The organism is Bifidobacterium sp. H6bp9, assembly GCF_032193695.1.
Taxonomy (GTDB): Bacteria; Actinomycetota; Actinomycetes; order Actinomycetales; family Bifidobacteriaceae; genus Bombiscardovia; species Bombiscardovia kimbladii.
Genome location: NZ_JASTZY010000001.1, coordinates 57,672 through 115,342, shown reverse-complemented (window position 1 = coordinate 115,342; position 57,671 = coordinate 57,672). Strand labels below are relative to the sequence as shown.

Below are 57,671 nucleotides of genomic sequence, written 5' to 3'. Positions count from 1 at the left end.
CATTGCACGATAAGAATTCTCGTAATTCCAATAAGCATTGGAATGTAACTCAGATAAATACAAAGGAGTAATAATGAAACAGATTTCAGTTGATGCCGTAGTGAAAAGGTATAACGAGTACAAGGCAATATTCGATGCCAACGAGGGCAAGCTTGCCGAGCGTAAACAGTTTATCGAGTCTCAGGAGAAGGAACTGCGATTCAGCGACTTTAGCGTGGATGATGCCTGGGAGGTAGGCAGCGCCATCTACGCTGCAGCCCACCGCCTGCAGTTGCCGGTCGCCATCGATATACGCCTGGGCAGGCAACGGGCTTTTCACGCGGCCATTCCAGGGGCTGCAGAAGACAACGATGCCTGGGCTGAGCGCAAGGGCAATGTGGTGCTTGCTTACGGCCATGCCTCACTCTATGTGGGCACTGACTTCCAGCAGAAGGAGGAGGACTTCGACCTGACCTCCCGGAGGAATACTCACGACTTTGCGGCTCATGGCGGAGCCTTCCCGTTGCTTCTGCCTAGTGGTCTGGTGTTTGGGGTTACAGCCGTCTCCGGGTTGCCCTCGATCTATGACCACTCCCTGGTCACGGCTACCTTGAAGGAGTTCGTCTCAGCCCAATAGAACCAAGCAGGCCGGGCACGAGCCAAGCACACAGCCGATATAGTCGAAAAGACAATGGAGGGATGAATATGACACGATGGGTATACCCCAAGGGAAGTGCATCACAGGGAGACTGGGAAGTTTCTCTGGGTGTGCAGGACAGCCAGGCGGTACCGGGCTGGCAATATGCGGGTCTGCAGGTTGCTAGGCTGAACCAGGGGGAGCAGGTGAGTCTGCCTGCCGGAGCCTGGGAACGTATGGTGGTGCCCTTGAGCGGTTCCTATGATGTGACCTCTCCCAGGGGTACCTATCACCTTCGTGGTCGTCATGACGTGTTTAGCACCCCCACAGATACGGTCTATATCGGCTGTGACAGCCCCTTGGCCATTCGAGCAGTCCAGGCTGGCCGGGTGGCGGTTGCCACGGCGCCTGCCACAACCCATTTCCCGGACCAGCTTGTTCCAGCGCAGGATGTCGACGTCGCCCTGCGCGGCAATGGGCCTATCTCCCGCGAGGCCAGGAACTTTGGAATGATGGATAATATCCAGGCCGAACGCCTTCTGGTCTGTGAAGTCATCACCCCGAGCGGGTCCTGGTCCTCCTACCCGGTGCATAAGCATGATCAGGCCGGTCCGGATGAGACTGCTTTGGAGGAAATATACTACTTCGACATGCAGCCCCTGCCGGGGGCTCCAGAGGGGGTGAGGCCCTTTGGCTATCAGGGTGCGTCTGCCTCGGACGAGAGGCCGCTTGATATTCTCACTCAGATACAGCCGGGTGACACGGTCTTGATACCGTACGGCTGGCACGGCCCCTCCATTGCAGCCCCTGGCTTCGACCTCTACTATCTCAATGTCATGGCGGGAGGTGGAGAGCGTGACTGGAAGGTCACCATTGACCCCGGGCAGAACTGGATCTACCAAGCCGTAGAATCAGTCCCTCTTGACCCTCGTCTCCCAATGGAGGGACAAAAGTAAATTCTGAGAATATAAATCTGATATTCGGAATACTATCGTAGAATTATTAGGAATTCTCACAATTTACTCATAAATATTGATTACGTACATTAGAAAATGATAATGGTAGGTTAAGCATATGGCAGACAGTGACGTAGGGAAGATAATCAATATAGCGGTTATCCCGGGAGATGGCATCGGCAGGGAGGTTACTCCGCAGACCCAGGCGGTCATGGGCAAAGCCGTCGGCGACCAGGTAAGGCTGAACTACGTGGACTATGACCTGGGGGCTGAGCGATATCTGCGTGACGGCACCCTGCTCAATGATGAGGATCTGGAATCCATCGGGCAGCAGGATGCCATCCTCCTAGGGGCTGTGGGCGACCCTCGAGTCCGTTCGGGGATTCTGGAGCGAGGTCTCTTGCTCAAACTCAGGTTCAGCTTTGACCAGGCTGTCAATCTAAGACCGACCAAACTTTATCCAGGTGTAAGCTCGCCGCTGAAGAATCCAGGACAGATCGACTTCGCCGTGGTCAGGGAAGGGACTGAAGGCCTTTACTCGGGAATGGGAGGGTACGTTCGTCGGGGCACTGACCAGGCCATTGCTACCGAGACCTCCCTCAACACGGCTTTCGGCGTCGAGCGGGCGGTACGTTATGCCTTTGATTTAGCGCGTAAGCGTGGGGGCAAGCGCAATGTGACCATGGTCAACAAGACCAATGTCCTGCCCCATGCCGGTGCCCTCTGGCTCGACATCATGGATAAGGTGGCGCAGGATTACCCCGATGTGACCTGGGACTATCTGCATGCGGACGCCTGCACAATCTTTCTGGTGACGGATCCTTCGCGATTCGACGTCATCGTCACCGACAACCTCTTTGGCGACGTGCTCACCGATGAGGCGGGGGCCGTGGTTGGCGGCATTGGATACTCGGCCTCAGCCAATATCAACGTCACTGACGAACACCCCTCGATGTTCGAGCCCATTCACGGTTCGGCGCCTGACATCGCTGGCAAGGGGATCGCCAATCCGACGGCCTCGATCCTGTCTGGAGCCATGCTGCTGGAGCACTTCGGGTATGACCAGGCTGCTGAACGCATCCAGCGGGCCGTAGAAGAAGACGTTGCTGCCAATGCAAGCAGGTCAAGGTCCACGCAAGAAGTTGCTCAGGATATTATCGCCCGCCTGTAAGCGGGCAAAAGGAAGAAGCTGATACTTATGAAGATTGCACTTGACCCCACCCCCTTCTATTACGACTGCAAACTGCTGGAACTGCCGCAGGCTGTGGCTGATGCAGGCTACCGGTACATGCAGTTGGCCCCGCATGATGACTTCCTGCCCTTCTACACCCACCCTAAGGCTGATGACGAACTGGTCCACGATCTGGCCAAGGCCTGCAAGAACGCCGGCGTCGAACTGGTCTCCCTGCTGCCCGTCTACCGGACCTCATGGCCGGACGAGCGGGAACGTCAGTGGGCTGTGCGGAATTGGAAGCGGGCAATCGAGATTGCGGCCATCTTGGGCATTCATACCATCAACAGCGAGTTCAGCGGCATCCCCGAGCGCTATGAGGAGTCGGAGGCCGGCTTCTACTCGACCATGGAGGAGATCCTACCCTTGCTTGAGCGGGAGGGGATTGTGATAAACTTTGACCCCCATCCGTATGATTTTGTGGAAAATGGCATGGATGCGCATCGCGTACTGCGCGGCCTCAACTCAGACCTGGTCGGTTCCGTCTACGTGTCCTCGCACACCTTCCACTACGGGAATGCAGTGCACGAGATCACCCAGGCGGAATCTACCAAGCTGCGTTCGGTCTACATTTCCGATGCTTATGACCATAACCGTTCACACGGCTTGCGCTATATCTCCAATCCTCCAGGGACCAACGCACGGGTCCACCAGCATCTGAAGGTGGGCGACGGGGATGTGGATTTCAAGGATCTCTTCCAAGCGCTCAAGACCAACGGCTTCCTGGACAGGGAGGATTCCCTGATCGTCTCCAACGTCTTCGCCGAGGACGAGACCGCCCATGATACTTCTGTGTATCAACGTCAGACCATCGAACAATTAATCAAGGAAGCGTAGGTTTCCAGAATTTCAATGGAAGCCTCACGGTTGCAGGAAAAGCCTGCGCCGAGCCACCACAACAAAGGAGTCAATGATGGCACGATTATCAATGAACGTAACTACCACCTTCTACGGCAATGTCTATGATGACATACGCTTTGCCAAGGAGGCCGGCTTCGACGGCATAGAGATGCAGAGCCCAAAGCTCTACCGTTTTCTTGATCAGGGCTATACCGCCAAGGATGCAGCTGAAATCCTGGATGGTTTTCCGGTCAGCGGACTGGGGGCTATTCAGGCAATCACCAGGAGGACTGAAGAAGACCGGGCAGAGTACCTTAAAGAGGTTGAAAGGATGTGCCAGATAGCCCAGGTCATCGGTGCTCCAGCCGTTCAAATGTGCACGGATCCAGTGGATTGGAAAGTGGTCATGGATTACAATGCCGGCAAGCTGGCTGCAGACGATCCGCGTTGGCGTGGCCCCCTAGGTCTAAGCGAGCAGGAGGCCATTGATGTAACAGCGCACAATGTTCAGCTGGCCTGTGACATCGCCAAGCAGTACGGGCTGGGCATCTACCTGGAGCCTCTCTGCTGGGCTCCAATCAGCCGATGCTCCCAGTTGCTGCAAATTGTTGATAAGGTCAACCGGGACAACTTCGGCATCACCGTGGATACCTGGCACTTCTGGACTGCCGGTGACACGCTGGAGGACGTAGCCAGGATACCGCCGGAGATCATCACCGCTGTCCATGTCTCTGACGGGTTGGAAATCGACAGGGGCCGGGAGGTCCCCAACCAGGATGTGCACCGCAATGTGGTCAATGGTGGCGGGTGCATCCCCCTGCAGGAGTGGATTGATGCAATCAAGGCCACAGGCTATGACGGCTGGTATTGCTCCGAGATGTTTTCCGACAGGGCCAACGAGCATGAAATGGGCATGGTGGCCCAGACCATGAAAAACCTGCTGACCATCATGATCAAGTAGCTTCAGGCAGACGAATGATTGGGTGAAATGATGACAAACAAGAATACGGCAATTCGCGTGGGCATGGCTCCGATCAGTTGGACCAATGACGACATGCCCGAGCTGGGTGGCGAAACTCCCTATCAGCAGATTTTGAGCGAAGTCGCTCTGGCCGGGTTTGAAGGCACTGAAATTGGCAACAAGTACCCCAAGGATCCCAATGTTTTGAAGGAGCAGCTTCAGATGCGGGGGATCAGCATTGCCAGTGCCTGGTTCAGCGCCTATCTGACTACGCAAACCTGGGAGGAGAACGAGCGGAGTTTCATCGCCTTCCGCGACTATCTCCACGCCTTGGGTGCCAAGATGATCAATGTAGCTGAACAGGGCAATACCATTCAGGGCCAAATGCATACACCGATCTTCGAAGGCAAGCCTGAATATACCAGCCAGCAATGGGATCAACTGACCCGTGGCCTTGACCGATTCGGAGATCTGGCCCATGACGTGGGTATGGAGATTTCCTACCATCACCATATGGGCACGGGTGTGCAGACCACCAGCGAGATTGACCGCCTGATGGAAGGGACTGACCCTGACAAGGTAAAGCTCTTGGTCGATGTGGGCCATTTGCTCTTTTCGGGGGAGGATCCGGTTGACATCGTGAGGCGCTACGCTTCGAGGGTCGGACACGTCCACCTGAAGGATATTCGGCCTGATGTCCTTCAGCGCGTCAAGGACGAGAAGCTGAGCTTCCTCCAGGCCATCTTGGAGGGTGTGTTCACCGTGCCAGGGGATGGGGTCACCGACTTTAAGAAGGTTCTCCAGCCCCTGCTTGATGGGGGTTACCACGGTTGGTTCATGGTAGAGGCCGAGCAGGACCCAGCCAAGGCTGACCCGCTGAAGAGCGCTCTTACTGCACGTCGGTACTTGAGAGAGCATCTCGGTGTATAAGTCCCCTCTGCCGTCTGACAACCGTGGAAGGGTGCGGAAGGAATAAATCATGGTGCAAGAGCAAAATCACAATCTCAAGATTGCCCTTATAGGCTTTGGCTTTGTGGGGCGGGTCTTTCACGCCAACATGATTGATCAGACCGAGGGGCTGGAACTGTCGGCTGTAGTAACACATAACGAGCGAGCTACAGCCCAGGTTCACCAGCTCTACCCGCGGGCTCGGGTCTATGACAGTAACGAGAATTTTTTCAAGGATATTGATCGTTACGATGCAGTCAGCATAGGCACCCCTGATGATACTCATCTGGAGTTTGCCGCCCGGGTCATGCAGGCCGGCAAGCCTGTAGTCATTGACAAGCCGGTGGCCGGTTCCAGCCAGGAGGCGAACAAGATCCTTGAGGTGGCTCAGGTTACCGGTACACCTGCGGCGGCCTTTCAGAATCGACGCTATGATGCAGAAATTCTGACAGCCAGCAAGTACCTGAAGGAATTGGACCTGGGCCGTATCATACGTGTCGAATCCAGGTACGGATCTTTCCGCCCCAGTGTGGAAACGGGCTGGCGCGAGCAGAAGACGCATGACCAGCCCAGGGGAGCGCTCTTTGACCTTGGCGCTCACATTCTGGATCAGGTTGTGCAGCTCTTTGGCCCGGTCACCTCGATTTATGGTGAAGTGTCCACCCAAAGAGAAAATGCAGTCGTGCCTGATGATTTCTTCATTGCTGCTACCCATCAGCAGGGCATTATCTCGCATATTGTCGGTGGTCTTGTACAATCCACACGGCAACCCCGACTGACTGTTCAGGGAACACTGGGGTCCTTGCAGATCAACGATCAGGACCCTGAGGAAGACCAGCTCAAGGCAGGCATGCGGATTGATGATCCGCACTTCGGTGTCATGTCTGACCCCACTGCCTGCTATATCGACAGGGAGGGTGAGGAGCATATACTCCCGGCCGTTCGGGGCTGGCAGCCGGCATTCTATGAGGGCTGGCGTGACTTCCTCCAGGGCAAGGCCGACAATCCGGTTCCCCTGGCTGACAGCGTTCATGTTCTGGAACTCTTAGACCAGGCCATGCTCTCCAGCCAGGAGAGGAGGATCATCCAGGATTGAGGTAGATGCATTCAACACTTGCCCTTGGGCTTACTGATAACAGGTTAGGTCCCCGCTGATCGCATAGATGGCAGATCAGCGGGGACCCAATCTGGTCGGTAGCAAAATTGTCTGCTTGGCAGAGTCAGGAACAACGGCATGTGCTTCTGCTCGCGAGTACGAACTGCTCAGAACAAAGGATGCAGCAGCAGGGCCAGCAGATAGAGAGCCATGAAAGCGATGAACAGACTGTCCATCCTGCCTAGTCGCAGCAGGCGGTAGTGGGTGCGCTCTTGACGGCTGCCCTCATAGCACCGGGCATCCAGGGCCCGGCTCAGGTTGTCAGCGTGGCGCAGGGCTCCGGCGAAGACGGGAACCGTGATAGCCATGGCCGCATGCAGGCGTTGCGAGAGCGAGCCGGACTCGATGGATCCGCCACGGGCTGCCTGGGCTTCCACGATGGCCTGAACCTCACGTCCTAGGGTAGGGATGAAGCGCAGAGCCAGTGAAAGGACCAGGGCGATTTCATTGGTGTGGATGCCCAGCCTGGACAGTGGGCTCAGCAGGGATTCACAAGCATCGGTCATCTGTGTCGGGGTGGTGGTCTCCACCAGGAGTGCCCCCAGAAAGATGATCAGCATGAAGCGGCAGGCATAGAGTACAGCCACCCAAATGCCGCCGGTGGTCAGCACGAATGGACCCCAGGCAGCCAGTCTGCGGCCGGTCTGAGTGACCAAGAGATTGAACAGGGCCAGCAGAAGCATGAGGGCCAGAAAGCCCTTGACTGATTTCATAATGGAATGCAGTGGTGCCCGGGCGGCGGCAAAGAGGCCTACAGTGACCACCAGCGCCAGAACGAGCTGCGCAGGCGTGGAAATGGCGAAAGCGGTGAACATGGCTAGGAGGAAGGTCACCAGCTTGGCTCGCGGGTCCAGCCTCGCCAGCAAGGATAAGGGTTTCTGGTCGGCTTGGGTGCGATCCGCTTTTCTGCCTGAAGTTGCTTTGCCAGCAGCCTCCTTCTCTGCTGCATCTGTGGCGAGCAGCTGATGGTAGCGCTCCACGACTTCGGCAGTAGGCCCATAGGCTAGCGTTTCTCCATGCTCCAGGAGCAGGGTCTGGTCGGCCAGATCCAGGGCCTCGCGATCGGCGTGGGTGCTCATGACGATGGTGACGCCGCGCTGATGGAGCACTCGAAGCAATGCCATAATTCGTGCGCAGGCCTGGGGGTCGAGACTGGCGGTGACCTCGTCCAAAACCAGCAGTTGCGGGCTGCAGGCTACGACGCCGGCGATGGCCACCAGGCGCCGCTGACCCCCCGAGAGGTCGAAGGGGGAGCGGTCGGCCAGATCACCGATGCCCAGAAGCTTCATGGCATCATCCACCCGCTGCTGCACCTGTTCGGGCCCATAGCCCAGGTTGTGTGGACCATAGGCGATGTCCTGACTAACAGTATCCGCAAAAAGCTGATGTTCGGGGTATTGCATGACATAGCCGACCCTTTGGCGCAGAAGCTTCAGATTCTGGCGTCGCAGATGCTTGGCCTTGGGCCGGTCGGGTCCGGCCAGGGGCAGGCCGGCCACCTGGATGGATCCGCTGTCGGGATCTGCCAGGGCACAGATGAGCCTGGCCAGAGTTGACTTGCCGGATCCGTTGCGCCCAATAATGGCTAGGGTCTGTCCTCCAGCGAGCTCCAGATTCACCTGGCTGAGGGCTTTGCTGCCTGCGTCAGGAAAGCTGTAAGAGACATCCGAGAACTTGACCATGGGGATAGCGTGGTCATCGACTGCGGTCTTTGCGCCCGTATCCGATGCCCTGCTTTGGGTCAGCGAATTCTGGTCAGCTTCGCCAACAAGGGCAGGCAGATCCTGCCTGGTCAGAATCTGATCAGGTCTTCCGGAGGCCACGATGCGCCCATGGTCAAGTACCAGGACCCGATCAGCCTGTCCGGCTTGCTCGAGCAGGTGGGTGATGTGGACGACAGCTGTGCCCTGGGCTGTCAGCCGGCAGAGGATTGATTGAATCTCCTGTCGGCCGCCCGCATCGAGCATGGCACCTGGCTCGTCCAGCACCATCATGCCTGGATTCATGGCCAGGCTGCCGGCCAGGGCCAGTCGTTGCTGCTGTCCGCCCGACATGCGGGTGGGATCATCATTCATCCGCGTCTGCAAGTCGACCTGTTCCAGGGCCGCTGGAACGCAGGAGAGCATCTTCTGGCGGGGCAGGCCCAGATTCTCGGGTCCGAAAGCCACATCGTCCTGGACGACGGTGGTCACGATCTGGTCCTCAGGGTTCTGAAAGACCATACCGATGCTCCGCCGTGCCTGCCGGTAAGCCTCAGCGTCGATCTGGCGGCCCTGATCCTGGGTGTCGGAGCAGACCGCTCGGCCCATAAGCTCGACCTGGCCGTGGTCAGGTGCCGTCGCGCCCGAGAGAATGCTTCCCAGCGTGGATTTGCCGGAGCCATTCGCTCCCAGGATGCACAGATGTTCGCCTGCATGCACTTCCATGCACAGGTGGTCCAAGGCCCAGGTCTCGCCTCCGTCATAGGAGAAGGAGACCTGGTCCAGGCGGGCGACCGTTGTCTTCGAATCCGCTGAATCCAAGACGGCGGATTGGGTCATGGGTGCTGCCATGACGTTCCGAACCGCCGGGGCCTACTTGTTGATCAGTGTGGAGATGGGCTTGTAGATCAGGAAGGTGACCACGCCGTGGATGGCGAACTTCATCAGGTTGAAGGGCAGGAGGATCGGCACGATCATGGCGACCACCTTGGCCATGGACATGTGCGCGTAGAAGGGGGTGATCACCACGTTGCACAGGATGGCTGCAATCACACCCAGAATGGCGCCGGAGACGATCCCGATGACCGCTCCCTTACGGCTGTGCATCCTGCGGTAGACCAAGGCTGCCGGCACGCTCAGGGCCAGGGCCACGATCATCGAGATCAGAGCGCCGAAGGGGTTGGTGAACAGGTGCGGGACGAATCCCAGTATGGAGATAATGGCGGCAGCCGCCGGGCCGAAGGCGAAGCCGCATACCAGGACGACGATGCCAGAGGGGTCGTATTTGAGCCAGGGAGCGGCTGGAAAGATCGGGAAGGAGAAGAAGCTCAGAACCATGGCCAAGGCTACGAAGAGCGCGTAGACCGCGATCCGCTTGGTCGACCAGCGTCCTGAACCGCCTGCACCTGTGGAGTGGACATCGTTGAAGCGCGTGTCCTTGTTTGCAGTGGTGTGTGAATGAGAATTGGGCATGCTCATAGAGGGCCTCGTTTCTTCCATCCGGACTGTAACCGTTGGCTTCGGACTTCGACCGATATCCACCGCTTGCGCGGGTCGCGGGCTCCCGGCCTTCAGCCGGATACCGCCAGTAAGGACTTTCACCTTCCCTGAAACTGACGATTTCAATATAGCTGTGGTCCTGGGAATGGTCAATTCTTTCTCACTGCTAGTGCATTTCCAGACACGCCAGGAAGGAAATAAAACCGCCTTCCATGCAACTATTGCAGCCTGCACAACGAATATGAGGTTGTCGAAAGTTCACAATGTTGCAAGGAGGCTGGAGCATGGCGAGGATGGGTGACCATCTGCTGCCTGCGGATGAAGCTATACATCCGGCCTTGGTCAGACAAACCAGTGACGGAGACGCTGATGGTGGCCAATCCCAGGCAGAGGACCTGGAATGGATCAGAAACATACTGTCAACTAGGTCCTTTCGCGCAGCCGATGACCTAGTTCGCAAGTACTACGACGACATCCTGGCCTACATCCGAGCTCAGGTAGGCGATAAGGAGGAGTCGCTGAACCTTGCCCAGGATGCCTTTGTTGCCATTCTGCGGTCTTTGGGCAGCTACGATCCGCACAAGTCCAGCTTCCGTACCTGGATCCACCGCATCGCAACCTACAAGGTCATTGATTACTGGCGGATCCGCCGCAGGCGGCAGCGGCAGGAGGCGCAAGTATTTGTGGCATCCGGCCACGATCAACATGACGACCCTGCCGACCAGACCTTCAAGGACGACCTAGTTGGTCGGATTGAAGACAAGATCTCACAGGCTCCGGTCCCGGCGCAGGAAGTTTTGCGTCTCCATCTGTATGCCGGCTATGGGTTCGCGCAGATTGCCGAGGCCTGCGGAGAGCCTGAAAACACGGTCAAGGCTCGGTATTACCGACTTTTGGACAATTTGAGGAAGGAGTTTGGTCATGAATCGGTCTGAACCTGATATCCGTCCCATTCTGGCGGCTCTTCAGGGTAGCGACCTTGAGCGCGATGATTTTGCTGAATCACAGATCGGCAGTTCCAGGATGCGCGAGCGATCCATAAAAACAATTGTACGCAAAGGGATGGGAAGACGTCCTGGGCTGATCTGGACCCTTGTAGCCATGGTCCGTTCCCTAGGCCTGAGAAACCTGCTCTTTGGCCTCTGGGACTGCGTCTTTATCGGCCTGATTCTGACGGCGGCGGTTTGGGCGACCGTCTTTGGCTCCTTCATGAAGACTGCTTGGCCCAGCAGAGTCGATAGAACCTTCGGTCTGGTTGTCCCCATATTCGTCTGCTCGCCTGCTCTTTTCCTGGTGGTGCACCTTTTGGTCGTGCTCAAGGAACGGAACCTGAATACCCTGAATCTGATCAGAACTTGCAGGTGGTCATTCCGTCAGATAGCCGCAGTCAGGATGCTTCTGTTCGGCATGGTCAGCATGATGATTTCATCCTTGGCCACGGTCTTGCTGGCGTGGACGACCAATCCGGGGCTGTCCACCATGACCCTTCTGGGGATCAGCTTCTCCTCCCTCTTTCTCTTTTCCCTGGCACAGATCTGGGTAGAGGAGCATATGCATGGAGAACTGTCCATCTGTCTGGTTCTGGGACTCTGGATCGTGCTCGGTATGATTCTTTATCTGACTCGATTCGCCACCGCCCCCATCCTTGTCTCTATTCCGCCGGCGCTGAGCCTAGCGACGGGCCTTGTTCTTCTGACGATCTTCCTGCTTGTTCTGCATGGACGCTGCGTAGGGTCACCTCTGTCAAAGCGAGCATGGCATATGAAAAGACTGGCGACGGCATGAGGGCGGAATCTTACATGTTTAGTGTGAAAGGACGGTGAGTTTCGTGCTGCACTTGGACCATGTGTCAAAGAGCTTCAGGAACAAGCGGGTTATCAACGATCTGAGCCTCTCCATTGGAACCGGCGTCCATGGGCTTCTCGCGCCTAACGGAGCAGGCAAGACCACGCTGATCCAAATGATCGCCACCCTGATCCGCCCGGATTCGGGAAACATCACTTGGAACGGGCAGGACATCATGGTTATGGACGAGGACTATCGCGGCCTCTTGGGGTATCTGCCCCAAAAATTCGGCTATTACCCAGACTACAGCGCTGAAGATTTTTTGATGTACATAGCAGCCCTTCAGGGGATCGGCCGGAAACGGGCCAAGTCCCTGGCGAAAGATCTCCTGAAGACCGTGGGGCTTAAAGACCAGGGTAAGCAGAAGATGAAGACGCTCTCTGGGGGCATGATTCAGCGCGTGGGGCTGGCACAGGCCATGATCAACGACCCGGAACTGATGATTTTGGACGAGCCGACCGCTGGTTTGGATCCACGGGAACGTGTCCGCTTCCGCAACCTGGTCCATGCTCTTTCGCGCGACCGGATCGTTATCCTGTCCACTCATATCGTCTCTGACCTGGAGACCATCGCCGACCGGGTCATCATGCTCAAGGATGGGCAGATCTGCTGCAACCAGTCCCCAAGGCAGATAAGCCGCTGGCTGGAAGGCAAAATATTCCTGGTTCCTGCGGATTATCGCTTAGGGCAGGGGCAGCTGCTCCTTGAGGACGAGCTGGATGGGGATGCGACCCGGCTCAGAATTTACTCACCTGAGCCGCCGTCCCAGGGCCAGGCTGTTCCTGCCAACTTGGAGGATGCCTTCCTGGTGATCTATGGGGACGAGGAGTAGCGATGCAGCATACCCCGCCGAATCGGGCTCGCAATCTTATTTCTTGCCAGGGATGTCTTCAATGAGATGGATGGTGATCAGGAACGAGATGCGGCATCTTCTGGGTACCTCTTTTTGGGTGGTGCTCAGTCTGTCTCTTGGATTCGTTTTCTGTATGAATCTAGCTATGTATGACCAAATTCCCACTGACGAAGCCCATCATGACCTAGCTAGCTACGGACCGTATGTCAGTCAGTCCACCATTACTGGATTCAAGCGTGAGGCTGACAGACTTGAACCGGTGGTATCCAAAGATCTGATGGCACTTGGTCCTCAGGCTGTTCAACTGGGCGTCAAGAATTATCAGTCGGCCAGGGACCTGGTCGATTCGGTCGAGAGCTCGCGCTGGACAAATCCTTCAGTACTGAATACAGACCGGGGCAAACTGACCGGCCGCATCAATGCCTTGCCTAGCTATCGTCGGCTTGTTCATTGCCATGATGTCATGGATGCCTATCGTGGATGCAACCGGGAAGCCCTGACCGCAAGAGCTGAGAAACAGTTGCGTAAGGGCGGTAGTAATGGCATCGAACTGCCCGAATCGGTGACGAAGCGGCTTGACATCTTAAGTGGACAGTGCAGGGCGGGTATGGGCCTGGCCGCTCCTGAATTACTGGACTACACTCAGAGCAACTTCAGACTTTCAGTTTATCTGGTCCCGCTTCTGGCAGCCTTGGTTGTCGTGGCCCCACGCCTTGTTAAAGACCAGGTCCATGGGGTCCGGCAGACGCAGTTGACGACACGGACCGGACGCATCTTGCCTGGGCTGCAGGTGTTCGCCATGGTCTGTGCGGGCCTGCTGATGATGCTCATGGTGGCAGCGGGATCATTCCTGATGTGGGTGCCCAAGATCGCGGGTTTGCAGGATCTTTCGGTTTTTGATGGACATGCATTGCCTTGGTTCACCTGGTCCTTGGGGGAGTATCTGGCTGTGTTCGTATTGCTCTGCCTGGGGTCCGCCTTTCTTGTTTTTCTCTTGGTTCTCTGGATTTCCATGCACTGCAGGACCTACACACGCTTGGTCTTGCTTGCAGTCCCGGTGGTGTTGCTGGCCGTTCATGTCTTTGTCGCCTGGCTTCTCGTGGATCCATGCTGTATTGGCAGTGTGGTGACTCGGATTGTGCCATTGCCCGGCATTGAGCTCTACCTGATCCTGGGACTGCTGGTTTTGACCCTTTGTCTTTGCTGGTGGTCGGCCAGAAAGCTTTGTTGCCTAGGCGATCTGAATGAAAGGAAGATCAATGAATGAACTGCCACTGAAAATGGAGGGGGTATCCTTCCATTACAAGGCTGGTGAAGCTGGAATAGACCAAGTCGGCCTGGAATGCTCGACAGGATCTTGGACCGCAGTTATGGGTCCTTCCGGAGCGGGGAAAACCACCTTGCTTTATTGCGCCTCAGGGCTCTTGCCAGTACAGCAGGGATCGGTCGAGATAGCCGGCCAGAACATAGCCAGGATGAAGGAGTCCGCCCTAACCAGGATGCGCCGCGACCATATCGGTTTCGTTTTTCAGGATTACAACCTGGTCGAGGCCTTCACCTGCTTGCAGAACGTCATGCTGCCCCAGCTCTTCGGCGGTCCCAAAGTTGGTGTCGCCCAATCGCTGCAGGCCTTGAAGATTTTGGGTCTAGATGGGTATGCACAGCAATATCCGTCTGACATATCTGGCGGTCAAAGGCAACGCGTGGCCATTGCCAGAGCGCTGGTCGCCCAGCCAGATATGATTTTCGCGGACGAGCCCACCGGGGCACTGGATACGCGCAGCTCGGAAATGGTTCTGGATGCCCTTTCGACCTTGGTGGAGAGCGGACGGACCGTGCTCATGGTGACCCATGACCCCAATGTGGCGGCCTGGGCGCAGCGCACGGTCTTCTTGGTGGACGGCACAGTGCATTCGATATGCCAAGGATATACGGCCGAGCAGCTGTCCACTCACCTGACCAGCATGACTCAGGTCGGCCAGGGGGTAGGACGATGATGCATGCGGGTAAAGGCCAAGCAGGAAGAGGAGAAGTTCCCGGACGGGATTCCCTGCATGCATTCTCCTCGATCAGTCGACCGACCCTGTTCTCCTTGGTCTTGTCCCTGATCAGGAAGCATCGAGCATCGTACGCGGTCATGGGTCTATCCACCTTCCTGGCATCCCTGCTGACCTCTTCGACCATGCAGGTCTACCAAGCGGGAAAGTCCTTTGACAATATCGGCGATCTGAATAGGTTGAACACCTACCAGCGTCTCCAAGCCAAGGTACCTTATTCAAATCTCTCCATGGTCACTATTCCGGCGCTGGCTTGCTGCCTGCTGGTGTCGGTCTTTTTGGTCCTCTCGTCGGTCACTTTTCTGATTCATGAACGCCGACGCGAGTATGCAATGATGCGGTTGAACGGAGCCTCGCGCAGGAGGATCCTGATCATAGGTATCTTGGAATTCTCGATCCCCCTGGCCCTCTCGAATCTCATTGGCTGCCTGGTCGGATCTCTCCTGACCATACCAGTTGGACGGTTTTACGCGCGCTCTGCCGAGTTCAGCGACAGTGGCATGGTTTTCACACCGCGGATTCGACCTTCCATTGCAGTTGTCACCTTCATCATGATGATGGTCGCCTGCCTGTTGGGAGTATGGATGGCTATGCGCAAGGTGGGCGGGGCAGCTCCGCTCCAGCTCATGACGGAGACCAGTGACAAAACCAAGCGGATCGGATGGATTCGTTCTTCGGCAGCCCTGGTCTTCCTGATCCTGACCTTGGTGGTCGGGTTCGCCCCATTGCCTTCTATGACCCTGGACCTGCGTATTATGCTCGAGGTCATTCTTGTCATCACTACGGTCTACTTGGCGGCTCCGATCCTGGTTGTCCTGACTGTGTCGGTCATTGGTCTGATCCCGGCGAAGGTGGCCGGGGGGCCAGGTCTTCTGGCCCTGCAGCGTGCTCGAAAAGAGAGCGCAGGCTCAACCGCTATAGCCCTCCCCGCCATGATGATCCTGACCATCGTCATTTCCCTTGTGGTAGCCATGCAGGCTGGCTCCATCGGAGGGGCGGTTCTGAGCCTATATCCGCTGAAGGCCGATGTTATGGCTACTTCCCTTGATTCGGATGCCCAAAGCCGCAACCCATCCGATCTGATCGGTGGGATGCCTGAGGTTCGAGACTTTGTTACCTACCAGACTCAGCAATGGGCTATGGAAGGATCAGCGGGCCAGACGGCAACGGTGGTATGGGAACCTGCCGAGCAACTGCAGGGTCAGAAAGTTCAGAGTTCGCCGAGCATTCATTTCTCCTTTGTCCAAGGGAATTCGTCTGATCTCGGTTCAGACCGCGTCGCTGTGAATCAGGATTCCTCCTATTCCATAGGCGACACCGTTCGTCTTCTTGATCGCCATGATCAACCGCATGAGGTGCGGGTCGTTGCCCTTGTTCAGTCGCCTGAGGGCATTCCAGAACTATCTGCAGGCAATAACTATCCTCTGCTTCTGACGGCGGAGGGTGACCTGCCTCAATTGGGTGAAGACGCACATACGATCATTCCCATATCGGCTGTCAATCCGACTGATGCGCACGGGATTACCTCCCGTCTGAAGAGTGGCCTCCAGGGCGATTTCGCGGTGCAGACCAGGCAAGAGTATATAGATGACTTCATTCAACGAGGCTTGTCCGGGCAGACGGCCATGACGGTCATGATCGTCGGCGGGACCATTCTTGCCCTAATTTTCATGATGCAGTCCATCGCCATTTCGGCTTGGGAGCGCAAGCGGCAGAACCAGCGGCTCAATCAGATCGGGGTGGCCTGGAGGTCAATAGCCTGGTCGGGAATGATAGAGACACTGACCGATGTGGCGGGCGGTGCAGTGATGGCGCTGCTGGGGATCGCCATTGTCGAGGGCTGTATTGCCTTGAGTTTTGTCCAGGCTGGCATGTCTATGGCTCTGACCCCTGTGCTCGTCGGCCGGTTCCTTCTGGTGACTGTGGTTCTGCTGCTGGTGGCGGTGTTCACATCCTGGGTGTGTAGCCTGCGATCCAGGAAGGTGGAAGAAGGCTGAACTTACTAGGAGGATTTTGCTTCAGTAAGCAAAGTTGCGGGGCGGTGTCACAATGGAGAGCATGGGAAAGACCTTGAATAAGGCGGCTATGGTCGTCGTAACCTATAAGCGTCAGGAATTGCTGACAGGCCTGTTCGACTCCATCCTCCGGCTCACCCAGGCCCCCTGGCGGATCGTGGTGGTGGATAACGAGAATTCGGCAGACACGCGAACCATGGTCGAGCAGTTCTCAGAACGTGTGACAGGACGTTGGGGCAGGACCATCATCGACGGCTCCGGCAATCAGGATCGTGTCGTTTATCTGCCACAGGACCACAATGGCGGCGGCGCGGGAGGCTTCTCCGCTGGGGTGCGCAAGGCATACGAGCTGGGGGCCAAGTGGTTCTGGGTCATGGATGATGACGTTGCAGTGGAGCCCGAAGGACTTGACCTGCTGGCTAAGTGGAGTGAACGCTATCAGGTGGTGCAGGGTTCCCGGCTGGATTATGATGGCGGCCCCTTCTATTGGCAGTATCATTTTCTTACCGCCTTGGGCATTCCAGACCCGATAGCACCAGGGGAGTTCGGCCCATCGGGCTGTCGTCCCATGAACACCATGTGCTTTGAAGGAGGGTTCTTCTCCCGGCAGGTTGTGGAGCAAATCGGTCTGCCTGACCCGCGCTTCTTCATCTATTGGGATGACACCATCTATGGATATCTGGCATCCAAGGTCACACAGCCTGTGGTCGTGTCCGATGTAGTCATGCGTCGGACTCGCAACATCGCCAACTGGAACATCGCCGGGGTGCGCCAGCTCAATTCCACCTCGGATATGAATCGCTACCACATCATGCGCAACCGAGGTTTTATGGCCAGGTATTTCATGGTCCATGGGGACTATCGGCCTCTGGCTTTCGCCCTGGGGACCCTGGCAACAGCTCTCAAGGAAATCATCCGCCTTCTGGCTGTTGATCGCAGTCACATCATGACTGGTATCCCTGCCATCCTGAAGGGATGGGTGGATTCGCGCCAGATATTGCACGATCCCGACTGGAGGCCCATGGAGCCCCTCAAGGGCCAACCAGCCAGGGAAATACATGGCGCCTGAAAGTTTTGCCTGCTACTTTTCCTGACTTCCTGCCTGGAAGTACTCCATGGAACCGATAGGCCCTGCCAGATGGAAACCGCCATCCTCGTAGACGACCTTGGTGACTGCGGTGTTGTCCATGTCAGGGATGGGGCAGCGGTCATCGATGGCCACTAGGAACTGTTGCAGGCACATGCCCGAGGAGACCACCAGGACCGGTCCGCCGCCCTCTTCGATGGCGGACTGGGCGATGCGCGTCAGCACCGCGATCATCCTGCTGCGGACCTGGGCGGTGGTCTCAGCCCGATCCTGTTCCTCAAGTCCGGCGGAAAGGACGTCCTGGGCATCCAGCCGATGGAAGGTGTCCTGCATATGGACGGAGATGTTCCTGCCGTAGGTTGCCTTGGCCGTAACGAAGTCCTTAAAACCCATGGCGGCGCAGACCTGGTCCAGGGTGGTGCGCTCGTCCCGGCCCTCGAAACTGCCGAAATTGTCCTCACGCAGGTCGGGATCCACGCCCACACGCAGGTCTCCATTGCCGGACATGTCGAGGGCCAGGCGGGCCGTTTCATACTGGCGGCTCAGATTGCCGCTCCATGCCGCCCGGAAACGAATGGGCCGCAGACCCCGGCCGAACTGGCGCACGTCCTCGCGGCCTTGCCGGGTGAGAGGGAAATCGGACCAGCCCTGCATCAGATGCATGACATTGGCCGTCGTTCTGCCGTGACGGGTCAGGTAAAGGGTTGCCGAACCTGCTTCAGTGCTCGGTTCAGCGGCGGATTGTGATGATGATGCTCCATTGTTCATAGTTCATCACCCTACACGGCCCCCTTGCCGGGGCACTAGGGCACATCCATGGTCAGGACCTGATGAAACGGCCTCCCTCGCCCCAGGTCCAAGTGCCGCCGCCGGCGCCAATCTGGAAGTTCATTTTGGCTATGCCCAGATCGACCGCGGATCCGTAAGCGACCGAGGGATCCAAAGTGGTGATCGCATCGCCTGAGTCCTTGTCCCATGCGAAAACCACGGGCTGTCCGTTCATAGCCGAAGGTGCCTTGGCGGCGGCTGCAACGCCGGCCTTGAACCATTCCGGCGCATCCTGGCGGTCCTGCACGCTCATGGCTGAGGTCAATTCCTCATAGCTCTTGGATGTTCGATGTTCGGCTTGACGTTGGCAAAGCATGGCAAAGTCCTGGTTGCCGTAGCCGATCTGGTCGGCCGGATAGCCGATGGTTACTACCAGATAGAGCGACTGACTGGGGGTGATCCGGCAGTGGCGCTCGGCTGCCTGACGGTCCCAGCTGCCCGACACCCATCCTGTCCCCAGTCCGTACAGGGTGGCGGCAAGGACCATGCGCTCGCCATAAAAGCCGGCTTTCTCCAGGCTCTCCTGATCGTCCTTGGGTCCGACCAGGGCCAGGTAGTTGGCCGCATTGGCCAGATGGCCGGAGGCGTTGTCGGCCGCGAAGGCGTCGGGCTTGCCCAGGACCAGCTGCATGTCCAGACCGCTCAACGTGTTCAGAGCGTTCAGGGTGCTGCCCAGCTGCCTGGCTAGGTCGGGATCGATGGGCTTGGCGTCATATTCTCTAGTGGTGATGCGCACGTTGACTGCGTCGATGAGCTGTGTATGTTCGGTCATAACTTCAATTATCCCACCCAATCCTTCTTCCCGCAGTCTGCAGCACACGGCCAGCGAGACTGCCCTGGGTTGGCTTATGCCGCTCCCAGGGCTTGCAGAGGCATGCCTTGGGGTACAATCGCTACCGTGCCGGTTCGGACCCTCATCTTTGATCAGCTAAGGAGCAGCAATGATTGAAACAGCGCAGGCTTTCGGAGTGGATATTGGTGGATCCGGCATCAAGGCTGCCCCTGTCGACCTGACGATCGGGGATTTTGCAGAGCCTCGCAAGAAAATTCTCACTCCCGAGCACTCCACGCCGGAGGCTGTGGGGGTTGTCGTCAAGGAGCTTTTGGACCGCTTCGAAGTTTCCTCGGACGTGCCTGTGGGCATCGCCTTCCCGGCCCCTGTCAAGCCTGACAAGCCGCTGGATTTCATGGCCAACTTGGACCAGGCCTGGGTAGGTACCAATGTCCAAGAGGTTCTTTCCAAGGCCTGCGGCAGGCCTGTCAGCGTTGTCAACGACGCGGATGCGGCCGGTCTCGCCGAGGTGCAGTACGGGGCTGCCAAGGGCCAGAAGGGTCTGGTCATCGCCACCACACTGGGCACCGGAATCGGCACGGCGCTGATTTATAACGGCGTGCTGATTCCCAACAGCGAGCTGGGCCACCTGACGCTGGACGGCAAGGACGCAGAGAAGTACGCAGCCTCGTCGGTGCGTGACCGCAAGAAGCTGAGCTACAAGAAGTGGGCCAATCGTCTGACCAAGTACTACCGCCTGCTTGAGCACTATTTCAACCCTGACTTCTTCGTCGTCGGCGGCGGTGTCAGCCGGATGAGCGAGAAGTTCCTGCCCCACATCGACATCAAGACCCCCATCGTAGCTGCCAAGCTGCGCAACCAGGCCGGCATCGTAGGCGCCGCCTATCTGGCTGACCTTCGGCAAAAGCACCTGGGGTGAAGCAGGGCTTTCCCTGCGGCCATCCTGCATGGAGCGTTCATGCGGGTGTTGGATCGGATGAGGGGCTGAAGAATCGTGCATTTTTCCCGCCGAACAGGGTCTGACCGCCCCAATCGCATTGCTCTGGCCGAGTCGGAAGCCCGAGCTCATGGTCTCAAGCTGGGCAGGCTGAACGACTCCAATCCCACCCGCTTCGGGCTGGCCCCGGCATTCCTGCCGCAAGTCTATGAGGCGGAACCGAGGGGGCCTGGTAAGGCCCGCCAGGCCCTGGCTGAGTTTCTGACCGCGCGCCAGGGATTGGGCCAGAGCGAGGGCGGTAGAGTGGTCAGTCCTGATGACCTCTACCTGCTCTCATCGACATCCGAGGCTTATTCCTGGCTGATGAAGCTCCTCTGCGACCCGGGTGATGCCATTCTGGAGCCCAGGCCCGGATATCCCCTGATCGAATCCATTGCCGGTCTGGAGTGCATTCGAACAATCCCATACCGCCTGTCCTATGACGGGTCCTGGGTCCTTGACTTGGCGACGGTCAGGCAGGCCCTGGAGGGACCGGATGGCGACCATATCCGTGCCCTGGTCCTTATCAACCCCAACAACCCCACCGGTTCCTACATTCATCCGGAAGAACGCCAGTCGCTGCTGGAACTCTGTCAGCGGCATGGGGTGGCCGTCATTGCGGACGAGGTCTTCTTCGACTACCCGCTGGATCCCCTGCCGGGTCGTGCCCGGTTGGCCGGTGAGAAGCAGGTGCTGACCTTCGCCCTGGACGGGTTCTCGAAGAGCCTGGCAGCTCCCCATGCCAAGGTGGGCTGGATCCAGGTTTCCGGGCCAGCGGACCAGGTTGCCCAGGCCAAGCGCCAGCTCGACCTGATAGCCGATGATTACCTGCCCATGAGTCTTCTGATCACCAGGGATATGGAAGCCATGCTGGCAAATATTCCCAGTCAGACCAGCCGAGTGGGGGAGCGCGTCAGGGGCAATCTTGAAAGCCTTAGACGGATATTGGGCCAAAAACAGTCCAGCGTCTCCCTGCTCAGGCCCGAGGGAGGCTGGAACGTTCTGCTGCGCTTTCCCCAGGTCATCGACGAGGAGGAATTGATTCTCCGCCTGATTGGGTCCTACGGGTTGACTGGCCAGCCCGGATACTTTTTCGACATGCCAGGCAACGGATACCTGGCCCTGTCGCTCCTTCCGGAAACCTTGGAATTCCGCCGAAATGTAGGTTCAGTCGTCTCAGCTATCGAAAAAATGCTGTGATGAAAACCCTCCTCTTGCCTGGTTTGCTCCGATAATGAATTCGGAATGATCACCCGTCATGGAAGGGGGAGATTGGTGGGGCTCAATGATGAGCCACTGATTGCAAGGTTGCACACGAAGGAGCATTGATGATGGGGAACGGAAATAATGATCGAAGGGGAGACCTGGCTGAGGGGGTCGGTAATCGAGTAGGGGAGGGCATCAAAGCCATGGCCTCTGCGGATGAGGCCGGAGGCGCTGTCGCAGGCCAGGGCATGGATGCGAGCCTGGCTCCTGATACCGGCAGAAGGCTCAACAGCAAGGAGAAGGTCCGTTTCGCCATCGGGTTCGCCATGGTATCCCTGCTCTGGGCAGCGCCCTTTTCCATGGGGTCAGGGGTTCTTCTGCCTCAGATCTTCAATACCCTGCACGGGGTCAGCGCCGAAGCGGCTCTGGGGACGATGAATTCGATCGGCTGCGTATTCGCCCTGGTGGCCAATATTGTTTTCGGCGCTCTCTCGGATATGTCCAGGTTCCGAGTCGGCAAGCGCACCCCTTGGATCGTGCTGGGCGGCATTATCGGCGCCCTGGGATTCCTGATGGTCATCCAGTCCCACACGCTGGTCATGATCATCTTTGGCTGGTGCATTGTCCAGGTGGGCATCAACTGTCTGATAGCCCCGGCGGTGGCGGTCCTCTCCGACAGGATCCCTGAGTCAACCAGGGGAACCTATTCGGCACTGTATGGAGCCAGCCAGGTAGTCGGTCAGCAGCTGGGGACAGTTATTGGAAGCTCGTTTCTGACCAACATTCGCACCGGCCTGGTAGTCGGCATGATCATCTTCCTCTTCTCCGGGATCCTCACCGTGCTGATCTGGCCCCGGGAGAAGTCGGCAGCCAACACAGTCGTGGAGCGCACCTGGGCTGATGTCGGCCGGTCCTTCATACCGCCCACCAAGAACAGCCGGGACTTCTACATGGCGCTTCTGGGCAGGTTCACTTTCATCGTCGGCTGTTACATGATCCAGGGCTACCAACTCTACATTCTGCAGAAGTACTGCCGCTTGAGTGATGACCAGGCTGCATCCACACTCAAGGTCATGGCTCTGCTCTCGGTAATCACCACCATCCTGGCCGCTGTGGTCTCAGGCCCTCTCTCGGACTTCCTGCAGAAGCGGAAAGTGATCGTGGCCATCAGCTGTCTGATCATTGCTCTCGGGATGGTTTTCCCCTTCCTGATGCCGACCGCAACGGGCATGTACATTTATGCCGCCCTGGCTGGAATCGGCAACGGCTGCTACATGTCAGTGGATCAGGCGTTGAATGTCGATGTGCTGCCGAATGCCAAGGAGGCCGGCAAGGACCTGGGCATCCTCAACCTGGCCAATACCATAGGCCAGGTGATCGCCCCCGGGTGCACCACTCTGGTTATCGGCATCTTTGGCGGCTATAGGATGATCTTCCCCGTCGCCATCGTCTGCCTGCTGGCGGGGACCTTCTTTATCATGATGATCCGTAAGGTCAAGTGAGTCTGAAAACCTGTAATCCGGACCTGTGATGAGCAGCGGCCCGGGCAATCGAATCCGAAAGGACACAGACATGACGGAAAAATCGCATACCAAAGCCGAGGATCTGGATCTGCAAGAGGAGGCCTCGCTGACCTCGGGATCCGACTCCTGGCACCTGCAGGGACTTCCCGACAAGGGCTATGAAGGCTATATGATCACCGACGGCCCTTATGGCCTGCGCAAGGCCACAGGCTCCGACGTCTACGGCTCGGTCCCGGCCACCTGCTTCCCTCCGACCGCCGGACTGGCCTCCTCCTGGGATCCTGACCTGACCTACCAGGTGGGCCAGGCCATGGGCGAAGAGTGCATCCAGGAGAAGGTGGCCGTGATTCTGGGCCCCGGCGTCAATATCAAGCGCAGCCCGCTGGGCGGCCGCAACTTCGAGTTTTACTCGGAGGACCCGGTCCTGGCAGGCCACCAGGCCGCAGGCATGGTCGAAGGGGTCCAGTCCAAGGGAGTCGGAACCTCTCTGAAGCATTTTGCAGCCAACAACCAGGAGACCGACCGGCTCAGGGTCAGCTCTGACGTGGACGCGCGCACCCTGCGCGAGATCTACCTGCCGGCCTTCGAATACGTGGTCAGGAAGGCCAAGCCCTGGACCATCATGTGCGCCTACAACAAGATCAACGGGGTCTTCAGCTCGGAGAACCGTTGGCTGCTGACGGACGTGCTGCGCGGCGAGTGGGGCTACCAGGGCATGGTCATGTCGGACTGGGGCGCTGTCCACAACAGGGTCAATGCCCTGCAGGCCGGGCTCAACCTGGAGATGCCGCCCTCCCGCACCGACGACCAGGTGGTCCAGGCCGTGCAGGCTGGCAATTTGGACAAGGAACAGCTGGACCGGATGGCCCAGGGGATCCTGGACCTGATCGACAAGGCCCGTCCGGCCATGTCCCAGCAGGGGTATCGCTACGACGTCCAGGAGCACAACAACGTGGCCCGTCGCGCGGCCCAGGAGTCCATCGTGCTGCTGCGCAACGAGGATCGGATCCTGCCGCTTGATCCGAAGAAGAAGGTTGCTGTCATCGGCGAATTCGCCCGGACTCCGCGCTACCAGGGCGGTGGTTCCTCGCACATCACACCCACCGAGGTCTCTTCGGCGCTGGATGGCTTCAAAGAGGCAGGCATGAATGTGGACTTTGCTCCCGGGTTCACGTTGGATGAGAAGGAGCAGGATCCCGCCCTGACCCAGCAGGCGCTTGAGGTTGCGCGCGGAGCCGATGCCGTGGTGCTCTTCCTGGGATTGCCTGAATACGCTGAGTCCGAGGGCTTCGACCGCACCAGCATGGATCTTCCTGACAAGCAGGTGGCTCTGCTCAAGGCTGTCTCCGAGGTCAACGACCGGGTGGTCGTCGTCCTCTCCAATGGAGCCGTGGTGACAGTTGCCGACTGGATGGACAAGACCAAGGGTCTGCTGGAGACCTGGCTGCTGGGCCAGGAGGGAGGACGCGCCGTGGTGGATGTGCTGACCGGCTCCGCCAATCCCTCGGGACATCTGCCTGAAACCATTCCGGTCCGGTTGGAGGACAACCCCACCATCACCTCCTTCCCCGGCGAGGAGGGTCACTCCCGCTATGGCGAGGGCGTCTACGTGGGCTACCGCTACTACGACACCTTCCAGCGTCCGGTGGCCTTCCCCTTCGGGTTCGGGCTGTCCTATGCAGACTTTGACCTGGATCAGGTTGCGGTGACCAAGACCGGAGCCAACTCGGCTCGGGTGGAGGTGACGGTGACCAACACCTCGCAGGTGGACGGCGCTCAGACCGTGCAGGTCTATGTGGCCCCCTGCGCCAGCCGGGTGAACCGGCCCAGCCATGAGCTCAAGGCCTTCGCCAAGGTCTTTCTGAAGGCCGGGCAGTCCCGCCGAGTGAGCATGGACCTGACTGAACGCGACTTCGCCTACTGGTCCACAGCCATGGATACCTGGCATGTGGAGGCGGGCACCTACCGTATCCAGGTGGGTACCTCCAGCCGCGATCTGGTTGCGGAGCAGGACCTGCAGGTGGACGGCGACGGCAGGTTCATTCCGTTGAATGCCGAATCGACCATGGCCGAGTGGCGTGAGAATTCGATCGGCGGGCCCATCCTGCGTGACCGTGTCGAGCAGGACGGCATACCGCTGCCCGACGATCCCAATACGGCCCAGCTTTTCGACACCATGCCTCTGGCCTCGGTCATCACCCTGTCGGGCGGCGATGGCAATGGCATCGTGGCTGACATGGTCGACCGGTATAACCAGGCCCTCAAGCAACAGGGTCTGGACTTCTGACACCGAGGTCTGCTGGGCTCAGGGTCCTAGGAACCAGACGGCTACGTTCATGGCCTGGCTGGAGTCGAAGTGTTCCAGCAGGACCATGGCGTTGACAAATGTCAGGATCAGACCAGCCAGGCAGGCCAGTGTCAGCAGGCTCATGACGGCCGCTCCCGCAGTGGAGCGGCCTTCTTCGTATATTGAGGATGCAGCGGCCATGACCACCACGGCGGCCAGGCAGATCAGCCAAGCGAAATCGATGGTATAGCGCACTGAGAATCCGCCAATATAGGAGTCCGCGGCCATGACCAGGACCGCCAGGGCCAGGGCCAGGATCAAGGCGGGCATCCATCCCCGGCGCTGCAGATAGTTTCGCACTCGGGGCAGGGCGACAAGGGCCATGGCCAGCAATAGTACCGGGGAGGTGACTAGGAGCCCGCCCAGGCCAGGTTCGGTGAAGTGCCAGATCCGCATGGGAGCCGGGGAGAATTGCAGGTAGGGGAAGACGGGCAGACTGGTCAACGGCTGCAGCAAATAGTAGCCGAAGATCTGAAGCAGGCCCTGGGTGCCGGGATGATAGTTGGTCAGGTCCAGGACGGTCATTTGATACCGGTTGCCGAAGTCCAGCAGGGATCCGAATCGCCAACGGTTGTACCAGAGCAGGGGGGCGGCCACCAGGAGGACCGGCAAGAGGCCGCAGGTCAGCAGGGACAGCGCCCGCCTCCGGGACAGGCCGTCAGGATGGCTGCCACGCGTGAACAGGGTACTGAATACTGTCTTTATTTCCCGGGCAAACAGGGGTAGCGCCAACAGACCGGCGGCCAGGAAGGTGGGTCGGCAACCCAGGGTGGCAGCCACTGACAGCGATCCCAAAAAAAGCCGCGTTGGGGACAGATGCCAGGGGTGATCCCCGTCTTCTATGGTCCACATACGTGTTGACCGATGACACGGATGTTCACCAGCGTCCGCAGTCTGTTGCCTGACCCGTCTGGCCCCCATCCAGAGCCAAAGTCCGGTCATGACCGCCAGCAAGGAGGCATCGAAGGGAATCGTGTAGAAGTTTCGGCGGCACCAGAGGTAGACCATGCCGGACCCTCCCAGCATGGTTGTAAGGGCCATGCCGACCACGGCCAAGTTGACCCGGGGGAACCAGCGGGCCAGCAGGCGGATGGTGGCCAGAGCCGTCATGATGGTGGCCGCCGCAACCAACAGGGCTGCAGCCGAACTGGTGGGCAGGGCATAGCCGCCTGGATGCACCAGGCCGGTAATCGCTCGGTAGGGCAGGAAGAGCAGCAGCACCGGCAGGACACCGAAGTAGGAGTACCAGTGGCCGCCCCGGTAGACGTAGTCCCAATATATGGGTTGCTGGTCCTGGGCCAGCAGTGCGTTGCGGGTGGCTATGTCAAAGGGGTTGGCTGCCTTGGCCAGACCTGGCGCCTGGCCCAGATCCAGCCAGGGGCGTCCATGAAGAAGGGCCTGGGCTACGTGATCGTACTGGTTGAAGTCGTAGACGTAGGCATGCGGTTGGTGGTAGGCCATGGGGGTGAAGGTGGACAGATCATGCTGGATGTTCCAGCAGGACCAGGCTGCCAGCGGGGCCAGGATCAGGGCCAGGACTAGGCGCTGGCTCGCTGAGCCCGTATCCAGCCGGGTCCGCCAGAGGATCGAGCCGGGCAGGTAGCCCAGGATCAGCGCCGCCAGACAGGCCAGCATCAGTATCCGCGCCAGGCTGAGGTCCAGGGGGACCACCTTGGCCGGGGTCATCCCGGTCAGTGCCAGCCGGGATCCGGCGGGTTCCTGTATCCACAGGCGCATGGACTGGATCCGGGCGCCGCTGGGTTTTCCGCGGATGCGCAGGTAGTGGCTGCGGGCCTGACCGGGGCAGACCAGTCCTCGGGTGCCCTGGGTCCAGCCCCCATCGCCGGCCAGGCGCAGGTCCAGACGCACATGGATCTGCGACAGGAATGAACCCTCGACGTCCTCTGCAAAGTGAGCCTGGGCGAAGGATGCCTGTCCATCGGCGACAGGGACATCCATCCAGGCGCCAGCCGGATCGTTGATTTTCAGGCCCCCGCCTGGCAGAGGGGACAGCCCTGGTCCGAGCCGGCCTGGTGGGGAGTGGGCATCGCCCGCAGTCTGTGCCGGAGAGTTTGACCTGGAGCCTATCAGGGACTGCCAATGGGCCAGATTGAACACTCCCAGTTCGAGGATGAGCACAACAACAAGCGCTGCCAGCAGCCGAATGGTCGTGCCCCTGGCCGGGGTGGGTCGTCGCAGGGCTGGCAGAGTCATCACGGTTTTATTCTAACGGCGACATGTCGCGCTGGATTGGGACAATCGAAGGTATGTCCAAGAACGCGAAGAAGTCCCGGGGGTTCGGGGATCTGTCCGGCCTGGGCCGTTCCATTCTTTCCGCACTGGAGAGATTGGTGGGCTCCTCTCGGCCGACCACAGGGGGTCGTGGGGATCGTCCCCTGGATTCTTCGGTGGCCGACATGGTCGATCTGATCAACCGGACGGGAGGCCATCCGGATGATCGGCAGATGCACGAATTCCTGGCCTCTCACAGCCGTATTTTAGGTATTGCTGTCAAGCGCCGGCTTTTTCCCCGCCTGCAGGGCGTGCCCGAGGGGCTGACGCTGGGCTGGGTCCAGTGGCCCGATGCCCCAGGCCGGGGCTTCGCATTGGGGATCTTCACCGATCGCCGTCACTTTGCCCAGATCGCTCTGGCCGACGACCATGGCCGGGTTTTCATCGGCGAGCAGAGCCGGATGGATCTGCAGAACATGGAGCCTGCCTTCCTGCTGGGCCGGGAGGAGGAGGTGACCTTGGCCGACGGTCGTCGGCTGGGCCTTGATCCAGAACAGGGTTCGGGGCCGGTCCGCGCCCTGCAAGGTGCTGTAGTAGGTCGTGACGATGCCGGCCACCTGCGCTGGTTGGCCTCCTGGCTGCGGTCCAATGGCCGCTATTGCCTGGAGCAGCTGCGTCCCCTGCTGCCTCCGGAGATGCGTCTGGACCTGGAGTATCGGGATGCTGTGGCCATCGCCTTCTTCGCCGCCTACCTGCTGCCGCGCATCCAGGGGACCTTCACCGGGTTCGGCTCGGGCAACATCTTCCACCGGCTCAACCGGGAGGCACCGATGGGAGCCATCCGACGCAGCGTGGGCGACATGATCCAGGCACGCTCCCATGGGCAGCGGGTCTCCGGGCTGGAGGATCTGTTCGCCGACCTGATGCGTGAGGCCGGGGCCCTGTCGCCCGTCTCGGGTTTGGAGGCCGTTCACGGGGCGGAGCCCCTGCATCTGTATGCTTCCTCCTACTCCGGCGCCTACTTCCTGAGCTGGGATAACGGACTGGAGTTCACTGCCGCCTTGGCGGCCCTGCGTATCGAAGGCAATCTGAACAGGTTTGCCGCTGTCAGCGCCTGGCTGGAGCGCAATGCTCGCCTGGGGACGCTGCCCACCGAGGACTCGATCAACCGCGTCCAGGCTACCCGGCTGGATCAGGCCCTCTTGGACGATCCTGCCATTGTCGCCCTGCTGCGCCCGGGTGACTATCCGATTCGCTTTGACCCGCTGGAGGACGACGGGCGGACCGCCATCAACGCTATGGTCGACAAGGCCGCAGCCACCGCTGTCATGGTGCGTCAGCAGGCTCCCCAGGCGCTGCCGGTGCGGGCGGACGGCCAGGGTCAGGAGCCCGTGCAATCCGAGTGGGTCTACCGGCAGACGCTGGCCATGCTCATGCGATCCCTGCGGCTGCCCTTCCGTTTTGATGTGGAGTTCAGGTCCAATCTGGCCCAGGGGCAGGTGGCTCTGGCCTTCACTGCGGCAGGGCGCACCATGATGCCCTCCAGCCGCTACGAGGACAAGTCACGGGCCTGGCGGGACCTGGACGAGGGCGAACGTTCCGCCATGAGCGCTGATTACAATTTGCGCGTCGGGCTGATGATGGCCGCCCTGGCCTTCGGAGCGGATCCAGCTGTGCGCGAGGTCAGCCTGCAGATCGACTCCATCGGTCTGGAAGAGGCTGTCGACCAGCAGAACTCGGCCATCAGGACCATGATGGGACAGGCTTTGGAGGCCTTTGAACGCATGCGTTCGGGTGAGGTGGCCCCCACTGGGTCCAAGGCTGATCCCAAGGATGGCGACGTACACGGCGATCCCACCAAGCCCATCGCCTCCCGGATGGCTCCTGAGCAACAACAGGACGAAGAGGAAGACAAGGCCGAGGATCAGGGGGAAAAGGAATCGGTAGATCGTGAGTTCAAGGATCTCATGCAGGGCGTGGACCTTGACTCTGCAGCCTTTGCAGCGCCGTCGTCAGCCAATGGGTCCGACAAGGACGAGTCTGCCGCGGATGGAGCCTCGGACGAGGATGTCTCCAATGATGATGCCTCCGCAGATCAGAGCGACGACGACGCATCGCAGAACCCGCTCAGCGCTCTGCAGAGCAATCCGACCATACGCACCTTGGTTTCGGTGGTCTTCAGCAGGGAACTCTTCCTCTCCCGCATCTGTTCACAGGGTCTGAAGGATCCACGTGCCGTCTACCGCTTCTTCGACGCGGCCATGCAGCTGGATTCCCAGGGCGGGCTCAAGCCCACTGAGGCTGTCTTCGACATGCGCGATGATCGCTTCAGCCCCCATGGCAGCCAGGAGGAGCCCGAGTTCTCCGAGGTGGCCTTTGCCGACAAGTCTGCCAAGGCACTGGGCGCGCATCAGGCTGTGGATCTGTCCATCCAGCGGGCCGACCTGCTGCAGAGGGCTGTGGGCGGCTTCCATCAGCTGGCTTCTGACCGGGCCATGACTTCGGCAGCCAAGGCCCAGGCGGCCACGGGCATCATCGAAAGCATTGGCGACCCGGAGCTGGAGCAGCTGGCCCCTCAGGTTGCCAGCGCCATGATCGACGGCACCCCTGTTCCCGACTTCGACTTCTCACTGTCCTCCCAGCTGGACAAGGAGCGCGTCAAAGCCCGCGATCTGCTCTTCTCAGGCGGCGCAGCCCAGGGCATACAGGTTGAGCAGGATGCCATCGCCCATATGGATGCCGTCTTTGCGGCCGAGGGCCAGGTGCCCCGCTACTTCAACTCCTACGCCGAGCGGGTGGTCTACAACCGTCTCTTCGCCACACCGGGGGAGCGGACCCTGCTCATTCCTGACAACCTCTTCTATGCCCACCTGGAGATAGCCGACCTGCTGGCCCAGCTCAAGGAGGACCAGGCGGCCCTCAAGCATCTGAACGCCATGGTGGCCTATGCGCCCGCCTACCCGCTCTCCCACCTGAAGCTGGCAGTCATGCTGGCCAACCGGGAGGACTGGGATTCGGCCCGGGCTGCCACACTCAACGCTCTGAGGGTGGCTCTGGACCGGGACGATGCCTCCTTCGCCTACTACCGTCTGGCCTATGCCTCATGGATGCGCGACGAGTTCGACGTGGCTGCAGCGGCCTATCTGATGAGCGAGCACATCAGTCCCGACCGGATACCAGCTCTCAAGAGCGAGCTGGCCGAGCTGCAGGCCAGGGCCCGCTCCCAGTGCGTGGTCCTGCCCGAAAACCACAGACAGGCCCGCCAGGTGCTGGCTGAACATGGCCTGCCGGTCTGGCCTCACACCGAGGTGGCTTCGATAGTGCGCCAGGCCGCGCGCATCTGTGTGGACGGCGGGCTCTTCGTCCCGGCCCGAACCCTGTCAATGGCGGCCGCCAGGATGAACGACGACGATAATGAAGGTGTTGATGTGGTACAGGCACAGTTCATGAGGTCGCTCAATGCATGACAAAACAGCTCAGGAAGATATTCAGCAAACCAGTGATGAGGATGGCAATGCCCAGTCCAGGCCCAGGCCGGGCACTGACCGATGGATAGCCTCCCTTCAGCCCGACGATGCCGATGCCATGCGGCTGGGGGAGCTGGATCTTGACTCCCTGGGAGCCCAACAGGCCCAGCGTCTCTGGTCCAGGCTGGCCGCCTGGGTGGAGTCCGACCAGGTCGCCTACTACATAGACGATGCTCCGGTCTCCTCCGACGCGGCCTACGATGCCAGGATGCGTTGCCTGCAGGAGCTGGAGTCCCGCTTTCCCAGCCTGGATACCCCCCAGTCGCCGACGCACCGGGTCGGAGGGACCTTCTCCAACGACTTCGCCTCGGTCCGCCACCCCTCCCAGATGCTCAGCCTGGATGATGTCTTCAGCGTCGCCGAGCTGCGCCAGTGGTATGAGGGGCTTCGCAGCGAGCTTGACTGGCCAGAGGACAAGGCCCTGCCCATGACCAGCGAGGTCAAGATCGACGGCCTGGCCCTCAACCTTCTCTACCGCAACGGGGTGCTGGAGCAGGGCCTGACCAGGGGGGACGGGGTGACCGGGGAGGACATCACCCTGAACGTCCGAACCATCCCAAGCATTCCGCAGAACCTGTCCGGCCCGGCCCGCGACATCCCTGAGTTCGTGGAGGTCCGCGGCGAGGTCTTCATGCGGTTCGACGACTTCAACGCTCTCAATGAGCAGCAGGAGAAGGAGGGCAAGGCGCCCTTTGCCAACCCTCGCAACGCCGCCGCCGGGTCTCTTCGGCAGAAGGACCCGCGCATTACAGCCAGCCGTCGTCTGAGCTTCTACGCCCATGGCCTGGGCTCCCTGAGGTGGGGCCCGGCCCATCCCAAGGGGACCCACGACGAGGTCATCGACCAGTCCCAGGCCTACGACCTCTACAAGCAGTGGGGGATTCCGGTCTCTCCCCACAACCGGGTCGTCACCTCCTTCGACCAGATCCTGGACATGATCGACTATTATGGCCAGCACCGCAATGACATCGAGCATGCCCTGGACGGCATCGTCGTCAAGCTTCAGGACCGGGATCTTCAACGCAGGCTGGGTGCCACCTCACGTGCCCCCCGCTGGGCCGTGGCATACAAGTATCCGCCGGAGGAGGTCAATACCCGGCTTCTGGACATCACTGTCCAGGTGGGCCGGACCGGGCGAATCACCCCAGTGGCTGTGCTCACCCCGGTCACCGTGGCCGGATCCACGGTCTCCAGGACTACCCTCCACAACGCCTCTGAGGTCAAGCGCAAGGGCATTCTGATCGGGGACACGGTCGTGGTCCGCAAGGCGGGCGATGTGATCCCCGAGCTGGTCGGACCGGTCGTCGAGGCCAGGAAGGGGCGCGAGAAGGACCTGAGGCCCTTCGTCATGCCCGAGACCTGCCCCAGCTGTGGCGCCCGTCTGGCTCCGGCCAAGGAGGGCGACGTGGACATCCGCTGCCCCAACGTGGAGTCCTGCCCGGCCCAGCTGACCGAGCGGATCATCCATATGGCCTCGCGAAAGGCCCTGGACATCGAGCATCTGGGGGAGCAGAGCGCCATAGCCCTGACCAACCCCGATGAGAACCGGCCCGATTCTGTTGAGGTCTATGCTCCCGGCCTGCGTGAGGTCCTGGTCGACCAGGGCGGCCAGGCAGCCCCCTACCAGCCGGACCCGGACCTGAAGCTTCCGCCACGTCAGGATCCGGTCCTGACCAGCGAGGCAGGCCTCTTCGACCTGAAGGTGGAGGATCTGCGTCAGGTCTATGTCTGGCGTGAGGTTCCTCTGATGGAGCAGGTGGAGGTCGAAGGCCGGCAGGGTCGTACCGCGACCAAGCGCAGGACTGGCGGCAGCGGCCTCTGGTACCGCGTGCCGGCCTTCTATAATCTGCCCAAGGGCGCCCAGGCTGGACAAGGCGAGCGGGCCATGAACAGTCATGAGACCCAGGTCCAGGAGGCCGCACTGGACAGTGCCGACGCCCAACCCTCCAGGAACACCCTGCAGATGCTTGAAGAGATCGACAAGGCCAAGCATGCCGACCTGTGGAGGGTCCTGGTGGCCCTGTCCATCCGGCACCTGGGACCGACCTCGGCCCGGGCCATCGCCACCCGATTCCCCTCGCTCAAGGCCGTGGAGGAGGCCAGCGTAGAGGATCTGTCCGAGCTGGACGGGGTGGGCCCCGAGATTGCGCACTCCATCCACGACTGGTTCCAGGGCGCCCGACAGCCCGGCGACTGGCGCGGTCGCATCCTGGATGCCTGGCAGGCCGCAGGGGTGGGCGCTCACGTCGAACGCAGCACCAAGCCGCAGACCCTGAAAGGCATGACCGTGGTGGTCACCGGCAGTCTGGAGGACTTCTCCAGGGACTCTGCCAAGGAGGCCATCGTGGAGCGCGGCGGCAAGGCTTCTGGGTCCGTCAGCAAGAAGACCACCTATGTGGTGGTCGGTGCCAACCCGGGCTCCAAGGCCGACAAGGCTGAGAGTCTGGGCCTGCCCATCCTGGACGAGGCGGCTTTCCACCGTCTGCTTGACACCGGCGACCCAAGCCCGGCCCAAGGCTGATTGTGACATTCGCAATATCCGACCAGCCGCGCCCTAGCAGCCGATGGCTGGGCGCGATATGGTGACGGCATGGAACAAGTAGAGCATCGCAAGGAAGGGACCCGGAATCTGGAGGAGCTGCCTCGAAGAATCAAGGGGGAGGTCTATGAGCGGCTCAGCCGGGTCATCGATCCAGAACTGGGTCGATCCATCACCGATCTGGGCATGATCACTGACATCATTGTCGAGCCGGCCAGGGATGCCCAGGCCGACTATGAGGTGACCGTGCGGGTGGAGCTGACCATCAAAGGATGCCCGCTGTCGACCACCATCACCAACCAGATCAACGGGACCGTGACCTCCTACCCGCGAGCCCGGCTGCGTCCGCATATCGATGTCTCCTCCATGAGCCGGGAGAAGCTGGACAACCTGGTGGCCGACCTCAAGGCCGCCCGGCGCAGCAATCCCTTCTCCAAACCGGGCGTCGGCACCCGCATCTTCGCCATCGCCTCGGGCAAGGGGGGCGTGGGCAAATCCTCGGTGACCGTCAACCTGGCGGCCACGCTGGCTGCCCTGGGCTATGACACGGCCGCCATTGACGCGGACATCTACGGATTCTCCCTGCCTGGGCTCTTCGGCGTGCACAGTCGGCCCACCAATCTGCACGGCATGCTGATGCCGGTGACCGCCTGGGGGGTCAAGCTGATCTCCATCGGCATGTTCGCCGGGTCGGACCGGGCCATCCTCTGGAGGGGTCCCCGTCTGCAGCGCTCGCTGGAGCAGTTCCTCTCTGATGTCTGGTGGGGCGATCCCGATGTGCTGCTGCTGGATCTGGCTCCTGGCACCGGGGACATGGCCCTGTCAGTGGCCCAGGCCCTGCCCAACAGCCGGCTGATTGTGGTCACCACCCCGCAGCCCTCGGCCTCGCAGGTGGCCGTGCGTTCAGGGCTGGTGGCCCTCCAACTGCCCACCAAGGTCCAGGGTGTGATCGAAAACATGTCCTGGTACGAACACGATGGGGAACGGTTGCGCATCTTCGGTCAGGGAGGCGGCCAGCGTGTAGCCGACCAGCTGACCCGTGACCTGGGGTATCAGGTGCCCCTGCTGGAGCAGCTGCCCCTGCAGACCGACCTGCGCGAGTCGGGGGAGTCCGGCCGTCCGGCAGTGCTCAGGCCTGATGGCTCCCTGGATGATTCGCCGTTGACCAAACGGTTTGTGGACCTGGCCAAGACCCTGATGGCGGGTTCGGAGCCTGGCGATGCCCATCGGGCAGCCGACGAAGGCTGACTCTAAGACAAAGTTGTCAGTCAGGAGCCATGCCTTGGCCGGGATTAGACGGCGGCCGGGCTCTTCCGGCTGGTGATCTGCCGCGAGGGGATGGCCAGGAACCAGGGGACAGCCAGCACGACCAGGCCGATGGCGCACATGGCCAGGAAGGGAATGACCTCATGTCCGGCCAGGATGTAGGAGGCGAACATGGGTCCCACGATGTAGCCCAGGGAGGCGGCCGTATTGAGCAGGCCGAACATACGTCCGCTGAAGGATGGCCCGGCCAGTTCGGCGGCCACAACCGGCTGGGAGATGCCCATCATGACCTCGCCCAGCCCGAAGATGGTGATGCCCAGGGAGGCCACGCTCAGGGCGCCGGGGGTGGAATCCAGGCGCAGGCCCAGGACGATGATCACCCAGGCCGCAGCCCAGAAGACCGGCACGGTGCGCAGCAGGCGCACATGGTTGGCGTCCTTGAGCCGGGGCAGCAGCACGATGTTCATGATCACCACCGAGAAGGTGTTGACCACGTCCACCACTGACAGGGACCAGCGGGGAATGTGCGGATCTGAGATCAGGGTGGTGACCAGGCCGGCGTCGAACTGGGAGTAGCCGAACAGGTCCATGAAGAAGGTTCCCATGGTCAGCAGGGCCATTGAGGCCAGCACCCTGGTCAGGGAGCTGGTGCGTCCGCCGAAGGTGCCGTTGACGGTCATGGTTTCTGCGCCCTCTGTTTGGCTGTCCTGCAGGGCATGGGTTGCCCCTGCGGATTCATGGACGACCTCTCGCTCTGCCTGGGCCTTGAGCTCAGCCGTCAGCCGGCGCAGCTGCCAGTGTCGTTCGATGACCAGCAGGGACAGGCTGAGCAGGGCGAATCCCAGGGCCCTGCCGCCGAAGCCAATGCGGTAGAGGAAGTCCTGACCGCCTGCGGCCAGCAGTCCGCCTACAGCCGCCCCAAGGCCGATGCCCAGGTTGAGCTCGGCCTGGTTGATACCGTAGACAATCCGATGCTGCTCTCTGGTGGAGATCTGTGTCAGGATGCTGGCCCAGGAGGTCTGCATGCCCATCCCCAGGCCCGAGACGAAGGCACCCGCGACTGCTGCCCGGTAGTCGTGGGCCATGGTGAAGATCAGGGGGCCGATGACCGAGAAGATCATGGCCGTGTGCATGGCCAGCCAGGAGGAGCGACGATCCGAGACCCAGCCGATGATGGGGTTGGAGATCAGGGACCCCACGGAGCTGATGGTCACCAGGAGGGCGGCCTCGCTCATGGTGGCGCCCAAGGAGTGGGTGGCGAAGAGCAGCTCGATGGGCATGACCAGGCCGATGCCGAAGTTGCACATGAGGTCCACGATGAGCATGGCTCGCAGATATACGGGCAACTCCATGAACTCACGCAGCCAGCGCATCGGTTTCCACCTCCATCGGATCCGTTTTCATGCCTCTCCTCATTCTGGCCTGACCGCATGCCGGGATGCCGGGGCTGGCGTGTTGCCGTCTATAGGCGGAGGCCGATGGTCCTGGTGATGAAAAAGGCCCGACCCTTCAGCAGGAAGGATCGGGCCACATGTGACCTGGCCGGTCAGCCAGCGTCAGCCGTCAGGTGAACTCAGATGTGGAAGTAGAGCTCGTACTCCAGGGGGGTGGGGGCCAGACGAGTCTGGTCCAGCTCGCCGCGCTTCAAATCCAGCCAGGTCTGGATCAGGTCATCCGTGAAGACGTCGCCCTCGCTCAGGAAGTCGTGGTCCTCCTCCAAGGCGTTCAAAGCCTCCTCCAGGGAGCCGGGCACCTGCTTGATCTGGGCGTGCTCCTCCGGGGGCAGCTCATAGAGGTCCTTGTCGATGGGGGCCGGAGGCTCGGTGTGGTTGAGGATGCCGTCCAGTCCTGCCATCAGCTGGGCCGAGAAGGCCAGGAAGGGGTTGCAGGAGGGGTCGGGGGCGCGGAACTCGATCCGCTTGGCGGCAGGCGAGGTGCCGGCCAGGGGGATGCGGATGGCCGCCGAACGGTTCCTGGCTGAGTAGACCAGGTTGACCGGGGCCTCGTAGCCGGGCACCAGCCGCTTGTAGGAGTTGGTGGAGGGGTTGGTGAAGGCCAGGACGGACGAGGCATGCTCGATCAAGCCGCCCACATACCAGCGGGCGATGTCGGAGAGTCCGCCGTAGCCGTTCTCGTCGTAGAAGAGGGGCTTGCCATCCTTCCAGAGGGACTGATGGCAGTGCATGCCGGTCCCGTTGTCCCCGGCGATGGGCTTGGGCATGAAGGTGGCAGCCTTGCCGGCCAGGGCGGCGGTCTCGTGGACCACGTACTTGTACTTCATCAGGTCGTCGCCTGCATGCAGCAGGGTGTTGAAGCGATAGTTGATCTCCTGCTGGCCGGCGCCGCCCACCTCGTGATGGGAGCGCTCCAGAATCAGGCCCACCTTCTGCAGGTTGGCCACCATGTCGTCGCGCAGATCCTGGTAGTGGTCGATGGGCGGTACGGGGAAGTAGCCCTTCTTGACCCGGTTCTTGAAGCCGATGTTGTCGGAGCCGTCCTCCTCGACGTCGACGCCCGAGTTCCAAGGAGCCTCGATGGAGTCGACCTCGTAGAAGGAACGCTGCATGCTGTTCTCGAAGCGGACCTTGTCGAAGATGAAGAACTCGGCCTCGGGGGCGAAGGAGGCCGTGTCGGCGATGCCGGTGGAGCGCAGGTAGGCCTCCGCCTTGGCGGCGATCTGCCGGGGGTCGCGCGAGTAGGGCTCGTCGGTCACCGGGTCAACAATGGAGAAGGCCACATTCAGGGTGCGATGGCGGCGGAAGGGATCCAGGTAGGCAGTCTCTGGATCGGGAATCAGCTTCATATCCGATTCGTTGATGGCTTGGAAGCCTTGGACGGAGGAGCCGTCGAAGGCCATGCCGTCTGTGAAGGCGTCCTTGAGGAATTCGCTGGCGGGCACGGTGAAGTGCTGCTGGACCCCGATCAGGTCCGTGAACCTGACTGAGACATATTCCACGCCCTCCTGGTTGATCAGAGCTTCGCAATCGGCCTTTGACTTCAGTTCTCTCACTGAACTGCTCCTTTCGTGGAAACCGTAACGGTCACCCAGTCTAGGGGACCGGTTTTTTCAGCAATGCGCCGCTGAGGTTACGGGGGTGTTTCATGCGAAGGTCCCGGCGCCTCCCTGAGGGAGACGCCGGGACCTTGAAAACATCAGCGCCCGCGCATGGCCTTGCGGCTGACGTGTATCTTGGTCGGATCAATGCCCTTGGGCATCCCCAGGGCGCTCTGCCGCTTTTGCAGGGTGACCAGCCGGTCGTTCAGGGTCTCCAGCTCGGTGGCGGTCAGCTTGACTTTTTTCTTGACCACCGTCCGCTGAAGTTTGTCGAGCGGAACCTGGTCGGGTCCGTGGCCCACGCTGATCCGGTAGATGGGGATGGCCGACCCGCGGGTGATGCGGCGGATCTTCTCCTCTTCGCGGTTCATGGCCTTGTTGACGCGGTTGTAGTCGCCCTCGGCTATCAGGTAGACCCCGGTGCGGCCGGTGCCCCTCCAAACGGCATCTTTGGTTTTGGCATCGATCCAGACGGGTTCCTGGGGGAAGGAGAAGCCTGCCTTGGAGATGCTGCTCAGCACGGCGGCGGCAGCGCCTGGACGGCCCTCCATCTTGGCGTAGCCGACCTTGTCGGAGCGCCTGGTCAGGGTCATGGTGGCCAGGAGCAGGCCGACCATGATGCCCAGAAGAACGGTCAGGATCCAGGACAGCCAGCTGAAGCGGGCCAGCAGGCAGATCACCACGGCTATCAGTGTGGGCACCAGAATGGCCGCAGCCAGCAGCCAGGGAAGAGCCTTGTCCTCTGCATAAGTGAATTGGTAGATCTTAACGATCTGGCTGATCGTGCTGTTCTTCTTTTTTGCTTTTTTGCCCTTGGTGTCCTCTGTAGCCATGCCATCCTCACTCGGAAACGTTCACTGGTTGACCAGTCTACCGCATGCCTAACGCATGTTCAGGGGTCTGCCGTCAGCCTTGAGCAAGGCCTCTCCAATGGCTTCAGAGAAGGTGGGATGGGGGTGGATGAGCCCGGCCGCCCGGTGCAGGGGGATCTGGTTGCCCACCAGCTGCTGGGCCTCGGCAATATTCTCGGAGGCCTGTGGGGAGACCATCTCCAGACCGACGACTATCTGATTCTCCAGATCGGTGGCTTGGCAGGCGGTGATCAGGCTGAGGGTGCCCTGCAGGCCGCTCATGCGCATGCGCGAGTTGGCCATCATGGGGTAGATGGTCTCCTTGACCTGGTTCAGCGATGGATCGTCCTCGGCCTCCTGGCGGCTGAAGCCCACAGCTGCGGCCTGTGGGGAGGAGAAGACCACACGGGGGATGGTGGCCTCGTTGACCGGTTCAGGATCCAGACCAGAGGCGGCATCGGCCAGGGTGATGCCCTGTTGGAAGGCCCTGTGAGCCAGATGGTGACCCGGGGTGATGTCGCCCAAGGCCCAAACCCGGTCACGGCTGGTGCGCCCTTGGGAGTCGGTCAGGACCTGGCCATGTTCATCCATGTCGATGCCCAGCTCCTTCATATGCTGGGGGTTGGTATTGGGATCCCTGCCGATGGCCACCAGGACCAGATCGGTCTCGATCGCTCCCGCCTGGCCCTTGTCGTCGGCCGGCTGGTAGTCGATCTGAATGCCTTCATCTGCTGACAGACGGTGCCCGCCCGAGCAGCGGGCATGGGTGATGATCTGAATTCCCTGACGCTCCAGCTCCCGGGTCATGATCTGGCCGGTCCGTCTACCCCAGTGGGAGAGCACCCGGTCCCGTCTGACCATCAGGGTCACCTGGCAGCCGGCTTGGTTCCAAATGGTGGCGAATTCCAGGGCCACCGCACCTGAGCCGATAATCAGCGCCCGGCGGGGAAAGGGCTTGAGGGTCAGCGCCCGGTCGGTGTCGATGACCAGATCATCGAAGGGGAGCTCCTCCAAGGGCCTGGCGTGAGACCCGGTGGCCAGGATCGTGTCGCAGGTGGTCAGCCGGGTTCGATTGCCGTCATCGGCGGTCACCTCCACCAGGCCGTCACCGACGATGGTGCCGTGGCCGTGCACCACGGTGATGCCACGTTGCTTCAGCAGGCTGGACAGGCCGCCGGTCATGGCGTCCACCATCCGGTCCTGATAATCCTGGAGCTTCTGGTAGTCGATGCTGGCCGACCCGATATTGATGCCCATGGCGGCCCCAAGATCAGCCTGTTCGAGAACCTGGGTGGCTGTCAGCAGGGCCTTGGTGGGGATGCATCCGCGGTTCAGGCAGACGCCGCCGACCACAGGGTCCTGCTCGACCAGGGCCACCCTTCCGCCCAGCTCTGCCGTGCGCAGGGCTGTGGCATACCCGCCTGGGCCTGATCCGATAATGATGGTGTCGTACTGGCGGCTGTCGGCGTCCCATGGGTCAAGAGACTCTGTGCCGGGTTGGTTGATCGATTGCTGCATAACAATCCATGCTAGCCGTACCGGCTGGGAGAATGAAGAGCATTCGCACAATGCGGAGTGAGTGCAAAAACCGCCCGGAACCCAAGGGCACCGGGCGGCGCTACCAGTCCATCGTTCGGTATGTCAGGATAATCGGCTGTCAGTCGGGCCAGTGCCCGCGCTTGCTCTGATTGGGCTTGGGAACCCGCCACCGCCGGACCATCATGGCCCGTTGCCAGGCGTAGGAGGCCGAACGCGAACCTTTGGCCACCGAGCGCTCGCCGAACTTGTCGATCAGCAGGCGCTTGAGCTTGCGCCACATCAGCCAGGTATCGATCAGGGCAATGATCAGGTAGCCATAGAGCAGGACGGTCACCACCATGGTGAAGGTTGCATAGTGCTGAGGGCCCACGAACATGCCCATCAGGGTGGCGACGAACATAAGGATGATGGCCGGGAATATCCATTCCAGCAGATTGAAGCGGGCATCCACATAGTTGCGGATGTAGATCCGCCAGGGCAGACGCTCCGACTTGGGCATATGGTCGAGGTCGCCGGTTCTCATGGCCTCGTACTGGGCATCCTCACGGGCTCGGATCCGGGCCTTGGCGGCCTTGCGAGAGGCCTTGCGGTCCTTGGGGACCAGCGGGCGCAGGTTCCGGGCCTCAGCCTGCTTGCGCTTGGGTGTGGGGCGTCCCTTGCCTCGTGCTTCTTCAGTGGAGGCCGTCTGGTCCGCCTCCGCCTCTTTGTCCCGTCGATCCTTGCGTGAGAAGGGGTTCCATGTCATGCGAACAGGTTACGGTGACGCCTAGACTCGCAAGCATTGATTCGCAAGCAATCACAGGAGGTAACGATGGCGGAGCTGGGCCTGGAGACGATCCGCACACGTGTGCAGGACGATAGGAGCCGGATCGTCGATCTGCTCAAGGACAAGATCGCCCTGGCTTCGGTTTCGGCCAAGGGGATCACCGGGGATCACATGCGGCGATCGGCCGACTATGTGGCCGGGCAACTGCGGCAGGTGGGTGTAGATGCCCGGGTGGTCCAGGCGACCAATCCTGACGGGACCCCGGGCGCCTTCGAGGTGATCGGATCCCGGCAGGTGGATGACAAGGCCCCGACCGTCCTGCTCTACGCTCATCACGATGTGCAGCCGGTGCCCGATCCCTCCCAGTGGTCCACTGACCCCTTTGCCGGCGTGGAAAAGGAGGGACGGCTCTACGGACGCGGATCGGCCGACGACGGCGGCGGCATCGCCATCCACTCGGGTGCCCTGCACGCCCTGGGAAAGGATCTGCGCGTCAACGTCAAGGTCTTCATCGAGGGTGAGGAGGAGATGGGCTCGCGCAGCTTCATCCCCTTCCTCCAGGCTCATCGGGACGATTTCGCCTCGGATCTGATCATCGTGGCCGACTCGGGCAACTGGTCGGCGGACACCCCCAGCCTGACCACCTCCCTGCGAGGGAATGCGGACCTGGATGTCACGGTCACAGTCCTTGAGCACCCGGTTCACTCCGGGCAGTTCGGCGGGCCCATCCTGGATGCCAACACCCTGGCCGCCATGCTGATCGCCTCCATGTATGACGACCAGGGTCAGCTGGCGGTGCCCGGCCTGGAGGGCGGACAGCCCATAGGCGGCCTGCAGCGTGACCTGGACCAGGCCCAGCTGCGTGCGGATGCCGGCGTGGTGGACTCCTATCGGCTGGCCGGAACCGAATCCCTGGCCTCCCGGCTCTGGACCAAGCCTGCAGCGGCGGTGATCGGCTTCGATGCCCACCCGGTGGAGGGCTCCTTCAACGTGCTGGCTGACACGACCCGCTTCCGCATTTCCCTGCGCACTGCGCCCACCCAGCGCCCTGAGCAGGCCGCGCAGGCCTTGGCTGATTTTTTGATCGCCCATGCTCCTCAGGGGGCCAGGGTGGAGGTCACGCCCGGCGACATGGGCATGGGATGGGCCATGGATGCCGACAGCCCGGTGGTCCGGCAGACCGAGGAGGCCATGCGGCAGGCCTTCGGACGGGACCCGGTCAACAAGGGCGAGGGCGGATCCATCCCCTTCATCCCCGAACTCAAGCGGCTCTTCCCTGAGGCCCAGGTCCTGGTGACCGGCCCAGAGGATCCCCAGTCCAACGCCCACAGCCCGAACGAGTCCATCTCCCTGCAGGGGCTGGTCGACAACATCATCACCGAGGCCCTGCTGCTGGATTCCCTTGACCACCGTATGTTCTAAGATGGCAAGTGACACGGGGGCCGTATGCCTATGGGCGTGCGGCTGAGAGGAGGCTCAGCCTCAACCGGACGAACGTTTACCGGGTAATGCCGGCGCACGGATGTCACTGGACCCGTGCCTGAACGGGATGGCGCTCACAGGGAGCGCCCCGAGGAAAGGCACAAGATCATGACCGATGGTCATTTCATCAACAACACTGCTTCCGGATCGGAGCCGGAGTCTGAGCGGACTCCCTCCCAGGTCAGGACCCCCTCCCGACGGTGGAGGGTGGTGGATATCGCCGTAGCCTCGGTCATCGGGGTGGCCTCCGCAGTCATCTACTGGGTGGTCGCCATGGTGACCACCATTCCCTGGTCATTCCTGGACGGGGTCGTGCCCGGTCTGGGGGGCATTCTCAACGGTCTTTACCTGTTTGCCGGGCCTCTGGCATCGGTCATCGTGCGCAAGCCGGGGGCGGCCGTCTATGCCGAGCTGGTCGCAGCCATCCTGGAGTCGCTGCTGGGCAGCCAATGGGTGCCTGTGGAGACCATACTGATTGGTCTGCTTCAGGGCTTCATGGCCGAACTGGTCTTCATGCTGCTGCGTTACCGGCGTTGGAACATGTCCACGGTGGCACTGTCAGGCGCTGCCGCTGGTTTCGGCTGCTGGCTGTACTCCTTCTGCACGCACCTGCAGGCCATCAACCTGACCGGCCCCTATGGGGTGATCTATCTGATAGCCACCCTGATCTCGGGCGCTCTGATCGCTGGAGTGCTGGTCTGGTACCTCTACAAGGCCATTGCCGCCACCGGGGCTCTGGACCGCTTCGCCTCCGGCCGCGATATTCATACGGCCGGGAAGTAGAGGTCTGGGCGTGGACCGGAGCATCCAGGACAACCCCTACCGACCCGCAGCCTTGGAGCTGCGCGGTTGGGGTTATCGGCATGCCTATCGGAACCACTTCGCCGTCAAGGACCTCTCCCTGAGCATTCCTGCAGGTCAGCGGGTGCTGCTGCTGGGAGCCTCCGGCATTGGCAAATCGACCATCCTCGAGGGTGTGGCTGGGCTTCTGGGCGATCATGCCCCGCAGAGCGGTCAGGATCAGGTCGAGGATGACGAAGGCGGGGTGACCCAGGGCCAGGTCCTGATTGACGGCAATCCCGCCGTCTCCAGCCGGGGGCGTGTGGGGCTGGTCCTGCAGGATCCGGATGCCCAGGCCATCTTTCAGCGGCTTGGTGACAATGTGGCCTTCGGGCCCGAGAACATGGGGCTGCCCCGAGAGGAAATCTGGCCACGGGTGCAGAGGGCCATGGCCGAGGTGGGTTTGGCTGACCTGCAGCTGACCCGGTCCACCATGCATCTGAGCGGAGGGCAGATGCAGCGTCTGGCCCTGGCCGGCGCCCTGGCCATGCAGCCTGGGCTGCTCCTGCTGGATGAGCCCACGGCTAATCTGGATCCGGTCGGCGTCGACCAGATTGTCGGCGCCGTCAGGAAGGTCCTGGACCGGCAAGGCTCGACCATGATTCTGGTCGAGCACCGGGCAGGTCCATGGATGGATATGATCGACCGGGTCATCGTGCTTGGGCTGGGCGAGGTTGAAGACAGCACCGGCGGATCGGGCGCTGCGACCTATCGCAAGACGGTGGTCATGGCCGACGGCAGCCCCCAGGAGGTATTCACTGATCCGGGATTGGACCTGGCCTCACTGGGCATCTGGGTTCCCGAAGCTTATAGGAGCGCCAGGGATTCGCTCCCTGAGCTTGGAGGGTCCAGGGTCAGGTCCGGGCAATCCGATCCCGGCCGGGATGATCATCCCGTCCTGCTGGCCGCTCAGGATCTGGCGGTGGGCCGTCAGGGCAAGGCAGTGGCCGAGCATATCGATTTGGAATTCAGGGCCGGTCAGATCACCGCCTTGGTCGGAGCCAACGGAGCCGGCAAGTCCACGCTGGCCATGACCCTGGCCGGTCTACTGGAGCCAGTGGCCGGTTCGGTTCTTGCCCAGGACCGCCTGCTCCGGGAATCCCAGGGGCAGACGCCTGCCGAGCCCGAGCCCATCCGATGGACCTCATCCCAGCTGGCGGCGCGCATCGCCTATGTCTTTCAGAATCCCGAGCATCAGTTCGCCCGGGGCACGGTCTTGGATGAGGTCAAGTTGGCTCCAATCCGCACTGGTATGAGCGAGGACCGGGCCCAGGCTCGCGCCCTGGAGCTGCTGGACCGTTTCAGGCTGAGGCAGTACGCGCATGCCAACCCTTACACGCTCTCGGGCGGTGAGAAGCGGCGGCTCACCGTGGCCTCGGCCCTGGCCGCCGCACCTCAGATGCTGATTCTTGACGAGCCTACCTTCGGTCAGGACAGGAACACCTGGGTCAGCATGGCCCAGCTGATTGCAGACCTGCGCGACCAGGGAGCCTGCATTATCCTGGTCACCCACGACCGGGAGCTGGTCCAGGCCCTGGATGCCCGTCTGGTGGAGATGACGCCTCCGGGAGCCCAGAAGGCCGTCTGGCCTGTATCAGAGTCAGATTTGCAGGCCCGTCAGAAGACTGTTGCGGCCAGACTGACTGTCACGCCCATGGATCAGCGGGACGAGCCGGTCAAGCCGGCCAGCCGGTCGCCATACATAGCCTCCATCAATCCGGCCTTCCGTCTGATCGGGGCTTTCCTGGCGGCTCTGCCCCTGCTGATCAGCCTGGACCCGGTCTCGGCCACGACGGCACTGATCCTGGAGTTCCTGATGCTGGGCGCGGCAGGCTTCACACCCCTGCGGGTCGTCAGATCCACCTGGCCCATCTTCCTGGGAGCGCCCGGCTCGGCCCTGGCGATCATCCTCTACGGCAAGAGCGGCGGCGCCACCTTCTGGCAGTGGGGCATGATCCACATCACCCAGCGGTCGTTGGATCTGGCCCTGGCCACCGCGCTGCGAATCCTGGCCATCGGGATTCCCGCCATCATAACCGTGCTGGGAATAGACGCCACCGATCTGGCCGATGCCTTCAGCCAGGTGCTCCACCTGCCTGATCGCTTCGTCTACGGCGGGCTGGCCGGCATGCGGCTCTTCACCGTTCTCAAGGATGACTGGTCGGCCCTGACCGCCTCGCGCCGCAGTCGCGGGCTGGGCGATGAGAACCGTTTCAAGGCCTTTATGCCCCAGGCCTTCGCCCTGCTGGTCCTGTCCATCAGGCGTTCGACGACCTTGGCTACGGCCATGGAGGCCAGGGGTTTCGGCGGCAGCACACCGCGCACCCATGCCAGGGTTTCCCAGATCAGACCACGTGACGCCGGTTTCCTGCTCATATGCCTGGCTGTGCCCGCAATCTCCCTGACCCTGGCTGCCCTGACCGGCTCCATCGCCTTCTTCGGCAACTGATCGCACGGGTTTTCCACAGGCTCCGGATATAGAGGAACCCCGGTCCTTTCCGCCTCCCGCAGAGAGGGGAAAAGACCGGGGTCCGCCTGTGGTTGGAAGCGCTGGTCTTTTACCTGGCCAGAGTGGTGTTGATGTTGCGCACCTCGTCGAAGCGCTTGGAGGCATCCTCCCAGTTGACGATGTGCCACCAGGCCTTGACGTAGCTGGCCCGGTCGTTCAGGTACTCCAGGTAGTAGGCGTGCTCCCAGAGGTCCAGCAGGACCAGCGGGAAGATGGTGACGGGCAGGTTGCCCTGGTGGTCGTACATCTGCAGGGTGACCAGGCGCTCGCCCAGGGTATCCCAGGCAAGGACGGCCCAGCCGGAGCCCTGGATGCCTGCGCACATGGACTCGAAGTAGGTCTGGAAGCCCTGGAAGGACCCGAACTGGTCCTCGATGGCGGCCTTGAGCTCGCCAGTGGGCTCCTGGCCGATGGCCGGGGCCATGTTCTTCCAGAAGATGGAGTGGTTCTTGTGCCCGGCCAGGTTGAAGGCCAGGTTCTTCTCCAGCAGGTTGGACTGAGCCACGTTGCCGGACTCGGCCGCGTCGTGGATCTGCTCCAGGGCCTTGTTGGCACCGTTCACATAAGCCTGATGGTGCTTGTCATGGTGCAGCTCCATGATCTTGCCGGACACGTACGGCTCCAGCGCCGAGTAGTCGTAGGGCAGATCGGGAAGTGTGTATACGGGCATATCGTCTCCTCACAATGATTCTGGCCAAGCCAGACGAGTGATGGTCGGTCTGCGCCAGACCAACAACGGACGTGGTCGACCCGACCGGTTCTTTAACCCTAGCCCCTTGTCCGAGGAGCACAAGGGGCGCAGGCCTTTCTTTCAGTGAACTTTCCCACAGATGCGGGCTCATCAAGGTCCGTCAGCCGTGCTTTCGACTGCCGGGGCTAGAGTTGTGCCCATGCCCTTTGATGACTCCCTTCTTGACAATCCCCGTGCCCAACGAATTCGCCGTCTGGCTGAATTGCAGGATCGGCGGGCCCGGCAGCGTCATGGCCGCTTCCTGATAGAGGGTCCGCAGAGCGTGCGCGAGGCGGTCCGCTGGCGTCCCGATCTGCTGACTGACCTCTATGTTCAGGCGGATGAGTCCTCTTCTGTAGATAAGGGCGGTCATCCGCGGCCGCTCAACGAGACCGCAGGCGCCATCATGGAGCAGGCCCGGGAGCTGCCTGACTGCTATGGGCACTTCGTCTCCGCCAGGGTCATGCATGCCATCAGCGGCAATGCGCAGGGGATCCTGGCCCAGGCGCGGACTGATGGATTTTTGGCCCAAGCGACGGACCTTGACGATCCCCGGAGCCAGACGGGGGAGGGGCCCGACCTGGTGGCAGCCTTCTGGCAGATCCGTGATCCAGGCAATGCCGGAACCGTCATGCGCACGGCCGATGCTGCGGGCTGCCGGGCAGTCATCCTGGTGGATCAGTGCGTGGAACCGACCAATCCCAAGGTCATTCGCTCTACGGCTGGCTCGGCCTTTCACATACCCCTGGCGACCATGGGCACTGAGGACTTCCTGGCCCTGTGCAGACGGCAGGGCCGGGCCCTGGTGGCTGCGGATGTCTATGGCACGCCGGACAAACCCGTCCGCTCCCTGACTGATTTGATGACGAGCGGTACCCTGGCCAAGCCAGACTCGTCGGGTCAACCCATGGCCCTGCTTTTCGGCAATGAGGCACGTGGGCTGCCCAATGAGCTGCTGGAGTCCATGGATCAGATCGTTCGCATACCCATATACGGGCGGGCTGAATCGCTCAATCTGGCTACCTCGGCGGCGGTGCTGCTCTACGCCATGGCCATGTCGAGTCGTATTGAAAGAATGTGAAGGCGTCAACGACCGGGATTTCCGCTGATTTGCGGCCCGGACATGGCATTGGCAACAGTGGAAAGGTCCATGGTGGCACAGGAAGAATTCGACCCCGCGGCGATGACTGACGAGGTCAACGAGGGCATCGGCAGGATTCGCGAAGCCTCCGATCTGGAAGAGCTCAAGGCGATCAAGGCCAAGTATGCGGGGACAGGTTCCGCCCTGGCCGGATCCGGCCGGATCATCGGAAAGCTGCCAGCGGATCAGAAGAAGACCGCGGGGCGTCTGGCAGGCAAGCTCAAGGCTGACTTTGGCCGTGCCTACGGGCTCAAGGAGCGGCAGCTGCGCCAGGAGGAGGAGTCCCGCCGCCTGGCCGCCGAGCAGGTGGATATGACCCTGCCGGTCAACCGCCGTCCCCAGGGCGCCCGCCACCCGCTGTCCAAACTCATGGAGGACGTGGAGGACTTCTTCGTCTCCATGGGTTGGAGCATCGCCCAGGGTCCCGAGCTGGAAGCCGAGTGGTACAACTTCGATGCGCTCAATTTCGGCCCTGACCATCCTGCCCGCCAGATGCAGGACACCTTCTACGTCAAGGGCAGCCAGGCCAGGGATGCCGCCGGTTTCGCCGGCTCCAACATGGTCATGCGCACCCATACCTCGCCCGACCAGGCCCGTTCCCTGATAACCCGTGGCGTACCGCTCTACGTGGCCTGCACGGGCAGGGTCTTCCGCACCGACGAACTGGATGCAACCCACACCCCGGTCTTTCACCAGTGCGAGGCCATTGCCGTCGATGAGCACCTGACCATGGCCGACCTCAAGGGCACCCTGGACAAGCTCGCCGTGGCCATGTTCGGCCCCGAGGCCCGGACCAGACTGAGGCCCTCATACTTCCCCTTCACCGAGCCCAGCGCCGAGATGGACCTCTGGTTCCCCGACAAGAAGGGCGGCCCCGGATGGATCGAATGGGGAGGCTGCGGCATGGTCAACCCCAATGTTCTGAGGTCGGCCGGCGTGGACCCGCAGCGCTACTCAGGCTTCGCCTTCGGCGTGGGCATGGAGCGCACCCTGCTCCTGCGCCACGACATCAATGACATGCACGACCTGGTCGAAGGCGACGTGCGGTTCAGCCAGCAGTTCGAGATGGGGGAGTGACCGTCAGATGCCAATGGTAGATATCGACTGGCTCAAGGAGCATGTGCAGGTCCCCGAGGATCTGACCTATGAACAGCTGGCCAAGGACCTGGTCCGGGTCGGTCTGGAGGAAGAAGACATCCACCAGTCCACGGTGACCGGCCCTATTGTGGTCGGCTATGTGGTGGATGCCGAGCCCGAGCCCCAGAAGAACGGCAAGACCATCAACTGGTGCCATGTGGATGTGGGCGAGCAGTACAACGCTGTGGACGACCAGGGCCGCAAGGTGCCCCGGGGCATCGTCTGCGGGGCCCCCAACATGGCTGCGGGCGAGAAAGTGGTGGTGACCCTGCCGGGGGCCGTCCTGCCTGGGGACTTCCGCATCGAGCCGCGCAAGACCTATGGTCACATCTCGGACGGCATGTGCGCCTCCGAGCGTGAGCTGGGACTGGGCTCGGACCATCAGGGCATCATCCTGCTGCGCAACTACGGGTTCACCCCCGAGCAGTACGAACAGCTCAAGCCCGGTGACGATGCCATGAGCCTCCTGCATATGAATAGGCCCGTGCTTGAAATCAACATCACCCCCGACCGTGGCTACGCCTTCTCCTACAGGGGGGTTGCCCGCGAATATCACCACTCCACGGGCGCTGAGTACACGGATCCGGTGATTGAGCTGAACAAGACCGTGCCAGCCTCCGCAACGCAGGAGGATCAGGCTCCGCTGGCCGTGCATGTTGAGGACGACAATCCCATTCATGGTCAGCCCGGATGCGACCGCTACTACCTGCGGGCCCTGACCGGGTGCGACCCCAAAGCCGCCACTCCCAGCTGGATGCGTCGTCGGCTGGTTCGGGCCGGCATGCGCTCCATCAGCCTGCCGGTGGACATCACCAACTACGTCATGCTGGACCTGGGCCAGCCCCTGCACGCCTACGATCTGGACAAGCTCAGCGGTCCCATCGTCGTACGCAGGGCCAGGCAGGGCGAGCACCTGACCACCCTTGATGGCAAGGATCGCGAGCTCAGCACCGAAGATCTGCTCATCACCGACTCGCCTGAGGGGCATGAGGGTTCCCGAATCCTGGGTCTGGCCGGGGTTATGGGCGGCCTGTATGGAGAGGTGACCAATCAGACGAAGAACATCCTGATCGAGTCCGCCCACTTCGACCAGGTGACCATCGCACGGACCGCCCGTCGTCACAAGCTGCCCTCGGAGGCCTCCAAGCGCTTTGAGCGTGGGGTGGATCCGCAGATGCAACCGGCCGCCGCAGCCATGGCCGCCGATCTGTTGCATCGCCTTGCCGGTGGCCAGGACCTGGATGCTCCGTTGGATTTGAACCAGACCAAGCCCATGCCGGTCATCGACTTTGCCGTCAGCGAGGTGGCACGTCTGACCGGACTGGAGGTGGAGCCCCAGCGCATCACCGCCATTCTGCGTGACATCGGCTGCACGGTCCAGGGTGATCCTCAAGACCGGCTGTCGGTGACCCCGCCAACCTGGAGGCCCGATCTGGGCGAGGGCTGCGACCTGGTCGAGGAGGTGGCCCGCCTGGTGGGCTATGACCGCATCCCTGTCACCGTGCCATCGCCCAAGGTGTCAGATGCGGTTGGTCTGACCGATCGCCAACAGCGCCGCCGTTGGGTGGCTGACACCCTGGCCGAGTATGGGCTGACCGAGGTTCTGGACTACCCGTTCGTCGGCGACATTGATTTCAAGGCCTTCGGCATGGATCCTGACGAGGTCCATGTCAACAGTGTGGAGCTGGCCAACCCCATGGCCGCTGACAGGCCCTATCTAAGGCAGAGCCTGCTGCTGCCGCTGGCCAACACCGTGGAGCGCAACCTGCGACGTGGCAACACGGATGTGCGTCTCTTCGAGATCGGCTACGTCTTCCGTCGCGATCCCAAGGCCCCTGCGGTGCCGACCCTTCCGGGCGGCTTGCGGCCCAGCGACGAGGATCTGGCCCGCCTGGACCAGGGTCTGCCGGAGCAACGGCTGCATGTGGCGGCCCTGCTGACCGGCCGTGCTCAGGAGGATGGCTGGCTTAAGGACAGCAGGGATGTGGACTGGACTGATGCAGTCGAGTCGGCTCGTCGTGTTCTGGACAGGCTGGGAGCACACTATCGGCTGGAGCAGCCCCCGGCCGAGCAGGTGCCCGACCAGTGGCATCCGGGCCGTACCGCCAGGCTGGTCCTGGATGACGGCACGCTTGTCGGCATGGTGGGCGAGCTGCATCCTCGGGTTGATCAGGCTCTGGGCTTCCCCGCCCACTCGGCCGCCTTCGAGCTGAGTCTGGACATGGTGCTGGACCACCTGGACTACATGCCCCTGCAGGCCAAGCCGGTCTCGACCTTCCCGCCGGTCCGTCAGGATCTGGCCTTCACCGTGCCGGAAACGGTTTCGGCCGCCGACCTGACTTCCGCCATCAGAGAAGCGGCTGGGTCTAGTCTTGAATCCATCGAGCTGTTCGACGTTTTCACTGGCGATCAGATCGGTGAGCATGCAAAATCGCTGGCCTTCGCAGTCACCTTCCGCGCCCCGGACCGTACCTTGACGTCCGAGGACAGCGAATCCCTGCGCCAGGCCATCGTCGACAAGACTGCAGGTCTGGGCGCCGTGCTGCGTGCCTGACCGGGCATCAAGGGGACCGAGGGACATGACGGATTCTCAAGAACAGGGCACAGCCGGTGGACCCGACCGCCAGGATCATGATGGGAGCGATCAGCCCTTGTACGGCGCACGCGCCGATCGTTATCCAGGATGGAATCCGTACATATACGGTCGCCCAGACCCTGAATCCAAGACCAAGGAATCGGATTCGTCCCAGGGCAACCCCGCCAACCGGCCTATGCCCATGGCAGGGCAGCCGGGTCCCGGTCGCGGCGGAAATCCTGGGAATCCTGGGAACCCTCAGGCCCGTCCCGGCGCTCCGGTCTGGCCTCCCCAGGGCATGCCCGATCTGAACGACCCCTCCCAAAATCCGGTCTACGGCCACTGGGATCCCTGCGCCATCATCGCTTTCCTCATGGCCCTCTTCCTGCCCATGCCTGTGATTCCCGCTTTGCTCGGCGGCGTTTCCATGTATCGGACCCGCCGACTGCATATGAAGGGCTACGGGTTGGCCATGGCTGCCCTGATCATCAACCTGCTCTTCACCTTGGCTTGGATCTGGCTTCTGGTCAACGGGGTCTCCCTGAACGACTTCTACCAACAGATGATGCCGTCGCCCTCGACGGGTGGCGGCGGCTCAGGCGGGGATGGTGTCAGCGCCTGAGATTTAAGCAGGGGGTCATTCAGATGGGCTTGGATATCGATATTGTCGTATTCGACGGGTTTGAACCCTTGGATGTTTTCGGCCCCTTTGAGGTTTTCATCAACACTGATGGCGCCCGGGTGCGGCTTTTCTCCTTGGACGGTCCTGGAGTGAAAGTCGGGGAGGGCGGCGTCAGGGTCGAAGCTCTAGGACTCGAAGCGATCGATCCCAAGGGAGTTTTGCTGATACCCGGCGGGTCCGGCACGCGAACTCTGGTTGGAAACGACCGATGGATTAGGCAGTTGGCAAGCCTGGCCGCCCAGTCGCCGCAGGTAATGACGGTCTGCACAGGCTCGGCTCTCTTGGCTGCCGCCGGTGTGCTCGACGGTCGGCGTGCGACCTCCAATGACTTGGCCTTTGACTGGGTCGTCGGCACGGGGGAGCGCGTGGACTGGGTCAAGGATGCCCGCTGGGTGGTCGATGGCAAGTTTCGTACCTCTTCGGGCATCTCGGCCGGTATTGACATGGCACTGGCCTTTGTGGAGGACACATGCGGGCCCGAGGCGGCGGACAGGGCCAGTAGGCAAATGGAATACATCCGCAACCGAGACTCCGGTTATGACCCCTTCGCATAGGTGACAGTGTCGCGCAGCAAAAGCAGGAGCATAGCGACACGCCGAATTGCATAAATATGCGTTTTACTGCATGAGTATGTATGATGGTGCCCGATGAAGGGAGCACTCATGCGGCAATACACAGTGGCTGTGGCGGGAGCTTCGGGGTATGCCGGCTCGGAGATGATCCGTCTATTGGCGGACCATCCAGCCTTTCAGGTATGCACGGTCACCGGTCATGGCTCGGCTGGACGGTTGCTGGGGGAGTTCTCTCCCAACCTGCCGGAGTCGCTGGCCTCGTTGCAGATTCAGGATACGAAGCCGGATATCTTGGCCGGCCATGATCTGGTGGTTCTGGCCCTGCCTCACGGGGCTTCTGGCCCCCTGGCCGAGCAGCTGGATCCGCAATCGCTGATGGTCGACTTGGGGGCTGATCACCGGCTGGAGGATCCAGGCGACTGGCAAGACTACTACGGAGGGCCTTTCTCAAGCCCGTGGACCTACGGGATGCCTGAGCTGCTCAATCCGGGTGGCGGCCGCCAGCGTCAGCTGCTTGGACAGACCCGGCGGATCGCTGGTCCTGGGTGCAATGTCACAGCAGTCACTCTGGCCTTCCAGCCTGCCCTGTCCGCCGGACTGGTCCAGACTGATGATCTGGTGGCCGACCTTGCTGTCGGCTACTCGGGCGCTGGGCGCTCGGGCGGCAGAATGGATCTGCTGGCAGCCCAGGCCATCAATTCGGCCCATCCCTACTCGGTCGGAGGCACCCATCGGCATATCCCTGAGATTGTGCAGAATCTGCGCAAGGCCGCAGCTGCGGACCCCAACCTCGGGGGTCTTGGGAAACAATCCATTCGCTTGGGGTTGACCCCCATACTGGTCCCCATGTCAAGGGGGATTCTGGCTGTGGTCTCAGCCAAGCTGAGCGCGCGTGGACAGAGCATGGGTATGGCTGATATTCGTTCCGTCTGGGAAGAGATCTATGCCGACGAGCAGTTTGTCGATCTGCTCCCCGAGGGCAGGCTTCCCTCCACGGCCGATGTGTATGGCTCCAACCGGGCCCAGGTCCAGGTCGCTGTGGACCAGCGCGCCGACCGCCTCTACGCTTTCGCCGCCATCGACAACCTGACCCGGGGCACCGCAGGCCAGGCCCTCCAGGCCGTGAATCTGGCTCTGGGCCTGCCCGAGGAGACCGGATTGACAACCATAGGAGTGGCACCATGAGCATCACCTACCCTGCAGGCTTCCGGACCGGCACGGCCATCGCCCATCGTCCGGGAGGCTCACAGCGCCGCAACCTGGCCCTGGTCGTCAACAGCGGACCCATGGACACGGCTGTGGGGGTCTTCACCCCCAATCGGTTCCGGGCCGCTCCGGTCGTCTGGACCAGTCGAATCTTGGAAGATGGCCGTGCTGGAGCCGTGGTCATCAACTCCGGCAATGCCAACGCCTGCACGGGCCCCGAGGGCCTGGACCAGGCCAGGGCCATGGCCGAACGGACAGGCGAGAAACTGGGCCTGCCCACCGAGCGGGTTGCCGTCTGCTCCACCGGGATCATCGGCCATCTGCTGCACCTGGACTCCATCTTGACCGGTATCGATCAGGCTGCCCAGGGGTTGTCGGCCAGTCAGGAGGCCGGCGAAGAGGCCGCCAAGGCCATATTGACCACCGACACCTGCACCAAGACCGTGGCTGTGGACGGTTCCGGCTGGCGGCTGGGCGGCATGGTCAAGGGTTCCGGGATGATCGCCCCGCAGTTGGCCACCATGATCTGCGTAATCACCACCGATGCCATTCTGGAGCCGGAACAGGCTCGCCAGGCCCTGTCCGAGGCTTGCCGGCTCAGCTTCAACCGGATCGATGTGGACGGGTGCATGTCCACCAACGACACCGTCCTGCTGATGGCCTCCGGGGCCTCTGGCGTGCGGCCTGACCCCAGGCAGTTCCAGGAGAAGCTTGGTCGTGCCTGCGCGGATCTGGCCCATCGGATTGTGGCAGACGGTGAGGGCAGCAGGCATCGGATCCGCATCCGTGTGGATGGTGCCGAGAACGAGGATGCAGCCCTTGCCTGCGCACGGGCGGTCTCCGGCTCTACGCTGCTCAAGTGCGCGGTGGCCGGCGAGGACCCCAACTGGGGCCGGGTGGTGTCCTCCCTGGGCACCGTGCCGGTTTCGAAGGCGGCCTATGATCCGGCCCAAGTGGATGTCAGCTTCAACGGCATCACGGTCTGCCAGGGCGGCCGTCCCGGCCAGGACCCGGAGCTGGTCGACCTGCACGTTCCCGAGGTCCATATCGACATCGACCTTGGTCATGGCGACAGCCAGGCCACGGTATGGACGGATGATCTGACCCACGAATACGTGACCATCAATGCCGACTACCACACCTGACAGGAAACCTGATCGGGCGCGCTGCCAAGAGCCGCAGCAATTGGAAGATGGTCATAAGGAAGGGGAAGAGGATGGCGGATGTCGAGCAGCATGCCGAAGCTGAAACAGCCTTGGACGATGCCCGCAAGGCCCAGGTGCTCATCGAGGCCCTGCCCTGGCTGGAGGAGTTCGCCGGTCAGAGGATCGTAGTCAAATACGGCGGCCATGCCATGGTGGACGACCATCTGCGGCAGTGCTTCGCTCAGGACATGGTCTTCCTGAGGCAGGTGGGCATGCATCCGGTGGTGGTGCACGGGGGCGGCCCGCAGATCTCCCGCATGCTCCAGGCCCTGGGCATCCCCTCGGTCTTCCGCGGCGGTCTGCGGGTGACCACCCCCGAAACCATGAAGGTGGTTCGCATGGTGCTGACCGGACAGGTAGGCAGGGATCTGGTCGGTGCCATCAATGCCCACGGTCCCATGGCTGTCGGCCTGTCAGGGGAGGATGCCGGCCTGTTCAGTGCGGCCCGCCGCACCGGCATGGCGGATGGACGACCAGTCGACCTGGGACTGGTGGGCGAGGTCGTGGGCGTGGATGCCTCTGCCGTCGAGGATCTGATCGATGCCGGGCGGATTCCCGTCGTGTCCTCTGTGGCTCCTGACGAGCAGGATCCCACCCAGGTGCTCAATGTGAATGCCGACGCGGCCGCATCCGCTCTGGCAGTAGCTCTGGGGGCCCGGAAGCTGGTCATTCTCACCGACGTGGAGGGACTGTATGCCAACTGGCCCCAGGCCGACTCCCTGGTCTCCAGCATCGGCGTGGACCGGCTTGAGGACATGTTGGAGGACATGCATGAGGGGATGCGCCCCAAGATGGAGGCCTGCCTGCAGGCCGTGCGATCCGGAGTGGGCGAGGCCCACGTCATCGACGGGCGGCGGCCGCATTCCATGCTCAACGAGATATTCACCCGCAACGGCATCGGCACAGTGGTCGTGCCGGGCCGGGACATGATCATGAGGAGGAGTCATGACGAAGGCTGATGCACCTATGAGAACTCTCGAAGGGCCGCAGAGCAGTCAATGGGCAGACCGCTATGACCGCGTCCACATGCAGGTCTTCGGACGGCCGGGCAGGGTCATGGACCATGGCCGAGGCGCCTGGATCTGGGACCTGGACGGCAACCGCTATCTGGACATGATGGCCGGAATCGCGGTCAATGCCCTGGGCTACGCCCATCCGGCCTGGAACAAGGCCCTGGCTGAGCAGGCCGGGAAGATGGCCCACATCAGCAACTTCTTCGCCTCCCAGCCTCAGATCGAGCTGGCCGAACGACTGCTGGACCTGGCTCAGGCCCCGGAGGGATCCCGTGTCTTCTTCGCCAACTCGGGAACCGAGGCCAATGAGGCGGCCATCAAGCTTGCCCGGCTGCATGGCGCTCGCATGGGCGGTCACCCTGGCCGGATCCTGGCTCTGACTCATAGTTTCCACGGCCGCAGCATGGGCTCCTTGAGCCTGACATGGAAACCTGCCATTCGTGAGCCCTTCCAGCCCCTGGTCCCGGGCATGGGCTTTCTGCCGGCAGAAGACGGCGAGGCTATGGAGGAGGCCTTCGCACAGGGGGAGACCTCAGGAGAGCCGGTGGCCGCCGTCATTCTGGAGCTCATCCAGGGTGAGGCCGGGGTGCTGCCGCTGGATCCTGACTACGTTCGGCAGGTGCGTGAGCTTTGCAGCCGGCACGGAGCCCTGATGATTTTGGACGAGGTGCAGACCGGCATAGGCAGGACCGGCCACTGGTTCGCCTTCCAGGACCGGAGCCTGTCCGGAGGAGCCTGCCCTGACGTGCTCACCTTCGCCAAGGGGGTGGCAGGCGGCTTCCCCATGGGCGGGATGATCACCTTCGGCTCTGGGCCATCAGGTCTGCTGACCCCTGGCATGCACGGATCCACCTTCGGCGGCAATCCCCTGGGATCGGCCCTGGCACTGACCACCTTGGAGACCATCCAACGGGAGGGCCTGCTGGAACGGGCGCGGCAGATGGGCGAGAGGCTGCGCGCTGGCCTTACCGGCTGCGGCAATCCCCTCTATAACCAGGTCAGAGGCAGAGGGCTGCTGGATGCGGTCCAGCTGGGCGCCCCCTGTGCCGGGGATCTGGCCTCCTGGGCCCTGGATCACGGGCTGATCGTCAACGCTGTGGCCCCTGATGCCCTGCGTCTGGCCCCGCCCCTGATCATCCAGGCCGACCAGATCGACCTGGCCGTGGATATCCTGTCCAAGGCTCCGGTCAGTCTCGGGGAAGGGCTTGCAACAGGATGATCAGTGAGATCAGCCATCAATGACGTACATGATCATAGCGATAGGGAGGCAGAGATGAACAGCGGTTTGCGGCACATGCTGCGTGACGATGACCTCAACCACGAGGAGCAGCTGGAGGTGCTTCGGCTGGGCATGGCATTCAGGGCA

45 protein-coding genes, 2 pseudogenes and 2 riboswitches (1 of these 49 only partly in view) are annotated in these 57,671 nt (G+C 61.4%); of the genes and pseudogenes, 36 read left to right on the top strand and 11 right to left on the bottom strand.

What is annotated here, in order from left to right:
* Positions 1-73: 73 nt before the first annotated feature.
* From QRX40_RS00420 to QRX40_RS00390, 7 genes are all read left to right on the top strand, one after another.
* Positions 74-616 (top strand): heme-degrading domain-containing protein, encoded by a 543-nt coding sequence (locus QRX40_RS00420; RefSeq protein WP_313835554.1) that lies wholly within the window; start codon positions 74-76, stop codon positions 614-616.
* 68 nt (positions 617-684) lie between these two features.
* On the top strand, positions 685-1,572 hold the full coding sequence (gene iolB, locus QRX40_RS00415) for a 5-deoxy-glucuronate isomerase (RefSeq protein WP_313835553.1): 888 nt from the start codon (positions 685-687) through the stop codon (positions 1,570-1,572).
* A gap of 118 nt (positions 1,573-1,690) precedes the next feature.
* Entirely contained in the window at positions 1,691-2,743 is a 1,053-nt protein-coding gene (locus QRX40_RS00410) for a 3-isopropylmalate dehydrogenase (protein ID WP_198230084.1), read from the top strand.
* 27 nt (positions 2,744-2,770) lie between these two features.
* Positions 2,771-3,640 (top strand): sugar phosphate isomerase/epimerase family protein, encoded by an 870-nt coding sequence (locus tag QRX40_RS00405; RefSeq protein ID WP_313835550.1) that lies wholly within the window; start codon positions 2,771-2,773, stop codon positions 3,638-3,640.
* Between the two features lie 76 nt (positions 3,641-3,716).
* Complete coding sequence (locus tag QRX40_RS00400) at positions 3,717-4,604, top strand: sugar phosphate isomerase/epimerase family protein (protein ID WP_313835548.1); 888 nt, start codon at positions 3,717-3,719, stop codon at positions 4,602-4,604.
* 27 nt (positions 4,605-4,631) lie between these two features.
* Positions 4,632-5,534, top strand: a complete 903-nt coding sequence (gene iolE / locus QRX40_RS00395) for a myo-inosose-2 dehydratase (RefSeq protein WP_313835546.1) — start codon at positions 4,632-4,634, stop codon at positions 5,532-5,534.
* 49 nt (positions 5,535-5,583) lie between these two features.
* Positions 5,584-6,648, top strand: coding sequence for a Gfo/Idh/MocA family oxidoreductase (locus tag QRX40_RS00390; protein WP_313835544.1), 1,065 nt, complete (start codon positions 5,584-5,586; stop codon positions 6,646-6,648).
* Positions 6,649-6,815: 167 nt separating this feature from the next.
* Here QRX40_RS00390 and QRX40_RS00385 read toward each other — a convergent pair whose 3' ends face one another.
* Together QRX40_RS00385 and QRX40_RS00380 are read right to left on the bottom strand one after the other, a co-directional pair.
* Positions 6,816-9,248, bottom strand: a complete 2,433-nt coding sequence (locus QRX40_RS00385) for an energy-coupling factor transporter ATPase (protein ID WP_313835543.1) — start codon at positions 9,246-9,248, stop codon at positions 6,816-6,818.
* 33 nt (positions 9,249-9,281) lie between these two features.
* The gene (locus tag QRX40_RS00380) at positions 9,282-9,908 is read right to left on the bottom strand and encodes an ECF transporter S component (protein ID WP_045924627.1); all 627 of its coding nucleotides are present in this window, start codon (positions 9,906-9,908) and stop codon (positions 9,282-9,284) included.
* Positions 9,893-10,027: riboswitch (FMN riboswitch) on the bottom strand. Its footprint overlaps the gene before it by 16 nt.
* A gap of 165 nt (positions 10,028-10,192) precedes the next feature.
* Here QRX40_RS00380 and QRX40_RS00375 point away from each other — a divergent pair.
* From QRX40_RS00375 to QRX40_RS00345, 7 genes are all read left to right on the top strand, one after another.
* Positions 10,193-10,843, top strand: a complete 651-nt coding sequence (locus QRX40_RS00375) for an RNA polymerase sigma factor (RefSeq protein WP_180335432.1) — start codon at positions 10,193-10,195, stop codon at positions 10,841-10,843.
* Positions 10,830-11,693 carry a hypothetical protein gene (locus QRX40_RS00370; protein ID WP_313835538.1) on the top strand — a complete coding sequence of 288 codons (864 nt, stop codon included), beginning with the start codon at positions 10,830-10,832 and terminating at the stop codon, positions 11,691-11,693. Before QRX40_RS00375 ends, QRX40_RS00370 begins: the two co-directional genes overlap by 14 nt.
* A gap of 34 nt (positions 11,694-11,727) precedes the next feature.
* Positions 11,728-12,585, top strand: coding sequence for an ABC transporter ATP-binding protein (locus QRX40_RS00365; protein ID WP_313835537.1), 858 nt, complete (start codon positions 11,728-11,730; stop codon positions 12,583-12,585).
* 70 nt (positions 12,586-12,655) lie between these two features.
* Positions 12,656-13,873, top strand: a complete 1,218-nt coding sequence (locus tag QRX40_RS00360) for a hypothetical protein (protein WP_313835536.1) — start codon at positions 12,656-12,658, stop codon at positions 13,871-13,873.
* The gene (locus QRX40_RS00355; protein WP_313835534.1) at positions 13,851-14,603 is read left to right on the top strand and encodes an ABC transporter ATP-binding protein; all 753 of its coding nucleotides are present in this window, start codon (positions 13,851-13,853) and stop codon (positions 14,601-14,603) included. Before QRX40_RS00360 ends, QRX40_RS00355 begins: the two co-directional genes overlap by 23 nt.
* A 140-nt stretch (positions 14,604-14,743) precedes the next feature.
* Positions 14,744-16,660: an ABC transporter permease gene (locus QRX40_RS00350; protein ID WP_313835532.1), complete on the top strand. Its 1,917-nt coding sequence runs from the start codon at positions 14,744-14,746 to the stop codon at positions 16,658-16,660.
* Positions 16,661-16,712: 52 nt separating this feature from the next.
* The gene (locus tag QRX40_RS00345) at positions 16,713-17,747 is read left to right on the top strand and encodes a glycosyltransferase (RefSeq protein WP_313835530.1); all 1,035 of its coding nucleotides are present in this window, start codon (positions 16,713-16,715) and stop codon (positions 17,745-17,747) included.
* A 12-nt stretch (positions 17,748-17,759) separates the two neighbouring features.
* On the opposite strand, the gene QRX40_RS00340 is transcribed toward QRX40_RS00345, so the two are convergent.
* Entirely contained in the window at positions 17,760-18,533 is a 774-nt protein-coding gene (locus QRX40_RS00340) for a histidine phosphatase family protein (RefSeq protein WP_313835529.1), read from the bottom strand.
* A gap of 52 nt (positions 18,534-18,585) precedes the next feature.
* Complete coding sequence (locus QRX40_RS00335) at positions 18,586-19,365, bottom strand: nitroreductase family protein (RefSeq protein WP_313835528.1); 780 nt, start codon at positions 19,363-19,365, stop codon at positions 18,586-18,588.
* A 169-nt stretch (positions 19,366-19,534) separates the two neighbouring features.
* On the opposite strand from QRX40_RS00335, the gene ppgK reads away from it, so the two are divergent.
* The 4 genes from ppgK to QRX40_RS00315 all read left to right on the top strand — a co-directional run bounded on the left by ppgK (position 19,535) and on the right by QRX40_RS00315 (position 25,378).
* Positions 19,535-20,305, top strand: coding sequence for a polyphosphate--glucose phosphotransferase (gene ppgK / locus QRX40_RS00330; protein ID WP_024626544.1), 771 nt, complete (start codon positions 19,535-19,537; stop codon positions 20,303-20,305).
* Positions 20,306-20,380: 75 nt separating this feature from the next.
* Positions 20,381-21,562, top strand: a complete 1,182-nt coding sequence (locus QRX40_RS00325; RefSeq protein WP_313835526.1) for a pyridoxal phosphate-dependent aminotransferase — start codon at positions 20,381-20,383, stop codon at positions 21,560-21,562.
* 131 nt (positions 21,563-21,693) lie between these two features.
* Positions 21,694-23,070, top strand: coding sequence for an MFS transporter (locus QRX40_RS00320; protein ID WP_313835525.1), 1,377 nt, complete (start codon positions 21,694-21,696; stop codon positions 23,068-23,070).
* Between the two features lie 70 nt (positions 23,071-23,140).
* The gene (locus QRX40_RS00315) at positions 23,141-25,378 is read left to right on the top strand and encodes an exo-alpha-(1->6)-L-arabinopyranosidase (RefSeq protein WP_313835523.1); all 2,238 of its coding nucleotides are present in this window, start codon (positions 23,141-23,143) and stop codon (positions 25,376-25,378) included.
* A gap of 18 nt (positions 25,379-25,396) precedes the next feature.
* Here QRX40_RS00315 and QRX40_RS00310 read toward each other — a convergent pair whose 3' ends face one another.
* Positions 25,397-27,652, bottom strand: a complete 2,256-nt coding sequence (locus QRX40_RS00310) for a hypothetical protein (RefSeq protein ID WP_313835521.1) — start codon at positions 27,650-27,652, stop codon at positions 25,397-25,399.
* Positions 27,653-27,705: 53 nt separating this feature from the next.
* Between QRX40_RS00310 and QRX40_RS00305 the strand changes: the two genes are divergently transcribed.
* The 3 genes from QRX40_RS00305 to QRX40_RS00295 all read left to right on the top strand — a co-directional run bounded on the left by QRX40_RS00305 (position 27,706) and on the right by QRX40_RS00295 (position 34,984).
* Positions 27,706-31,137, top strand: a complete 3,432-nt coding sequence (locus QRX40_RS00305) for a tetratricopeptide repeat protein (protein ID WP_313835519.1) — start codon at positions 27,706-27,708, stop codon at positions 31,135-31,137.
* Positions 31,130-33,718, top strand: a complete 2,589-nt coding sequence (gene ligA / locus QRX40_RS00300) for an NAD-dependent DNA ligase LigA (protein WP_313835518.1) — start codon at positions 31,130-31,132, stop codon at positions 33,716-33,718. The genes QRX40_RS00305 and ligA overlap by 8 nt, the downstream gene beginning before the upstream one ends.
* A gap of 69 nt (positions 33,719-33,787) precedes the next feature.
* A complete protein-coding gene (locus QRX40_RS00295) occupies positions 33,788-34,984 on the top strand; it encodes a P-loop NTPase (protein ID WP_313835517.1) in 1,197 nt (398 codons plus the stop codon).
* A gap of 44 nt (positions 34,985-35,028) precedes the next feature.
* Here the strand turns inward: QRX40_RS00295 and QRX40_RS00290 are convergent, their stop codons facing one another.
* The 5 genes from QRX40_RS00290 to QRX40_RS00270 form a co-directional block, all read right to left on the bottom strand.
* On the bottom strand, positions 35,029-36,375 hold the full coding sequence (locus QRX40_RS00290; RefSeq protein ID WP_313835516.1) for an MFS transporter: 1,347 nt from the start codon (positions 36,373-36,375) through the stop codon (positions 35,029-35,031).
* Between the two features lie 200 nt (positions 36,376-36,575).
* The gene (gene glnA / locus QRX40_RS00285; protein ID WP_101432564.1) at positions 36,576-38,012 is read right to left on the bottom strand and encodes a type I glutamate--ammonia ligase; all 1,437 of its coding nucleotides are present in this window, start codon (positions 38,010-38,012) and stop codon (positions 36,576-36,578) included.
* Positions 38,013-38,155: 143 nt separating this feature from the next.
* The gene (locus QRX40_RS00280) at positions 38,156-38,890 is read right to left on the bottom strand and encodes a DUF4191 domain-containing protein (protein WP_313835510.1); all 735 of its coding nucleotides are present in this window, start codon (positions 38,888-38,890) and stop codon (positions 38,156-38,158) included.
* Positions 38,891-38,938: 48 nt separating this feature from the next.
* Positions 38,939-40,426, bottom strand: a complete 1,488-nt coding sequence (locus QRX40_RS00275) for an FAD-dependent oxidoreductase (RefSeq protein ID WP_313835508.1) — start codon at positions 40,424-40,426, stop codon at positions 38,939-38,941.
* 139 nt (positions 40,427-40,565) lie between these two features.
* A complete protein-coding gene (locus QRX40_RS00270; RefSeq protein ID WP_306221041.1) occupies positions 40,566-41,192 on the bottom strand; it encodes a DUF3043 domain-containing protein in 627 nt (208 codons plus the stop codon).
* A 66-nt stretch (positions 41,193-41,258) separates the two neighbouring features.
* Between QRX40_RS00270 and QRX40_RS00265 the strand changes: the two genes are divergently transcribed.
* The 5 genes and pseudogenes from QRX40_RS00265 (at position 41,259) to QRX40_RS08705 (ending at position 45,984) form a co-directional block, all read left to right on the top strand.
* On the top strand, positions 41,259-42,635 hold the full coding sequence (locus QRX40_RS00265; protein ID WP_313835504.1) for a dipeptidase: 1,377 nt from the start codon (positions 41,259-41,261) through the stop codon (positions 42,633-42,635).
* A 3-nt stretch (positions 42,636-42,638) separates the two neighbouring features.
* Positions 42,639-42,754, top strand: a riboswitch (TPP riboswitch).
* Between the two features lie 49 nt (positions 42,755-42,803).
* A complete protein-coding gene (locus QRX40_RS00260; RefSeq protein WP_313835502.1) occupies positions 42,804-43,478 on the top strand; it encodes an ECF transporter S component in 675 nt (224 codons plus the stop codon).
* 10 nt (positions 43,479-43,488) lie between these two features.
* Positions 43,489-44,049: pseudogene (locus tag QRX40_RS08715) on the top strand (energy-coupling factor ABC transporter ATP-binding protein); the annotation flags it as partial.
* 456 nt (positions 44,050-44,505) lie between these two features.
* A pseudogene (locus QRX40_RS08710) lies at positions 44,506-44,898 on the top strand (ATP-binding cassette domain-containing protein); the annotation flags it as partial.
* A 36-nt stretch (positions 44,899-44,934) separates the two neighbouring features.
* Complete coding sequence (locus QRX40_RS08705) at positions 44,935-45,984, top strand: CbiQ family ECF transporter T component (RefSeq protein WP_396184237.1); 1,050 nt, start codon at positions 44,935-44,937, stop codon at positions 45,982-45,984.
* Positions 45,985-46,093: 109 nt separating this feature from the next.
* Here QRX40_RS08705 and QRX40_RS00250 read toward each other — a convergent pair whose 3' ends face one another.
* On the bottom strand, positions 46,094-46,714 hold the full coding sequence (locus QRX40_RS00250; protein ID WP_015022073.1) for a superoxide dismutase: 621 nt from the start codon (positions 46,712-46,714) through the stop codon (positions 46,094-46,096).
* 220 nt (positions 46,715-46,934) lie between these two features.
* Here QRX40_RS00250 and QRX40_RS00245 point away from each other — a divergent pair, with 220 nt between their 5' ends.
* The 10 genes from QRX40_RS00245 to argF form a co-directional block, all read left to right on the top strand.
* On the top strand, positions 46,935-47,855 hold the full coding sequence (locus tag QRX40_RS00245) for an RNA methyltransferase (RefSeq protein ID WP_313835490.1): 921 nt from the start codon (positions 46,935-46,937) through the stop codon (positions 47,853-47,855).
* Between the two features lie 69 nt (positions 47,856-47,924).
* A complete protein-coding gene (gene pheS / locus QRX40_RS00240) occupies positions 47,925-48,992 on the top strand; it encodes a phenylalanine--tRNA ligase subunit alpha (protein ID WP_313835488.1) in 1,068 nt (355 codons plus the stop codon).
* Between the two features lie 7 nt (positions 48,993-48,999).
* Entirely contained in the window at positions 49,000-51,606 is a 2,607-nt protein-coding gene (pheT, locus tag QRX40_RS00235; protein WP_313835486.1) for a phenylalanine--tRNA ligase subunit beta, read from the top strand.
* Between the two features lie 25 nt (positions 51,607-51,631).
* On the top strand, positions 51,632-52,249 hold the full coding sequence (locus QRX40_RS00230; RefSeq protein ID WP_313835484.1) for a DUF4190 domain-containing protein: 618 nt from the start codon (positions 51,632-51,634) through the stop codon (positions 52,247-52,249).
* Between the two features lie 23 nt (positions 52,250-52,272).
* Positions 52,273-52,863, top strand: a complete 591-nt coding sequence (locus QRX40_RS00225; protein WP_313835483.1) for a DJ-1/PfpI family protein — start codon at positions 52,273-52,275, stop codon at positions 52,861-52,863.
* Between the two features lie 108 nt (positions 52,864-52,971).
* Positions 52,972-54,066, top strand: coding sequence for an N-acetyl-gamma-glutamyl-phosphate reductase (gene argC / locus QRX40_RS00220; RefSeq protein WP_313835482.1), 1,095 nt, complete (start codon positions 52,972-52,974; stop codon positions 54,064-54,066).
* Positions 54,063-55,232, top strand: coding sequence for a bifunctional glutamate N-acetyltransferase/amino-acid acetyltransferase ArgJ (argJ, locus tag QRX40_RS00215; protein ID WP_313835481.1), 1,170 nt, complete (start codon positions 54,063-54,065; stop codon positions 55,230-55,232). The genes argC and argJ overlap by 4 nt, the downstream gene beginning before the upstream one ends.
* 71 nt (positions 55,233-55,303) lie before the next feature.
* On the top strand, positions 55,304-56,251 hold the full coding sequence (gene argB / locus QRX40_RS00210) for an acetylglutamate kinase (protein ID WP_313835480.1): 948 nt from the start codon (positions 55,304-55,306) through the stop codon (positions 56,249-56,251).
* Between the two features lie 7 nt (positions 56,252-56,258).
* Positions 56,259-57,524, top strand: coding sequence for an acetylornithine transaminase (locus QRX40_RS00205; protein ID WP_313836333.1), 1,266 nt, complete (start codon positions 56,259-56,261; stop codon positions 57,522-57,524).
* Between the two features lie 54 nt (positions 57,525-57,578).
* A protein-coding gene (gene argF / locus QRX40_RS00200) for an ornithine carbamoyltransferase (RefSeq protein WP_313835478.1) crosses the window boundary here: on the top strand, positions 57,579-57,671 show its 5' portion. Its footprint extends 882 nt past the window's final position; the window shows 93 of its 975 coding nt (coding positions 1-93); the start codon lies at positions 57,579-57,581; its stop codon lies off the right edge, out of view.

What these genes read in the sequence shown, in the direction of transcription:
- QRX40_RS00420 (WP_313835554.1), top strand. Translation starts at nt 74, where the DNA reads ATGAAACAGATTTCAGTTGATGCCGTAGTGAAAAGGTATAACGAGTAC.
- iolB (WP_313835553.1), top strand. Translation starts at nt 685, where the DNA reads ATGACACGATGGGTATACCCCAAGGGAAGTGCATCACAGGGAGACTGG.
- QRX40_RS00410 (WP_198230084.1), top strand. Translation starts at nt 1,691, where the DNA reads ATGGCAGACAGTGACGTAGGGAAGATAATCAATATAGCGGTTATCCCG.
- QRX40_RS00405 (WP_313835550.1), top strand. Translation starts at nt 2,771, where the DNA reads ATGAAGATTGCACTTGACCCCACCCCCTTCTATTACGACTGCAAACTG.
- QRX40_RS00400 (WP_313835548.1), top strand. Translation starts at nt 3,717, where the DNA reads ATGGCACGATTATCAATGAACGTAACTACCACCTTCTACGGCAATGTC.
- iolE (WP_313835546.1), top strand. Translation starts at nt 4,632, where the DNA reads ATGATGACAAACAAGAATACGGCAATTCGCGTGGGCATGGCTCCGATC.
- QRX40_RS00390 (WP_313835544.1), top strand. Translation starts at nt 5,584, where the DNA reads ATGGTGCAAGAGCAAAATCACAATCTCAAGATTGCCCTTATAGGCTTT.
- QRX40_RS00385 (WP_313835543.1), bottom strand. Translation starts at nt 9,248, where the DNA reads ATGACCCAATCCGCCGTCTTGGATTCAGCGGATTCGAAGACAACGGTC.
- QRX40_RS00380 (WP_045924627.1), bottom strand. Translation starts at nt 9,908, where the DNA reads ATGGAAGAAACGAGGCCCTCTATGAGCATGCCCAATTCTCATTCACAC.
- QRX40_RS00375 (WP_180335432.1), top strand. Translation starts at nt 10,193, where the DNA reads ATGGCGAGGATGGGTGACCATCTGCTGCCTGCGGATGAAGCTATACAT.
- QRX40_RS00370 (WP_313835538.1), top strand. Translation starts at nt 10,830, where the DNA reads ATGAATCGGTCTGAACCTGATATCCGTCCCATTCTGGCGGCTCTTCAG.
- QRX40_RS00360 (WP_313835536.1), top strand. Translation starts at nt 12,656, where the DNA reads ATGGTGATCAGGAACGAGATGCGGCATCTTCTGGGTACCTCTTTTTGG.
- QRX40_RS00355 (WP_313835534.1), top strand. Translation starts at nt 13,851, where the DNA reads ATGAAAGGAAGATCAATGAATGAACTGCCACTGAAAATGGAGGGGGTA.
- QRX40_RS00350 (WP_313835532.1), top strand. Translation starts at nt 14,744, where the DNA reads ATGGGTCTATCCACCTTCCTGGCATCCCTGCTGACCTCTTCGACCATG.
- QRX40_RS00345 (WP_313835530.1), top strand. Translation starts at nt 16,713, where the DNA reads ATGGAGAGCATGGGAAAGACCTTGAATAAGGCGGCTATGGTCGTCGTA.
- QRX40_RS00340 (WP_313835529.1), bottom strand. Translation starts at nt 18,533, where the DNA reads ATGAACAATGGAGCATCATCATCACAATCCGCCGCTGAACCGAGCACT.
- QRX40_RS00335 (WP_313835528.1), bottom strand. Translation starts at nt 19,365, where the DNA reads ATGACCGAACATACACAGCTCATCGACGCAGTCAACGTGCGCATCACC.
- ppgK (WP_024626544.1), top strand. Translation starts at nt 19,535, where the DNA reads ATGATTGAAACAGCGCAGGCTTTCGGAGTGGATATTGGTGGATCCGGC.
- QRX40_RS00320 (WP_313835525.1), top strand. Translation starts at nt 21,694, where the DNA reads ATGGGGAACGGAAATAATGATCGAAGGGGAGACCTGGCTGAGGGGGTC.
- QRX40_RS00315 (WP_313835523.1), top strand. Translation starts at nt 23,141, where the DNA reads ATGACGGAAAAATCGCATACCAAAGCCGAGGATCTGGATCTGCAAGAG.
- QRX40_RS00310 (WP_313835521.1), bottom strand. Translation starts at nt 27,652, where the DNA reads ATGACTCTGCCAGCCCTGCGACGACCCACCCCGGCCAGGGGCACGACC.
- QRX40_RS00305 (WP_313835519.1), top strand. Translation starts at nt 27,706, where the DNA reads ATGTCCAAGAACGCGAAGAAGTCCCGGGGGTTCGGGGATCTGTCCGGC.
- ligA (WP_313835518.1), top strand. Translation starts at nt 31,130, where the DNA reads ATGCATGACAAAACAGCTCAGGAAGATATTCAGCAAACCAGTGATGAG.
- QRX40_RS00295 (WP_313835517.1), top strand. Translation starts at nt 33,788, where the DNA reads ATGGAACAAGTAGAGCATCGCAAGGAAGGGACCCGGAATCTGGAGGAG.
- QRX40_RS00290 (WP_313835516.1), bottom strand. Translation starts at nt 36,375, where the DNA reads ATGCGCTGGCTGCGTGAGTTCATGGAGTTGCCCGTATATCTGCGAGCC.
- QRX40_RS00280 (WP_313835510.1), bottom strand. Translation starts at nt 38,890, where the DNA reads ATGGCTACAGAGGACACCAAGGGCAAAAAAGCAAAAAAGAAGAACAGC.
- QRX40_RS00275 (WP_313835508.1), bottom strand. Translation starts at nt 40,426, where the DNA reads ATGCAGCAATCGATCAACCAACCCGGCACAGAGTCTCTTGACCCATGG.
- QRX40_RS00270 (WP_306221041.1), bottom strand. Translation starts at nt 41,192, where the DNA reads ATGACATGGAACCCCTTCTCACGCAAGGATCGACGGGACAAAGAGGCG.
- QRX40_RS00265 (WP_313835504.1), top strand. Translation starts at nt 41,259, where the DNA reads ATGGCGGAGCTGGGCCTGGAGACGATCCGCACACGTGTGCAGGACGAT.
- QRX40_RS00260 (WP_313835502.1), top strand. Translation starts at nt 42,804, where the DNA reads ATGACCGATGGTCATTTCATCAACAACACTGCTTCCGGATCGGAGCCG.
- QRX40_RS08705 (WP_396184237.1), top strand. Translation starts at nt 44,935, where the DNA reads ATGCTGATTCTTGACGAGCCTACCTTCGGTCAGGACAGGAACACCTGG.
- QRX40_RS00250 (WP_015022073.1), bottom strand. Translation starts at nt 46,714, where the DNA reads ATGCCCGTATACACACTTCCCGATCTGCCCTACGACTACTCGGCGCTG.
- QRX40_RS00245 (WP_313835490.1), top strand. Translation starts at nt 46,935, where the DNA reads ATGCCCTTTGATGACTCCCTTCTTGACAATCCCCGTGCCCAACGAATT.
- pheS (WP_313835488.1), top strand. Translation starts at nt 47,925, where the DNA reads ATGGTGGCACAGGAAGAATTCGACCCCGCGGCGATGACTGACGAGGTC.
- pheT (WP_313835486.1), top strand. Translation starts at nt 49,000, where the DNA reads ATGCCAATGGTAGATATCGACTGGCTCAAGGAGCATGTGCAGGTCCCC.
- QRX40_RS00230 (WP_313835484.1), top strand. Translation starts at nt 51,632, where the DNA reads ATGACGGATTCTCAAGAACAGGGCACAGCCGGTGGACCCGACCGCCAG.
- QRX40_RS00225 (WP_313835483.1), top strand. Translation starts at nt 52,273, where the DNA reads ATGGGCTTGGATATCGATATTGTCGTATTCGACGGGTTTGAACCCTTG.
- argC (WP_313835482.1), top strand. Translation starts at nt 52,972, where the DNA reads ATGCGGCAATACACAGTGGCTGTGGCGGGAGCTTCGGGGTATGCCGGC.
- argJ (WP_313835481.1), top strand. Translation starts at nt 54,063, where the DNA reads ATGAGCATCACCTACCCTGCAGGCTTCCGGACCGGCACGGCCATCGCC.
- argB (WP_313835480.1), top strand. Translation starts at nt 55,304, where the DNA reads ATGGCGGATGTCGAGCAGCATGCCGAAGCTGAAACAGCCTTGGACGAT.
- QRX40_RS00205 (WP_313836333.1), top strand. Translation starts at nt 56,259, where the DNA reads ATGAGAACTCTCGAAGGGCCGCAGAGCAGTCAATGGGCAGACCGCTAT.